This is a genomic window from Acinetobacter sp. UC24323, assembly GCF_024151445.1.
Classification (GTDB): Bacteria; Pseudomonadota; Gammaproteobacteria; order Pseudomonadales; family Moraxellaceae; genus Acinetobacter; species Acinetobacter baumannii.
On sequence record NZ_JAHIBY010000002.1, the window covers coordinates 225,345 to 283,015 of the forward strand.

General features: G+C 38.4%; 49 protein-coding genes and 1 pseudogene (2 of these 50 cut by a window edge). 21 read left to right on the forward strand and 29 right to left on the reverse strand.

What is annotated here, in order from left to right; all coding sequences use genetic code 11:
* On the reverse strand, positions 1-317 hold the start of the coding sequence (basA, locus tag KNQ97_RS03735; RefSeq protein WP_253611858.1) for an acinetobactin non-ribosomal peptide synthetase subunit BasA. Its footprint begins 1,531 nt before the window's first position; only the first 317 of its 1,848 coding nucleotides appear in the window; the start codon lies at positions 315-317; its stop codon lies beyond the left edge, outside the window.
* 392 nt (positions 318-709) lie between these two features.
* Here basA and bauF point away from each other — a divergent pair, with 392 nt between their 5' ends.
* Positions 710-1,570 (forward strand): acinetobactin utilization protein BauF, encoded by an 861-nt coding sequence (gene bauF, locus KNQ97_RS03740; RefSeq protein WP_253611859.1) that lies wholly within the window; start codon positions 710-712, stop codon positions 1,568-1,570.
* On the opposite strand, the gene KNQ97_RS03745 is transcribed toward bauF, so the two are convergent.
* Entirely contained in the window at positions 1,567-2,190 is a 624-nt protein-coding gene (locus KNQ97_RS03745) for a transcriptional regulator (protein ID WP_000528173.1), read from the reverse strand. The two genes, bauF and KNQ97_RS03745, sit on opposite strands and share 4 nt — an antisense overlap.
* A gap of 251 nt (positions 2,191-2,441) precedes the next feature.
* On the opposite strand from KNQ97_RS03745, the gene KNQ97_RS03750 reads away from it, so the two are divergent.
* Positions 2,442-3,410 carry a threo-3-hydroxy-L-aspartate ammonia-lyase gene (locus KNQ97_RS03750; RefSeq protein ID WP_253611860.1) on the forward strand — a complete coding sequence of 323 codons (969 nt, stop codon included), beginning with the start codon at positions 2,442-2,444 and terminating at the stop codon, positions 3,408-3,410.
* Between the two features lie 244 nt (positions 3,411-3,654).
* Entirely contained in the window at positions 3,655-4,341 is a 687-nt protein-coding gene (locus tag KNQ97_RS03755; RefSeq protein ID WP_253611861.1) for a pirin family protein, read from the forward strand.
* A 34-nt stretch (positions 4,342-4,375) separates the two neighbouring features.
* Here KNQ97_RS03755 and KNQ97_RS03760 read toward each other — a convergent pair whose 3' ends face one another.
* The 3 genes from KNQ97_RS03760 to KNQ97_RS03770 all read right to left on the reverse strand — a co-directional run bounded on the left by KNQ97_RS03760 (position 4,376) and on the right by KNQ97_RS03770 (position 6,641).
* The gene (locus KNQ97_RS03760; protein WP_002064570.1) at positions 4,376-4,615 is read right to left on the reverse strand and encodes a hypothetical protein; all 240 of its coding nucleotides are present in this window, start codon (positions 4,613-4,615) and stop codon (positions 4,376-4,378) included.
* Between the two features lie 162 nt (positions 4,616-4,777).
* Positions 4,778-5,341 carry a TetR/AcrR family transcriptional regulator gene (locus tag KNQ97_RS03765; RefSeq protein WP_253611862.1) on the reverse strand — a complete coding sequence of 188 codons (564 nt, stop codon included), beginning with the start codon at positions 5,339-5,341 and terminating at the stop codon, positions 4,778-4,780.
* Positions 5,342-6,083: 742 nt separating this feature from the next.
* Entirely contained in the window at positions 6,084-6,641 is a 558-nt protein-coding gene (locus tag KNQ97_RS03770; protein WP_002000041.1) for a TetR/AcrR family transcriptional regulator, read from the reverse strand.
* A gap of 319 nt (positions 6,642-6,960) precedes the next feature.
* On the opposite strand from KNQ97_RS03770, the gene KNQ97_RS03775 reads away from it, so the two are divergent.
* From KNQ97_RS03775 to yddG, 7 genes are all read left to right on the forward strand, one after another.
* Positions 6,961-7,527 (forward strand): TetR/AcrR family transcriptional regulator, encoded by a 567-nt coding sequence (locus KNQ97_RS03775; RefSeq protein ID WP_031965220.1) that lies wholly within the window; start codon positions 6,961-6,963, stop codon positions 7,525-7,527.
* 9 nt (positions 7,528-7,536) lie between these two features.
* Positions 7,537-8,634 carry an alcohol dehydrogenase family protein gene (locus KNQ97_RS03780; protein ID WP_000244008.1) on the forward strand — a complete coding sequence of 366 codons (1,098 nt, stop codon included), beginning with the start codon at positions 7,537-7,539 and terminating at the stop codon, positions 8,632-8,634.
* Positions 8,635-8,735: 101 nt separating this feature from the next.
* Positions 8,736-9,860, forward strand: coding sequence for a mandelate racemase/muconate lactonizing enzyme family protein (locus tag KNQ97_RS03785; protein WP_064479021.1), 1,125 nt, complete (start codon positions 8,736-8,738; stop codon positions 9,858-9,860).
* 331 nt (positions 9,861-10,191) lie between these two features.
* Positions 10,192-11,526: an MFS transporter gene (locus KNQ97_RS03790; protein ID WP_253611863.1), complete on the forward strand. Its 1,335-nt coding sequence runs from the start codon at positions 10,192-10,194 to the stop codon at positions 11,524-11,526.
* Positions 11,527-11,728: 202 nt separating this feature from the next.
* Entirely contained in the window at positions 11,729-11,935 is a 207-nt protein-coding gene (locus KNQ97_RS03795) for a type II toxin-antitoxin system Phd/YefM family antitoxin (RefSeq protein WP_000816059.1), read from the forward strand.
* Positions 11,936-11,977: 42 nt separating this feature from the next.
* The gene (locus tag KNQ97_RS03800; protein WP_253611864.1) at positions 11,978-12,892 is read left to right on the forward strand and encodes a DMT family transporter; all 915 of its coding nucleotides are present in this window, start codon (positions 11,978-11,980) and stop codon (positions 12,890-12,892) included.
* 159 nt (positions 12,893-13,051) lie between these two features.
* Entirely contained in the window at positions 13,052-13,960 is a 909-nt protein-coding gene (gene yddG, locus KNQ97_RS03805; protein WP_000089888.1) for an aromatic amino acid DMT transporter YddG, read from the forward strand.
* Between the two features lie 47 nt (positions 13,961-14,007).
* Here the strand turns inward: yddG and KNQ97_RS03810 are convergent, their stop codons facing one another.
* The 8 genes and pseudogenes from KNQ97_RS03810 to KNQ97_RS03845 form a co-directional block, all read right to left on the reverse strand.
* Positions 14,008-14,622 carry a MarC family protein gene (locus KNQ97_RS03810; protein WP_000097915.1) on the reverse strand — a complete coding sequence of 205 codons (615 nt, stop codon included), beginning with the start codon at positions 14,620-14,622 and terminating at the stop codon, positions 14,008-14,010.
* A 77-nt stretch (positions 14,623-14,699) separates the two neighbouring features.
* Positions 14,700-15,872 carry a hypothetical protein gene (locus tag KNQ97_RS03815; RefSeq protein ID WP_253611865.1) on the reverse strand — a complete coding sequence of 391 codons (1,173 nt, stop codon included), beginning with the start codon at positions 15,870-15,872 and terminating at the stop codon, positions 14,700-14,702.
* 204 nt (positions 15,873-16,076) lie between these two features.
* Complete coding sequence (locus tag KNQ97_RS03820) at positions 16,077-16,430, reverse strand: ethanolamine utilization protein EutQ (protein ID WP_000665859.1); 354 nt, start codon at positions 16,428-16,430, stop codon at positions 16,077-16,079.
* A 13-nt stretch (positions 16,431-16,443) separates the two neighbouring features.
* A complete protein-coding gene (locus tag KNQ97_RS03825; protein WP_196086063.1) occupies positions 16,444-17,760 on the reverse strand; it encodes an FAD-binding oxidoreductase in 1,317 nt (438 codons plus the stop codon).
* A 17-nt stretch (positions 17,761-17,777) separates the two neighbouring features.
* A complete protein-coding gene (locus tag KNQ97_RS03830; RefSeq protein ID WP_223233483.1) occupies positions 17,778-18,983 on the reverse strand; it encodes an NAD(P)/FAD-dependent oxidoreductase in 1,206 nt (401 codons plus the stop codon).
* Positions 18,972-19,133 (reverse strand): annotated as a pseudogene (locus KNQ97_RS03835) (rubredoxin); the annotation flags it as partial. The pseudogene KNQ97_RS03835 and the gene KNQ97_RS03830, both read right to left, overlap by 12 nt.
* Positions 19,134-19,161: 28 nt before the next feature.
* Positions 19,162-20,592, reverse strand: coding sequence for an aldehyde dehydrogenase family protein (locus KNQ97_RS03840; protein WP_024433557.1), 1,431 nt, complete (start codon positions 20,590-20,592; stop codon positions 19,162-19,164).
* 1 nt (position 20,593) lies between these two features.
* Entirely contained in the window at positions 20,594-21,784 is a 1,191-nt protein-coding gene (locus KNQ97_RS03845) for an aromatic ring-hydroxylating dioxygenase subunit alpha (protein ID WP_001088745.1), read from the reverse strand.
* Positions 21,785-22,111: 327 nt separating this feature from the next.
* On the opposite strand from KNQ97_RS03845, the gene KNQ97_RS03850 reads away from it, so the two are divergent.
* The 4 genes from KNQ97_RS03850 to KNQ97_RS03865 all read left to right on the forward strand — a co-directional run bounded on the left by KNQ97_RS03850 (position 22,112) and on the right by KNQ97_RS03865 (position 27,999).
* A complete protein-coding gene (locus KNQ97_RS03850) occupies positions 22,112-23,815 on the forward strand; it encodes a BCCT family transporter (RefSeq protein WP_001261041.1) in 1,704 nt (567 codons plus the stop codon).
* Positions 23,816-24,154: 339 nt separating this feature from the next.
* A complete protein-coding gene (locus KNQ97_RS03855) occupies positions 24,155-25,471 on the forward strand; it encodes an MFS transporter (RefSeq protein WP_000185303.1) in 1,317 nt (438 codons plus the stop codon).
* Between the two features lie 35 nt (positions 25,472-25,506).
* On the forward strand, positions 25,507-26,805 hold the full coding sequence (locus KNQ97_RS03860) for a Xaa-Pro peptidase family protein (protein WP_000182676.1): 1,299 nt from the start codon (positions 25,507-25,509) through the stop codon (positions 26,803-26,805).
* A gap of 75 nt (positions 26,806-26,880) precedes the next feature.
* The gene (locus KNQ97_RS03865) at positions 26,881-27,999 is read left to right on the forward strand and encodes an NADH:flavin oxidoreductase/NADH oxidase (RefSeq protein WP_000054551.1); all 1,119 of its coding nucleotides are present in this window, start codon (positions 26,881-26,883) and stop codon (positions 27,997-27,999) included.
* Positions 28,000-28,053: 54 nt separating this feature from the next.
* Here KNQ97_RS03865 and KNQ97_RS03870 read toward each other — a convergent pair whose 3' ends face one another.
* Both KNQ97_RS03870 and KNQ97_RS03875 read right to left on the reverse strand, forming a co-directional pair.
* Positions 28,054-28,980, reverse strand: coding sequence for a LysR substrate-binding domain-containing protein (locus KNQ97_RS03870; RefSeq protein WP_000695008.1), 927 nt, complete (start codon positions 28,978-28,980; stop codon positions 28,054-28,056).
* Between the two features lie 703 nt (positions 28,981-29,683).
* A complete protein-coding gene (locus KNQ97_RS03875) occupies positions 29,684-30,703 on the reverse strand; it encodes an AraC family transcriptional regulator (protein ID WP_001069952.1) in 1,020 nt (339 codons plus the stop codon).
* A 164-nt stretch (positions 30,704-30,867) separates the two neighbouring features.
* Between KNQ97_RS03875 and KNQ97_RS03880 the strand changes: the two genes are divergently transcribed.
* Genes KNQ97_RS03880 through KNQ97_RS03895 form a run of 4 tightly spaced genes read left to right on the forward strand, consistent with a single transcriptional unit; the run spans position 30,868 to position 35,368 of the window.
* A complete protein-coding gene (locus tag KNQ97_RS03880) occupies positions 30,868-31,908 on the forward strand; it encodes an NAD-dependent epimerase/dehydratase family protein (RefSeq protein WP_114198138.1) in 1,041 nt (346 codons plus the stop codon).
* A 22-nt stretch (positions 31,909-31,930) separates the two neighbouring features.
* Positions 31,931-32,878 (forward strand): metal-dependent hydrolase, encoded by a 948-nt coding sequence (locus KNQ97_RS03885; RefSeq protein WP_000102858.1) that lies wholly within the window; start codon positions 31,931-31,933, stop codon positions 32,876-32,878.
* Between the two features lie 8 nt (positions 32,879-32,886).
* Positions 32,887-33,807, forward strand: coding sequence for an alpha/beta fold hydrolase (locus tag KNQ97_RS03890; RefSeq protein ID WP_253611866.1), 921 nt, complete (start codon positions 32,887-32,889; stop codon positions 33,805-33,807).
* A 55-nt stretch (positions 33,808-33,862) separates the two neighbouring features.
* Positions 33,863-35,368, forward strand: a complete 1,506-nt coding sequence (locus tag KNQ97_RS03895; RefSeq protein WP_253611867.1) for an NAD(P)/FAD-dependent oxidoreductase — start codon at positions 33,863-33,865, stop codon at positions 35,366-35,368.
* Positions 35,369-35,437: 69 nt separating this feature from the next.
* Here KNQ97_RS03895 and KNQ97_RS03900 read toward each other — a convergent pair whose 3' ends face one another.
* Positions 35,438-36,361, reverse strand: coding sequence for a S1 family peptidase (locus tag KNQ97_RS03900; RefSeq protein WP_253611868.1), 924 nt, complete (start codon positions 36,359-36,361; stop codon positions 35,438-35,440).
* Positions 36,362-36,607: 246 nt separating this feature from the next.
* Positions 36,608-37,528: a LysR substrate-binding domain-containing protein gene (locus tag KNQ97_RS03905; protein WP_098733014.1), complete on the reverse strand. Its 921-nt coding sequence runs from the start codon at positions 37,526-37,528 to the stop codon at positions 36,608-36,610.
* A 182-nt stretch (positions 37,529-37,710) separates the two neighbouring features.
* On the opposite strand from KNQ97_RS03905, the gene KNQ97_RS03910 reads away from it, so the two are divergent.
* The gene (locus tag KNQ97_RS03910) at positions 37,711-38,391 is read left to right on the forward strand and encodes a hydrolase (RefSeq protein ID WP_032033394.1); all 681 of its coding nucleotides are present in this window, start codon (positions 37,711-37,713) and stop codon (positions 38,389-38,391) included.
* A gap of 61 nt (positions 38,392-38,452) precedes the next feature.
* Here KNQ97_RS03910 and KNQ97_RS03915 read toward each other — a convergent pair whose 3' ends face one another.
* From KNQ97_RS03915 to KNQ97_RS03940, 6 genes are all read right to left on the reverse strand, one after another.
* A complete protein-coding gene (locus tag KNQ97_RS03915) occupies positions 38,453-39,283 on the reverse strand; it encodes a metal-dependent hydrolase (RefSeq protein ID WP_000511745.1) in 831 nt (276 codons plus the stop codon).
* 42 nt (positions 39,284-39,325) lie between these two features.
* Positions 39,326-40,318, reverse strand: a complete 993-nt coding sequence (locus KNQ97_RS03920; protein WP_253611870.1) for a fatty acid desaturase family protein — start codon at positions 40,316-40,318, stop codon at positions 39,326-39,328.
* Positions 40,318-41,337, reverse strand: coding sequence for a fatty acid desaturase family protein (locus tag KNQ97_RS03925; protein ID WP_065709301.1), 1,020 nt, complete (start codon positions 41,335-41,337; stop codon positions 40,318-40,320). Before KNQ97_RS03925 ends, KNQ97_RS03920 begins: the two co-directional genes overlap by 1 nt.
* A 238-nt stretch (positions 41,338-41,575) precedes the next feature.
* Positions 41,576-42,460, reverse strand: a complete 885-nt coding sequence (locus KNQ97_RS03930; RefSeq protein ID WP_038347857.1) for an SDR family oxidoreductase — start codon at positions 42,458-42,460, stop codon at positions 41,576-41,578.
* Positions 42,461-42,489: 29 nt separating this feature from the next.
* A complete protein-coding gene (locus KNQ97_RS03935) occupies positions 42,490-43,356 on the reverse strand; it encodes a PaaX family transcriptional regulator C-terminal domain-containing protein (protein ID WP_000211449.1) in 867 nt (288 codons plus the stop codon).
* 233 nt (positions 43,357-43,589) lie between these two features.
* Positions 43,590-46,886, reverse strand: coding sequence for a M10 family metallopeptidase C-terminal domain-containing protein (locus KNQ97_RS03940; RefSeq protein ID WP_253611872.1), 3,297 nt, complete (start codon positions 46,884-46,886; stop codon positions 43,590-43,592).
* A gap of 568 nt (positions 46,887-47,454) precedes the next feature.
* On the opposite strand from KNQ97_RS03940, the gene KNQ97_RS03945 reads away from it, so the two are divergent.
* Both KNQ97_RS03945 and KNQ97_RS03950 read left to right on the forward strand, forming a co-directional pair.
* On the forward strand, positions 47,455-48,747 hold the full coding sequence (locus KNQ97_RS03945) for a Y-family DNA polymerase (protein ID WP_253611873.1): 1,293 nt from the start codon (positions 47,455-47,457) through the stop codon (positions 48,745-48,747).
* Positions 48,748-48,775: 28 nt separating this feature from the next.
* Complete coding sequence (locus KNQ97_RS03950; RefSeq protein ID WP_253611874.1) at positions 48,776-49,198, forward strand: hypothetical protein; 423 nt, start codon at positions 48,776-48,778, stop codon at positions 49,196-49,198.
* 26 nt (positions 49,199-49,224) lie between these two features.
* Here the strand turns inward: KNQ97_RS03950 and KNQ97_RS03955 are convergent, their stop codons facing one another.
* The 6 genes from KNQ97_RS03955 to KNQ97_RS03980 all read right to left on the reverse strand — a co-directional run.
* Positions 49,225-49,368 (reverse strand): hypothetical protein, encoded by a 144-nt coding sequence (locus KNQ97_RS03955; RefSeq protein WP_367398833.1) that lies wholly within the window; start codon positions 49,366-49,368, stop codon positions 49,225-49,227.
* A 4-nt stretch (positions 49,369-49,372) separates the two neighbouring features.
* The gene (locus KNQ97_RS03960) at positions 49,373-49,735 is read right to left on the reverse strand and encodes a hypothetical protein (RefSeq protein ID WP_253611876.1); all 363 of its coding nucleotides are present in this window, start codon (positions 49,733-49,735) and stop codon (positions 49,373-49,375) included.
* Positions 49,732-50,244, reverse strand: a complete 513-nt coding sequence (locus KNQ97_RS03965) for a lysozyme (protein ID WP_253611878.1) — start codon at positions 50,242-50,244, stop codon at positions 49,732-49,734. Before KNQ97_RS03965 ends, KNQ97_RS03960 begins: the two co-directional genes overlap by 4 nt.
* Positions 50,228-50,467, reverse strand: coding sequence for a phage holin family protein (locus KNQ97_RS03970; RefSeq protein WP_253611879.1), 240 nt, complete (start codon positions 50,465-50,467; stop codon positions 50,228-50,230). Before KNQ97_RS03970 ends, KNQ97_RS03965 begins: the two co-directional genes overlap by 17 nt.
* 237 nt (positions 50,468-50,704) lie before the next feature.
* Positions 50,705-54,967 (reverse strand): CotH kinase family protein, encoded by a 4,263-nt coding sequence (locus tag KNQ97_RS03975; RefSeq protein WP_253611880.1) that lies wholly within the window; start codon positions 54,965-54,967, stop codon positions 50,705-50,707.
* A gap of 52 nt (positions 54,968-55,019) precedes the next feature.
* Positions 55,020-57,671 carry the 3' portion of a host specificity factor TipJ family phage tail protein gene (locus KNQ97_RS03980; protein ID WP_253611882.1) on the reverse strand. Its footprint extends 186 nt past the window's final position, so 2,652 of the gene's 2,838 nt are visible here — the last part of the coding sequence; its start codon lies off the right edge, out of view; the stop codon is at positions 55,020-55,022.

Below are 57,671 nucleotides of genomic sequence, written 5' to 3' on the forward strand. Positions count from 1 at the left end.
GGAGAATCCATATCTACAGGTAGCCAAATGATGCCGGTAAGCGCACATGCCAAAGCTGTATAAATATGCTCAGGACTTTTTCTCAGGCAAATTGCCACCACCGACCCTGTTGCCAAGTCTTGCATTTTTAGCGCATACATGACTTTGGCGACCTGAGTCCCTACCTCAGCATAACTAATGCTACGGTCTTCAAAAATGAGTGCTGTTCGATTGGAATTTTGCTCAAAAATATTTTCATAAATTTGCTTTAAGAAATTTTCTACATTGTTATTTTTATCATTCGTTTGCCCTAAATTTTGACTCAAATCTTTTAGCATTTATCTTGGTCCTCACCCTATTCTTTATGCAATACCACCCGACCTAATATTCAAAACAATGTTATAAAAATGTCGTCTTTATCGCTGTTTGTTTGAATAATAGATACCCTAGCACAATAATATAAATGATAATCATTTACAATTACTATTAAGAGAAATATCAATTTCTTTCTTTTAAAAGCCATTAATAAAAAATGATAAATATCAAAATAATAAAATAATTTTTGCTATTCGATTTAATTGCTTAGAGAACTATTTCTATGGTCTAAAACACACAATTAATAATGATTATTATTTACATTAAGAGCTAACTTCGTTATCGTAGCCATAGAGAGATCACATCTATATCAATTATCGCGCTCTATAGTAATCATTAAGCTTGGGTTATATATATGACAAAAATTGCAGAAAAATCGAAACAAGAATATGGCGACTTACTAAAAGAAAAAGACCATTTACAAGATATGGAACAACTTGAGATGACTATTGTCTCGATCCAGACGCCGTATCCTTCTATTGTAAGAATTCAAGGAAAAATCAACACATTACAACCAGAGCTTTGGCAAGCTCCCAATTTGGCAATTCGGTTAATTGTGAGCAATCCGCCAGAGGAACAACCCATCTCACGCGTCTATACGGTCCGTTCATTTAACCCTGTAAATACTCAAATCGAAATTGATTTTGTTAAACATGAAGATTTAAGCCCAGCAATGGAATGGCTTAATTCGGCTCAAGTGGGTACAAAAATCGAGCTTATTGGCCCCCGCCCCCATTTCATTCCCAATTTCACAGCCAAAAAGCATGTGGTCATGTTTGCCGACGATACGGCTGTACCCGCGTTATATTCAATACTCAAGCAATGGGAAAATGGAGTAAGTGCTGATATTTTCATTGAAAGTTTTGAAAAAGACATTGCTAGCCAATTACCCGAACTTGAGCATGTCAAAATTCATTCGTTCCATAAAGAACATCACACGGCACAAAAAGGTCTTCTTTTAAAAGCAGCATTTGCGCTAGAAAATTATGAAAATATTACGATTTGGGCAGCTTGCGAACGCAACGAAGCAAGAGCCTTACGTCAATTTTTTCTAGAAGACCAACTGTTAAATAAAAATGACGTGCGTATTGCCGGCTATTGGAGAGACGGCGTATCTAGCTCAGAGTTAGACAAACTGCGTGCTCAACATTATCAGAAACATATTCAGCAAGGTAAGACCTTAAACGAATATGATGACCTCGATTTAGCAAATTAAGTTTCTTTTACATACAAATAGGCACTGGCTCTGGATATACCTAAATGTTGGGCAACCGTTTCCACCGCCTTTTTAATTTCTAATAAACCATTATTCTTAAGTTCTTGTATTAATTGCTTTCTCTCATTGAGTTTTAACATACGCGGTGTAGTGGCATGTTTTGAAGCAAACTGATCGATATATCTTCGAATTGCTTCCGTGCCATTCGGTTCCAAGTTTTCAATAATGTTGTCAGTTTCAATTTTAGTGAAATGCTCTAAAGCGCTTTGCATCCCTCTAAATAAGGTTAAATCAATATTCATACATAAAGCGGCTACGTACTGGCCCTCTTCATCTTTAATGCCGATCGAGGTGCTTTTTGCAGGGCGACCATCTGCAAACTGGTTAGCATAGTTTGTAATAAGATTTGGAAACTCCGGAGACATGATTCTTGCCAGCCCCAACTCAGTTGCCGGATCTCCAACTTTTCGGCCAGATAAATTATTGTGTATGGAGAGTATGGCATGCTCAGGATTGGTTAAGTCATGGACAACCACTTCACAAAAAGGCGCTAGTGTTTCACTTAACCCTTTCGCGATAGTATCAAGTTGAGTGAGTAAATGTTTATCACGATTGCCCAATGTATTTCTCCTAATGACTTAATACTGTTTCAAACCTTACATTGACCAAGCAAACAGTAATTTAGACTTTTTATCTAATTTTAAACTTAATGTAAATCAAAATCTTATATCTCATTGTTATCAAATTAAAAAATAAATTAGACATTTTATCTAAATATATATATTTTATCTAAACAAGGTTAATAGATTGTACTTTCCTTGGCAATACGAAATCTTGCATCCGAAAACATTGAATAGAATCAGGTTTAATTATGAAAAATTTAACCCTTCCAAATTATGAAGATGTCGCAGCCGCTGCTGAACGTATAAAAGATTTTATAAATAAAACCCCTGTTTTAACTTCACGTACGGTGAACAATGAATTTGAGGCAGAAGTGTTCTTTAAATGTGAGAATTTTCAGCGTGTAGGCGCTTTCAAATTTCGTGGTGCCATGAATGCACTTTTGCAATTTAATGAGACTCAAAAGAAAGCAGGTGTAGTTGCTTTTTCTTCGGGGAATCATGCACAAGCCATTGCGCTTTCATCAAAAATTCTTGGTATTCCAGCAACCATTATCATGCCTAAAGATGCACCTGCTGCAAAAATGGCAGCAACGCGAGAATACGGCGGCAATATTGTTGAATTTGACCGTTATACGGAAGATCGGGAAAAAATTGGAAAAGAGATTGCCGAAAAAAAAGGTCTGACATTAATTCCGTCTTATGACCATCCGCATGTGATTGCAGGTCAAGGTACGGCTGCTAAAGAGTTATTTGAAGAAGTCGGTGATTTAGATTACCTGTTTGTATGTTTAGGTGGTGGCGGTTTGTTGGCAGGTTCTGCCCTGTCTGCTCGCCAGCTTTCTCCGAACTGCAAAATATATGGCGTTGAACCTGCCCTAGGAAATGATGGACAAATGTCTTTTAGAAAAGGCGAAATTGTTCATATTGATACCCCACCAACCATTGCCGATGGCGCACAAACTCAATATTTGGGCAAATTGACCTTTCCTATTATTCAACAGAAAGTTGATGATATTTTGACGGTCACAGACGAAGAACTCATTAACGCTATGAAGTTTTTTGCTGAAAGAATGAAGATGGTGGTTGAACCGACAGGATGTCTCGGATTTGCGGCTGCCCGTAATTTAAAACATGAGTTAAAAGGCAAACGTATCGGCATTATTATTAGTGGTGGCAACGTCGATATTTCTAAATACGCGGAGTTTTTATCTGCTTAATCAAACTCAATATCTATCTATAATTTCCTTTAAAGCCTTATAGGTAGACATTTATATGTAATCTCTTTTTAAAAAGCCTGTTTTATACAGGCTTTTTTTATATCTAAAATTTAAAACGAATATTTATAAAAATCTTAATCATCTTAAAAATGCAACAATATGTTGCATCTACTCTATTTTTAGCTTTACCCCACAGGTTTAACATATTCCTCAAGAGATAAATAATAATTGAGGAGATCGAGTCATGAATGCTTATTTGCATCGTAGTGAAGATCGTGGTCATGTTAAAGCAGGCTGGTTAGAGTCTTATCATAGCTTTTCGTTTGGTAGCTGGTATAACCCTAAATATATGGGGGTAAGTGCACTTCGAGTCATTAATGATGACCGAATCGATGCCCAAAACGGTTTCGGCACTCACTCGCATGACAATATGGAAATTTTAACCTGTGTGCTTGATGGTGCAATTTCACACCGTGACACCATGGGAAATGAAGGCCAGATTAAAGCAGGTGAATGGCAACTTATGAGTGCAGGTACAGGTGTTGCTCATAGTGAGATTAATAACACCGATACGCCAGTGCATTTATTACAAATCTGGATTATTCCCGATGTAAAAGAAGCCGAGCCAAATTATCAGCAAATTAGTTTGGACCCACGTAATCAACCGAACGAATGGCATTTGATTGCAGGCCCTGACGCAAATGCACCAATGCATATTCGCCAAGATGCAGAGGTAAAATCTGCTGTACTTGAAAAAGGTCGTGAACTGCCAGTTGAGACTTCAAAACGAGTTAATTACGTTCATGTAATTTCAGGTGAAGTGCGTATTGGTGAGTACGAAGTGAAAGCGGGTGATGCTCTGGTCTTTGAAGATAACGCAGTGATTCAAGCACTCGAAGACAGCCAATTTATCTGGTTTGATTTACCTTAAACTGCTTAAAAGCCCTTTTATATGAAAGGGCTTTTTAGTCACTGCTACCGCCCCCATCACATCCGCCTGAGTCGGAAAATGATGAGCAATCATTTGATGAATGAGAACTATGGTGACTGTTATCGTAAATATGGTGGTGTGGTGAATATGTTGAAGCTGAATAATCATGCTCACCCGATGGTGAATAATTTTTTGAATTTCTAAGCAATGCGATTAAGCAAATGATTCCAATACTCGAAAAAATGGCAATAAATATCACAATAAATAACTTCAAATAACGTCCTCCCTCATACAGCTATAGAGATCATTGTTGTTTTTCTCTTTCATTATTTAAAGGAGCCATACTGAATAAACAAGTTATTTTTTGATAAATACAGCATACAGCCCCCTTTCTTATGACTCGTATTTAGCCGCTACTGACGCAACCCTAATCTTTTCATTTGCATGTAGTTAGTCCTCTTAAAAAACACTCAAACACACTCTCCCGCTCGCTTACCCCACCTGAGCTTAAAAGCTGAATGATTGTGCCTTCCACCATATATAAAAATAGTTTGGCATCGGTAAAAGAGACATCGGGTTTAAGCAATCTAAGCTGGCTATAAATCTCATTTTTGAGCCATGTTCTATAGCGCACTGCGGTTTGATAAGCGTTGGGATAACTATTTTTAATTTCAAAAACGGCTTTAAATAATAAGTAATACGGCCCTTCTATATCGGTGTGTAAGTCATAAAGTTTTTTGAGTTTATCTATTGTGGAGGTACTTAAGTCATACTCGACCATTGCGACTACTTGTTCTTGGAGCTTTTCTTTTTGCACCATGAGGCAGATTTCAATCAGCCTTTCTTTAGAGTGAAAGTAATTATAAAAAGTCGCTTTTGTAATCTCTGATTCTTTCACTATTCTGTCGACGCCAATAAGGTGGAACCCACGGTGGTGAAACAGATCAATTGCTTTATTTACAACATATAAGGCACGAGTTGGGAGAACTACATTTCGCATAATTTTACCGTTATAAATTCTTGTTGTTTGTAAATGAGATACTTTTTTGGGAGAAAAAAAGGCACAGCAAAGCCTATAAAGACTGTGCTTGGCACATCTCAAGTTTTATTGTTGCTAAGTTTTTGGTTGTGACGATTTAAAGCCTGAAAGCGCTAATAGCCCTCAAGCTGCTTTAAAGTTTATGTGGTGTCGTTATAGCTTTTGGCATTGAGAGCCAAGAAATAATGGATGTGCAAAGCCAACTCCTTTTTATTGGGAGTTCTGCCAAAGCATTAAAATTATGGTGGCAGAACGAGAAAGGGTTAGCAGACTGGTGAAAGATATAACCAGCACACCCGTAGGTGTCCCTCTCCCGTCCTACCGCTACGGGAGGAGACTAGGAGTTTACACATAAGAGTATCCCTCAGATGGAATAACTCTGATGCGATCTTTCATCACGGTCTGCTAAAACCGACTGGCAATGTGGCCAGCAGGCAAAGGATAGTGCTCTGCCCTTTAGCAGTCAAGCACACAAAATGACATTTGCTTTAATTTAGATCATTAAAAAAGTAAGGCTAAATAATGAGTAAGTTATTGTTTAAGAGGGGTTTATAAAGGTGGGGTTAGGGTAATAGTTTTATAGGGTAAAGTTTTGGAGGTGTAACCTTTTAAAAAGTTTAAAGGTTACAGGATTCTGGGCTTACAAAGACTGATAGAACTTTCCTAATTTTCATTAAAAATTCAATCATATTCAGATTTACTATTAGAGTGAAATTTTACTAGAGAAATAGCTCCATATATATTCTCTATGATCAATCTCATCATTTATAAGCGACTGGATAATAGAACTATCAATGATATATATAAGTAATCTCGCTTCTTCAATAGAAGCATTGCTTTTAATATTTAATAATATTTCTAGTATTATATTAATTAACCATTCTCTATACTTAATAACTACTCGATGAGCTTGAGGATATATTTTTTGTATTTCGAATATAGCCTTAAATATTAAATGGTAGTGACTTTTTAAATCAGCATGCAAAAAATAAATTTCTTTTAACTTATCTAAATTTTGGCTTTTTAAGTTTGCACTTAAGATTGAACTTACTTGTTGCATTAAAGTTTCCTGATGAAACTCAAGACACAGCTCAATTAGTTTCTCTTTACTTTTGAAGTATTTATAAAAAGTCATCTTGCTAACATTTGACTCTTTAGAGATACGGTCTACTCCAACATTATGAAATCCATGTTGATCAAAAAGATATCTTGAAGTATGGATAATCATTGATGAACTAAAGGGAATTTCCATATTTGACATAAATAAACCGCACTATAAAAAGATTGAAAAAAATATATGCAAGAACTTCATATATTCCATATTTATAATTATAAAATATAAAAAACACAAAAGTCAGCCAAACAATGTTTGTTTTTCATTAATCTACATTTTAGGATTATTATACAAGTACCTTAAATATAAAACATACATCCTTATTATTTATTTAATTTTCATTAATTTAAATTTAACTCAATATTAACCCATGACTTTTTCTCATGCATTCATGCAAATTAATCCTTTGAAAATAAGCTAACCACTACCTAATTTAAATATAACGTTCACTATACCTCCTTTCTATATGAGCAAAGCCCAAGACATTCTCAATACTGCCGAGAGACTTTTTGACTATCAAGGCTTTCATGCAACTGGAATTGATCAGATTGTTCGTGAAGCTGAGGTAACTCCACGAACTCTTTATCGACACTTTCACTCAAAGGAACAATTGATTTTAAAAGTCCTTGAGGAAAGAGAATTACGCTTTTTTAGAAAGCTACAGCAATGCATTGAGAATAAAGAAAACTCTATTCCAAATTGGGTAGCCGTTTTTAATGAGTTGGAAAACTGGTTCACAGAAGAAAGTGACAGAGGATGTTTATTTTTACGTGCTCTAGCTGAGTATCGTCATAAAGAGACTGAAATAGTGCAGACCGTGCTTATTCATAAACAACGCACACTAGATTTTTTAATGGGCCAATTTGCTAAAACTTCATCTGACCATTTTAAAGATAAAGCTGAAAGTTTGATGCTCATCATTGAAGGTGCTGTTGCCTTAGCTCCTGTAATCGGTGGTAAAGCAGCAATTCAAAGAGCCAGTAAGTTAGCCCATCAATTATTACAACCTACAACCCACCCACTACTTCACTAGGAGAAACATATGGTACTGCCTACTAAAATGCATGCTGTGCTATTAAAGGGACACGGTGGTCTTGACCAGCTTGAATATCGTACTGATGTAACAGTTCCTACCCCAGCAGATGATGAAGTTTTAATTCAAGTTTCTGCAGCTGGTGTAAACAATACAGATATTAATACTCGTATTGGTTGGTACTCGAAGACAAATGAACAAGCTACAAATACAGGTGGTGCTAATGGTCTTGAAAGTATTAGCGATGATGATGCATCTTGGTCAGGTACACCTCTTAAATTCCCATTTATTCAAGGTGCGGATTGCTGCGGAAAAATCGTTGCAGTCGGTAAAAATGTAGATCCATCTCGTATTGGTGAACGAGTCATTGTCCGCACTATGTTACGTGCTTACGTTGATTATCGTCCTTATGAGTGCTGGACTTTCGGTAGTGAATGTAACGGCGGTTTTGCTCAATTTGCTACAGTTAAATCTGCCGAAGCTTACAAAATCAATTCAGATTGGACAGATGAAGAATTAGCTTCTATTCCCTGCTCTTATTCAACAGCTGAAAATATGCTACACCGAATTGGATTAGGTGCAGAAACTGTATTAATTACAGGTGCATCTGGTGGTGTAGGTTCTGCAGCAGTACAGCTTGCAAAACGCCGTGGTGCTCAAGTTATTGCTCTTTGCTCATTATCTAAAGCTGATGAAGTATTAGCTTGTGGTGCAGATCGTGTAATTGACCGTAATGCTGACTTAGTTAAAGAGTTAGGTAAAGAATCAATTGATGTAGTCATTGATTTAATTGGTGGACCACAATGGCCTTCTTTATTAGAAGTCTTACGTAAAGGTGGGCGCTATGCAAATGCTGGGGCAATTGCTGGTCCTATTTCGCAGATCGATCTACGTACAGTGTATTTGAATGATTTGACTTTAATGGGCTGTACATTCCAAGAAGATGAAGTGTTTACCAATCTCATTTCATATATCGAGAAAAATGAAATTCGTCCTTTAGTAGCTAAGACTTATCCCCTCAATGAAATCGCTAAAGCTCAAGAAGAGTTTCTGAGCAAGAAACATCTGGGCAAGCTCGTTTTGACTGTTCCATCAGTTGAGGCATAGATCAGATTTAAGTGAACGGTGTTACTTATGCTTCTTTCTAATCAATACGGATGTCATCAGTAACACCAAGAATAAATAGTCTTAAAGACAAGGATATATTCATGAAAATTAAGCGTATTGAGCTCTATCAAATCGATCTACCTTACTCTGGTGGTGTATATCATCTTTCGGGTGGTCGTGAATATCGTAGCTTCGATGCTTCCATCGTAAAAATTATTGCAGATAACGGGTTAGAAGGCTGGGGAGAAAGTACACCATTTGGTTCAACATATATTGCATCTCACGCTTTAGGTACACGTGCCGGTATTGCTGAAATTGCGCCTCACTTATTAGGTAAAGATCCCCGTCAAGTCGATCGTATTAATGAGACCATGGATAATGCTCTTGTTGGACATAATCATGCCAAATCAGCACTTGATCTAGCGTGTTGGGACCTATTTGGTAAATCGGTAAATTTACCTGTATGTGAATTATTAGGTGGTTCAACTGGTCGTAGACTACCTGTAATTTCTTCTATTCATGCCGACACCCCTGACGCAATGCGTGAAAATGTAGCTAAACATCGTGAACTGGGTTATTTAGGCCACTCAGTGAAAATTGGTGCTGTCGATAGCGAAGGTGGTCCGGTCTTAGATGCTGAACGTATTAAAGCAAGTTTGGCTGATCAAAAACCAGGTGAATTTTTTATTGTTGATGCGAATGGTGGCCTTACACCAGAAATGGCATTAAGAATTTTCCGTTTACTCCCGAAAGGGCTCGACTTTGTTTTAGAAGCACCATGTAAAACATGGCGTGAAACCAAATCATTACGTCAACGTTGTGATATCCCTTTCTCTCTTGATGAACTGATCCAACAAGATGAAGATTTAATCCATGCAATTACTGAAGATCTCATTGATGGAGTGGGTTTAAAAATCTCTAAAGCTGGTGGATTAACTCATTCACGCCGACATCGTGACATTGGTCTCGCAGCTGGGCTTTCTCTAAGTGTTCAAGAAACTGTAGGTTCAGATATTCCATTTGCAGCAATTGCTCATCTTGGAGCAACGATTCCTGAGAGAAACCTACGATGCCTTTTAGATACACGAGGGATGGTAAGCATTCACACAGCAGAATTTGATGCACCGATTGTTGATGGCGGTGTGATGGTCCCTAACAAACCTGGCCTTGGTATCACTGTTGATGAAGATTTATTGGGTTCACCAGTAGCTGTTTGGGGTGACTAAACAGGATTTCATTTAAATAAGGTAAGCCCAAGAAACTATACATTCATGACTGTTTTTAAAAATTAAAACAGTCATTCCTATGTACGTTTTAAACCAAATTTTAAGACTTCAAAGTTATCTAGACATTCATTTTTTAATGAGTGTTATTCCCTTCTATTGTCTTAAACATACCTACTCAATGGAAGTACTAATAACGCTCAAGGACTAACAAAGATGGCGCGAAAAGGATGAAGTATAAGGAGTCACTATATTCAAAAGTACTCCTCAATCGCCCATAAAAACTAAAGCAAGTACATATGTACAAAAAAGGAAGATACACAAGGAGCGTATCATGAATCAACAACAAGTGGTTTCCCCACCTCAGTTAATTTCCCAAGATCAAATAGCACGTCGCTTTATGACAAAACTCGCTTGGCTCATGGCAGGCGGGATGTTTATTGATGGATTTGTTTTAGGTTATTTAGGTGCATTAATGCCCTCTATTACAGCCGATTTGCATTTATCAACTACATGGCAAGGCTTAATTGGTGCAGCCTCACTCATTGGAATTTTCTTTGGTGCTCCAATTGGTGGATATTTTTCAGATCGCTTTGGTCGTAAACCACTATTCATGATCGACCTTTTTATATTCTTCATATGCTCAATTGGACAATTCTTTGCATCTGATCCCTACACGCTTTTTATAGCTCGTCTATTAATGGGTGTCGCGATTGGAATTGAATATGCAGTCGGTTGGCCGATGCTTGCAGAATTTGCTCCAGCTCGCCTAAGAGGTAAATTATTGATTTTGACTGAAACCTCTTGGTTTGTTGGATATCTTGTCTCGTATACCCTAAGTTTTATTATGATTGAAAATCATATTGCGAGTTGGAATGTGATTTTAGGAATTAGTGCAATTCCCTCTTTAATCGTTTTATTAATGCGTAGTGGTATTCCAGAATCTCCTCGTTGGCTCATGAGTAAAGGACGTAAAGAAGAAGCTTCTAGAATTGCACATAAGTATTTTACTGAAGAAGACAAGAACGATATTTTAAATCAGAAGCATGCAAATGTTGGACAAAAGACAAGCTTCTTTGATTTATTCAAAAGTAAAAATATCAAAGGTACAACTTTAGTTTCTATATATTTTATTGGTACTTCTGCACCTTATTTCGCAATTGGTGTATTTATTCCAATGATTTTAGAAAAATTAGGTTTGCAAGACGGTATTAAAGGAGGATTGTTCCTCAACACATTTGCTGTATTTGGAACACTTGCAGCTGTATTGTTAATTGAAAGAGTGTCGCGCCGTAAAATGGCAATTCTTCCTATCCTTATTTGTACTATAGCGTTAGTCGTAGTGGCTTTAGCTGCAAATCATCCCACATGGATTCTGATTGGTTTCTTAGTTTTCGCATTTGCTAATGCTATTACTGCAGGGATGATTTCAGTTATCCCCGGAGAAGTGTTACGCCCAGAAATAAGTTGTTCAGGTACAGGTTTTGCAGCAGCAATGTCCCGTATAGGCGCTGCTATAGGTGTGTTTTTGATGCCTATGTTTGTTGCAGCACATGGAGCAGCATTAGCAGTTTGGATCGCTGCTGGGGTGTGCTTAATAGCAACAGTAATTACCTACCTATTTATGCCTGAAACCAAGGGTAAATCAATGAGTGAAATTTTTCATTAACTCAAACTTTCTGAATAAAAAGCAAAATACTTTCTCTTAAAAAAGAGAGTATTTTGCTTTGAATCTTTATTTTAAATTGCTCATCAAGAGCAGAAATCGCCTGAATATATGATTAAAACTCATCATATCTTGAAAATATATCCATTGAAGCGAAGCGTACATTTCACCTATCTTGAAGATGTTTTAGTCAGGGAGAATACATATGAAACAGTGGAATTATTCAAATGCTAGAGCACAACTTACCATGATTATGGATCAAGCTGTTGCTGGGCATCCTGTAGAAATTACTCGCAGAGGTCGGGAATCTGCAGTAATTATTAGCAAAGCTTCTTATGAGGCTTACAAGAAAGCCGAATACGATGTTGCTTACTATAAAATTTCAGCTTCTAAAGAAAATTCAGAAGCTTAAAGACATCTCCAAAAATACTCTTTATTCATGCAGCAAGGTTCCATGAAGCTCAATATTTCTTTAATTCAACTTGGTTCCTTGTTTGCATTTATCTCTGCATTTCTATTTAGCAGTAAAGCAATTTTTATTAAACAGGCATATAGCCTTACTCCATCATTAGATGCCATTACCTTAATGGCTATCCGTATGGGAATTGCTCTACCCTTCTTTTTAGTTATCTGTTGGTTTTGTCGCCATCAAAATCGCAATATCAAGCTAATAGATTTTCTATATCTACTTTCTGTTGGCTTGTTAGGCTATTACATTTCTAGCTGGCTCGATTTCTATGGACTCATGTTTATTACCGCGTCACTAGAGCGAATTATTTTATTTTTATATCCCACTATGACCGTTTTAGCGTCGAGTTTTATCCTCAAGCAAAAATTAAGTTCAAAAACGATATTTGCACTTGTCTTAAGTTACGGAGGAACAGTCATTGTGATGCTCCAAGAGCAAAAAACGCTTCCAGATCAACATAACTTCTGGTTTGGAGCAAGCCTAGTATTTGCTAGTGCAGTTGCTTTTGCTTGCTACCTTTTACTTACCCCACCATTAATCAAAAAATTTGGTTCATGGAACTTAACAGGACTATCTTTATCTGCAGCTTGTATTGGTACACTTATACATTTTCTAATGGTAACCAGTCATCCTGTACAACTACTTAACTCTTTACCTGTACAAGTTATTTGGTACGGAATCTGTTTAGGTTTATTTGTTACGGTTCTACCCACCCTCTTATTAATATTGAGTATAGAGTACGTAGGTGCAACACAATCAGCAATTATTTCATCCATTAGCCCAATTGTTACTATTCTTTTTTCAGTCTTCCTTTTAAACGAGCATTTAAATACAATCCAGTGGCTAGGTTGTTTTCTTAATATTTTTGGTGTGATGCTTATTACACTTAAAAGAAAATAAAACCAACAATTAAATTATAAAAGATATATTTTAAGTATTTTTATTATTTATTTTTAATGATGATAAAAAGTCATTAACTCATGATTATTTATCGTGCTCGACTAACTATTAAAGTACCCATTTAAAAATTATGATTAATTTTTTAATCGGGTCTATCGTATGAGCCGCCAAATCTCAACCTTAATCGGTGTTTCAGCTTTATTACTTTGGTCCACTTTAGTTGGCTTACTCAGGCTTTCTACAGAAAGTTTTGGTCCTATCTATACAGTGACTTATGTATATACCATCAGTGCTATTATTTTGTTCTTAACATATGGCCTGCCCGATTTAAAAAAGGTTTCAAAGAAGTTTCTTATTTTATCTAGCTTGCTTTTTGTTGTTTTTGAATTATGTTTTGCCTTTTCAATTACTCTAGCAAATTCATCAGAAAAATCGATTGAAATGAATATTATTTTTAATATGTGGCCGACTTTAATTATTATTATGTTGGCAGTATTAAAAGAAGAAAAAGTAAACTTATTAACTATATTAGGAGTGATCGTAAGTTTTGCAGGAATAGTTATCATTAACTATCACCCTAATCTAAACTTTATTGATAACTTCTCAAAAAATCCGATTAGTTACTTGCTCATTTTTTTAGCTGCTATTCTTTGGGCCGTTTATTGTATTTATACCAAAAAGCAAAGTAATGGAACTAATGCTGTTTCGCTTTATTTTATATTAACTGCAATAGCTTTATGGATTCTTACTCTCTCTACTCAAGGTTTCCACCTACCCCATGCTCAAGGTATTAATGGCTATATATTCGTCTTAATTAATGCTGTTTTTTTCTCTATGGGTTATCTGGCTTGGAATATTGGTATTATCAAAGGCAACATGCCCGTTTTGATTATGCTTTCTTATTTTTCTCCAATTTTCTCATCAGCATTCTCAGCTTTTGTTTTGAACTCCGATTTAACAATCAATTTTTGGTACGGTGCATTAACGGTTACTTTAGGATCATTAATCTGCTGGTACTCAATTCGAAAAAACCATGTTCAACATAACCAAGCGAAATTAGCTTCTTAATTTTTTAGTCACAGCCATACTATTTTGGCTGTGACTTTTTATTTTTATCAAACTTTATCAATCAAACGTGTAACACCATTTACAATCATATCGACTGCGATTGTTCCAATTAATAAAGATGCCAATCTCCCAACAATATCAAAATAACGATCAATATATTTGGCATGGCGATAGCGTAAGTGATCATGAGAAAATTTCATTGCTATCAAAACACTACAACTCACAAATAGTACTAAGGCAATAACTATAGCTGCCTCTAAAAGGGGCATACTCATGCCGGTCACTACAGCTGCACTAATTGTTCCAGGACCAATCATAAATGGCATAGCGACAGTCCCAGCCAAATGTTCAGGTGCACCTCGCATTTCTCCAATAGTATCGGCACCCTGGAATACATAGCGATATCCAATCACCAGAAAAATCAGGCCACCAAAAATCAGAAATGATTCAAACCTTACATTTAAATACCGATTAAAAATTGCTTCACCACCCCATGCGAATAAGAGAAATACCACATATGCAATGAGGCTTCCTTGAATCAAAGCCTTATTAAACACTCTGGTTTCTGTATGACGAATTAGCCCAATCATATAGATACTCATGAGGAATGGATTAAGTAATGAAAAAAATAAAATAAATGTACTAATAAATGGTGAAGACATTTTTATTATTCCTACACGACTTCAGGAAGCTTTTAAACTTCCTGAAAATTGATAAATGAAAAAACCTGTGCAAACTTTTAGAAGCTATAAATCAACATTAGATTTAAGAGTTTGTTCCATTTCCCATCATCGCCTGCTGCAAGAGAACTACCATTGCCGCCAACAAACGGATCGTTTTTACTCATCACATATTCGGTATATAAAGAAATATTTTTATAGTCCCACGCCACGCCAACGATGTTGCGCTGAGAGTCATTAAATCCATTTTCTTTCTTGTTAAAACCACTAAAAACAACATACGGCGTAACATTGAGCGAATCTTTAACATTCTTAAAAACATAGCTCGTATCAACCGTATAGAAATATCCTTTGTTAGCAATGTCATATTCGCCATCAAAAGAACCGAAAGTTGAGCTAGCTGGACTCAAAGCATCTTTATTACTAATCGATTGTCGCCCTCCAGTAAGTACGACATTCAGATTTTTATAGTTAATACGGTTAAATAGAGCCCAAGTGTTTCTCGTACCATCTGCAGAAGTTTTTTTATTCTCAATGTCTGAATACCAATAACTTCCCCCCACCGATACCTTGAGATCATCTGTACTTAAAAACTTAAGATCTTGATCGACACGTGCCATCCACATGTTTTTTTCATTCAGGTTTGTTTTGAGTGGATCAGATGAGGTAACAACATTAGCCGTATAACGTGCTGAGTCTTTACTACTTCCGTGGTAGTTACCACCATCAGTTGCAAAATAAGCCAAATCTACTTTAGTAGCAGACGGTAATTCAAAGTGATAGTTCGCACCTAAATTGGAAGCATCTTGCAAACCCATTGTGTTGTTAATACCAGCATAAAAGCTGCTATCCCAAAAACGACCTGGACCGAAAGGAATGGGTTGCACACCTACAGTAATATGATCTGTCGCGTTTAAATGGTAGCCAGCATAGCCATAAACTAGAGTCGAGAAATCACAGAATTTATCGTATTGATAACAACGATATTCGACTTTTCCAAACCAGTCGGGTGACTCATAACCTAGCCTTAAAATAGCTGCATCAAATTTTATTTTCTGATCTGATGCAGACTCGCCGTAATCCTTATCTTGATAATTCCCACGTAAAGCACCTGAAATTGTTAAAGCACCCGTATCACTTTTAGGATCTCCAAAAGTTACTCCGGCAAAAGCAGGTAACGCCATTCCAACTGAAATTAACCCAAATCCAAGTGTTAAATAGACCTTGCTCATTTACAAATCCTTGTTTAAATGAAGATTTGCAGAAAACCTTTCCTGTCCTCTGCTTATTTTTTTCAGACAACACTTCCCTGTTCAGGAGAAGCTCCTGAAATTTAAAATTTTCGTTAATTTGTATTAGCCCTAATTCAAAGCTACGTTCTCATAAGAATAAAATGACCCACATTATTTTTTCCTGAACAATATGGGTCGTTTCTTTTATGCAATTCCGTGCAGCTCTTTCCAGTTACCTGGATGTACTACGTAACCAAATACCGCATGTCCACCATAAATTAGCTCGGTTCCTTCAGGAATCCACAACATTTGTCCTGGACGAACTTCATATTTTTGACCGTTAGCAGTAAGCTCAAAACAGCCTTCAATTACAAAAATGACTTCGTCATAAAGTAATTTCCAACTTACCTCTGCCCCTTCCCAACGTGCAAAACCAATACCCATATTTGGGGAAACATCAGCTCCTAATGCTCTTGCAACATAAGCCGTACCATCTGGTGTTTCGCCACGTAAATTGAAATTAAGTTGAGCGCTATCAACTAACTTTACTTCTTTCATCTATTTCTCCCGCTTACAATTCACTACGACTGCGCCATTTTTCAAATCTGATACGTGTTCTAACACCTAAACCTAAGAACGGTTCTGGTGGATTTAAACTAGGCATACCAGTTACATACTGAATATCTTTTAAAGCTTGGGAATCTGAGCCAACAACGAGATCAGCCAATAACGTTCCTGAAATTGTGCCCCATGCTGCTCCTACACCATTGTCGCAAGCACTCGCATAAACGCCGTCTTCTAACTCCCCAAAGAAGTTAGTGAAATTACGAGAAATCGCATAAACACCACCCCATGTATGGGTAAATGGAACATTAGCTAAATTCGGATAACGAGCTAAAAATGCCTTGCGATGATCTTCTTGTATCCAACGACGATTATCATCACTTACATTTGCACCGTATTTTGGGACATGCTTATAAGTGTTACGGATTAGAATACGGCGATCAGCTGTCATTCTTAACGTTGTCCCAGCATGATCAGCTGGAGTAAGCCCCCAATCTAACTCACCCTGATAAACTTTCATCTCTTGGTCAGTTAATGGACGCGTCCAGCTCGCAAAGGTCATAACTGGTAATAAACGGTTCTTCAAATAACCAAATTCACGAGTAAAAATACTAGTTGCCAGCAATACTTTCGGTGTTGTGATTGACCCATGGTCACCCTGTAATAGCCATAGGTTATTACTTTTTTGCAAACTACGAATTGGTGATTGCTCTAATAACTCCACATTGTCTGGTAAGTGGTCACCCATACCGCGCACTAAAGCTGCTGGTTGCATCAAATATGAACCAGGAGTAAAAATCGCACGACTATAAAAATCTGTACCTAAAACTTTTTTAAGTTCTGCTTTTTCAACCCAACGATATGGTTCACCTAAATCTTTCATTAGATGCTCAAAATGATTGAGATGTGCTTCGCCACGCTCACCTACAGCACCTTGATATTTACCAGCTGCAGACCATTGACAATCAATGTTATAGCGCTCTACTAGGCCTTGTAACTGAGCAATTGCTGAACGATTCAGACTTAATAACTTTTGCTTATGAGAAGGGTCAGGATGCGATAATGCAAACTTATGTGGTAAATCAATAACAAACCCTGAGTTACGACCAGAAGCACCTTCAGCTACACGTTGTGCATCAACTAGAATAATACGGGCATGCGGTTTGAGTTCAGCTAATCTTCGAGCTGCTGCCAATCCTGCAAAGCCTGCTCCAATAATGGCATAGTCAGCTTTTTGTAGACCTATTAACTTTTTAGCAGGACCGGCTGGAGGCAATGCTGCATACCACCCACAAGTATTATCATCATTTGGTAAAGCAATCATTTTGTTATTCCTTTAACTTAAACTGTGGATGGGCACGAATTTAATTTCTCAAGCCATTCAGTACGATGGTGTTGTAATTGACGACCGAGTAAGGCAAAGCCTATTAATTTATCTTGCTCATTGTAAAAACCAGCCGCCAACTCCCCATCGTGCTCTTCCACTCTCCACTCACCTGTTTCCATTGCTGGCAATACAGAAAGTGGCAAAATTGGGGTTTTTACTAAAACTGGGGTCGCTTTCAGATCTGCGTCAGTTGATTGACCTAAAAGATTATTAACTAAAGCAGGTAGTGCTTGAGTGATTGGATTGATATATGGTGCCCATTGTCCGTTCACTTCTGCACAGTCACCTAAAGCAAAAATTGAAGGATCACTACTACGATGATCCAGACCAGTACAGATACCACGTGCTGTCTCTAGACCTGCTTCTTGAGCAAGAGCAATATTTGGTCTTAAACCTACTGCACTTAATACCAAATCAGTTTCAATTATTTGGCCATCTTGTAGTGTTAACTGATAACAACCATTTGCAGATTGAATAGAGCGGATACTATTTTGTAATTTCCACTCTACTCCTAACTGGCTAAGCGCATTTTGTAGAGCATGACCTAAAGGTTCTGGAATAAGACGTTCCATTGCCCATTTACCAAGTCCGACGACAGTAACTTTAATCCCATGTGCAGCTAAATCATTAGCAAATTCACAGCCGATGAGACCATCACCAAGAATGGTGACATGTTTTTTATCTGCCAATTGCTGACGGAAACGACGGTAATCTGCCAGATCATTTACGCTTAATGTTGCAGACGAATCACCTTCAATAGGTATAACAATTGGCGTTGCACCAGTTGCTATCACCAATTTCCCATAAGAGTAATCACCAATAGTGGTTTGAAGCTTTTTATTGGCGCGGTCAATATGAGTCACTTTCGTATGTGGATAAACACGTATATTTAAACGTTGCTCCCAACTAAGAGCAGATTCACGAACTAGACTATCTCCGTCTTTACCTAATGCTAGTGCATTAGATAAAGCTGGTTTGCTATATAAGGCGCCATCATCAGCAGTAAATACGGTAATAGACAAGTCTGGAGATTGTGCACGTAAATTCGAAGCTACATGATAGCCAGCATGGCCACTACCAATAATAACAACTGGTTCAATAACTGCAGCGGCTGCTACTTGAGGGATTTCGTCCTCTTCAATATCTGTGATATCAAGCATTTCGAAATCAGCTTTACCCACCTGACACTCTGGACACATCCAGTCATCTGGGATGTCTTCCCATTTTGTCCCTGGTGCTATCCCATCATCAGGCCAGCCTTTAGCTTCATCATAGATCCAGCCACAGACAATACATAACCACTTTCTCATCTTGTCTATTTCCCTTATTTCTTACAAATTACACGCTATGTTTCAAACGGATACCGATATTGCGAGTTTGAACATAACTGTAGATGGCTTCCTGCCCTTTTTCGCGACCAAAACCAGATAAGCCCACACCACCAAATGGTGTTTCAATACCACCAGCAAACCATTCGTTAATAAAGACTTGGCCAGCAATAAGTCGGTTTGCTACTCGAAGTGTTTGATTCAGATTTTCACCAAATACACCTGCAACAAGTCCAAAGTCCGTACCATTTGCGATTGCAACTGCCTGGTCTTCGTCATCGAATGGCATGATCACCATTACAGGTCCAAAAACTTCTTCTTGGGCAATCGACATATCGGCTGTTGCTTCGATAATAGTAGGTAGTACAAAGTAACCTTCTAAATCTGCTGCTTTCCCGCCTGTTAAAACATTGGCACCTTCTTCACGTGCCTTATCAATCATGGCAAGAATTTGTTGTTGCTGATCTTTAGATACAACTGGAGTAAGTTCGGCATTACTTTCGCCAATACCTACAGTTAGGCTCTCAGCAAGATTCACAACAGCTGCTTTAACTTCTTCATAGCGACTGCGGTGCACTAATAAGCGAGACATCGCTGAGCAAACTTGGCCAGAGTTATAGAAAATTCCTACTTTAACGCTACGCAGTAATTGCTCAAGATCAACATCAGCAAAAGCAATTGCAGCTGACTTACCACCTAACTCCATAACTGAAGGTGTTGCACGTTCAGCCGCATCTTTCAAAATGCGTTGGCCTGTTGGTACTGAACCGGTAAATACGATTTGATTCGTATCTTGATGTTTAACCAGATGAGTACCAACTTCTGAACCTTTACCACAAAGTAAGTTCACTGCACCTTGGGGAAAACCAGCTTTCTCAATAGCTTTGATGAGTAAAACCATTCCTAAAGGTGAAACTTCAGGTGACTTAATTACAACCGCGTTACCAGCCGCTAAAGCAGGTGCTAATGAACGTGCACAGATCGAAACAGGAAAGTTCCAAGGTACGATTTGAACCGATACACCCATTGGAATATATGAGGTGAAGTCGACATAATCTTTACCTAAAGGTACCGAAATACCTTCAACTTTATCTGCCATACCTGCGTAGTATTCAAAATAGCGAGCGGCTTCATCGAACTCTTCACGTGCAGTATCAATATTTTTGCCATTTTCACGACATAGAATTAATGCACCCTCTTCAGCAATTTCACGAATCGCTTCCGCAGCTTTTAACATCCATGCAGTGCGCTTCGCAGGACGCACATCTGTTAAAGCTCCGCTATTCACACATCGACGTGCTGCAGCCATTGCAGCATCTGCATCTTCGATACTTGCACGAGCCACTGTTGCAAAAGCTTTATCAGTTGCTGGATTGATAACTTCCAATTGGCGAGAAGCATCTCGCCATTGGCCATCAACGTAGTTGAGGTAGTGTTGCATATTATGCCTCCAAAGCTTTTTTAGCTTGAGTCGCCAACCATTTTTGGAAGAAGTGAGTCGGTAAATCCATCTCTGGAGAGAAAACTCCACCACCAAAGCCAGGTGAATGACGACCTTTTTGCATGGTTTCTACTGCAAACACATCTTCAGCAAATACGACTTTCCATGATTCTAAAGTTGCTTCACGGCATGCATCATATTTAGGGTCAAGTGACTCATCACCAACGTAATAGAGGCGTAATTTTTCAATTGTTTGTTCTGGAGCAATTGGATCAATCATCATTGCAAATGCATGATCAGCTTGAATACCTAACAATACGTTCGGGAACACAGCTACATATTCTGCATGACGCAATTGATCTTCTGGCCAGCTTGGGAATTTTGGTAAATGCGTACCCGCTGTAGCTGACAAGTTATATTTATAACTGCCCTGACCAGCAAAGCGATCTTCGAACATAATGTTGTAATGATCTTCAAGTTTTGAATACGTATTTAATGCTGGGTGCACCCATGGTAAGTGATAAGCTTCGCAATAGTTTTCAACTGTAAGTTTCCAGTTACTTTTTACAGGTAACTCAAAAGTTGAACCTACTTTACTGCTACGAATAAGCTCTAAACCGTTTTCACCCAAGAAAGGCTTCCAACGTTCAACTAGTGGTGCAATATGCTCTTCAAAAGTTGGTGCATCACCAGAGATATTGACGAAAACCATATCCATCCAGATTGCTGAACGGAGAGCTTTTAAACCATGTTTTTCACATTTAAAGCGTTCATCTTTATGTTGGTTAATTCCGCCAACATGTGGAGTACCTTTTAAGTTACCGTTTAGGTCATAACTCCAAGAGTGGTATTGGCAACGAATCACACCTTCAATAGTGCCTTCTTCTTGCACTAAAATCATACCGCGATGGCTACAAACGTTATGGAAAACGTGAAGTTCCCCTTCTCGGTTGCGCATCATCACCAAAGGCATGCCCATAAAATTAACAGGCTTCACATAGCTCTTTTTAGGTAAATCAGAAGCAAAACCAATACATACCCAAGTTTTACTTAAAATATTGTCACGTTCAAAATTAAAATATTCGTTACTGGTATATGCTAAATTTGGCATACCATTAGATTCAGTAATAGGATTCAAAACGTTATCGACTTGCTGAACCGTAATTAATTGCTGGCTAACTCGACTATTCATCTGATGATCTCCATATATTTAAAACTAACGCAGAACTCCCTGCGTTGAGATGATTTGCACACTCTGCTATTTCTTTAGAGATTGTGTTAAATATCGATTCATCCGACAAACGACTTTTTAGCTAGGCATATATGAGTTTTTCTCATACGTAAGAAACAGATTTAGTCACTACGATTTTTATAAAAATAATTGCTATCCATGACTAAAACTCACTAGTCAGTGAGAATAAATCAGTTGAGCTATCTTCTCCCACCTCACTACCCTGTAATATTAGTATTAAGCAGCTAATCGTTTTTTAGCTGTTGGAAACGCATCCAAGGAGTAGTTATGCGTACAACAACAGGAGTCATGAAAGGGCTTAATCCGACTGTTACTATTGTCTCGAAGTTATTACTCTTCATTTTTATCGCTTTTTGCATTTTTAAGGAAAAACAGGCAGGTGAATATTTTCAGCTGATATCAAATGCCTTATTACAAAATGCAAAATGGTATCTTCTTCTTTTAGCAACTTTCTTATTAGGATTTATTATCTATTTATGTATGAGCCGTTATGGCCATATTCGTTTAGGAAAGGATGACGAAAAACCCGAGTATAGTAATATTGCCTGGATCTGCATGCTCTTTTCATGTGGGATGGGTATTGGCCTGATGTTTTGGTCAGTAGCAGAACCAATCAGCCACTATGCAAGTAATCCATTTACCAAAGGACTTTCAGATGAATCTGCCCGGATGGCGATGCAACTGACATTCTTTCATTGGGGATTACATCCATGGGGATTATTCTGTTTAGTAGCGGTTGCTTTAGGATATTTTGCTTACCGTAAAAATTTACCTTTTGCCATGCGCTCAATTTTATACCCATTAATAGGTAATAAAATTTATGGACCGGTAGGTAATATCGTCGACATTATAACCATTGTAATTACTGCTTTCGGTATTTCACAATCATTAAGTATGGGAATACTTGAACTAAATACCGGACTCAACCACACCTTTGGTATTAGTGTAGATGTCAAAATTCAGCTTGTAATGGTAGTCATTCTTTGTGCTTTAGCTACCATTTCTTTATTATCCGCAATTAGTAAAGGCTTCAAGATCATTGCTGAAGGCAACATGATAATTTCTTATTTATTGGTCTTTATCATTATTTTCATTGGCTCAACTCACTATATTTTAAATACCTTCTTTGAAGGAATAGGTGATTATTTACAAAATATTGTAGGTATGAGTTTATGGAGTGATGCACAAAAAGATTCAGGTTGGCAAAACTGGTGGACAGCTTACTATTGGCCATGGTGGATGACTTGGGCACCTTTTGTGGGTCTTTTCATCGCTCGTATTTCTAGAGGCCGTACGATTCGTGAAGTTATTCTAGGCTCACTTGCCGCCCCCACACTTCTAACTTTCCTCTGGATTGCTGCATTTGGTGGTGCTGCACTCAAAATTGAAAAAGCAAATCATCAACCAGCTGCTCAAGAAGTTGTTGTGACCACTTCTCATATAACCCCTCCTCCAGTAGCTCCCGCTCATGAAATGACTATTGCAGAGGCAACTAAAAAGGAACCAGCACGAGCTGTGTTTGTATTTTTTGATCATCTTGCTTCAAGTCATAACACCAAAGTATTCTTGAGTGCTCTGCTCTGTCTATTACTAGCTATTCACGTCATTACGCTAGTTAACTCAGGCACACTTGTGCTCTGTTTTCTGGATTCCAACGGTGCCACTAACCCATCTGTAGCTATTAGGCTCATTTGGAGCATAATCATTCCATTGATAGGCGGAGGGCTACTATTAACTGGTGGGCTATCAGCTATTCAAACGGCTTGTGTCATTGCTGGTTTCCCGATATCAATTCTTTTGGGAATTACCTGTATTTCACTGATTAAAAGCTTAAGGGAAGATCCATTAGCTTGGGTCATGATGCCAGAACATGTCCGCCCCGATTCGTGCAAAACTGAGCAAAAACCTGTTGAAAAACCCAAAGAGAAAAGTTTAAAGGAAGCAGATAATCAATTTGTTACTGAAACTTAAAATCTGGTTTTAAAAAATAGGGATGATTAAATCCCTATTTTCATTATTATATTTTTCTAAATTTTTATTAATTATTTGAGTTAATAAATAATTAATCTTGCCTCATTAAAAATAAATCAATCTATGACAAAAACTCAGTCATTAGTGAGAATAAATCGGTTGAGTAAGCTCCCTCCTCATAACTACCCTGTATTAATCGTATCCAACAGCTAAAAATTTCGCTATTTGCACCTCTATAGCAAATCAGTTGGACACCACCTGAACTTTTCTGAAGTATTGGAATGTGCTTCTAAGTAAATCAGGAACATACAAAATTAATGATACATAGGGAACGTATCCATGACTAATTCGCAAATGACTATTCAAGGTCAGAAAGCACGTCGTTTTATTATCAAATTCGCTTGGCTCATGGCTGGCGGAATGTTTATTGACGGTTTTGTTCTAGGCTATATTGGCGCATTAATGCCCTCCATCACAGCGGATTTACAGTTATCAACTACATGGCAAGGTTTAATTGGGGCAGCCTCACTCATCGGTATATTTTTTGGTAGTCCAATTGGTGGATATCTAGCAGACCGTTTTGGTCGAAAACCAATGTTTACACTAGATCTTTTCATTTTTCTGATCTGCTCAGTTCTTCAAGTTTTTGCATCAGACCCTTACACACTCTTCATTGCCCGACTCTTTATGGGTGTCGCGATTGGTATAGAATATGCTGTTGGTTGGCCAATGTTGGCTGAGTTTGCCCCTGCGCGCATACGGGGTAAATTATTGGCACTCACCGAAACTTCATGGTTTGTCGGTTATTTAGCTTCTTATACCATTAGCTATATTATGATTGAGGAACAAATAGGAAACTGGAATATTATTTTAGGACTCAGTGCCATTCCATCTTTAATCGTTTTAATTTTACGTTTGGGAATGCCTGAATCACCTCGTTGGTTAATGTCCAAAGGGCGTAAAACAGAAGCAACGAAAATTGCTAAAGAATATCTTTCTGAAGAAGATCATCAGGACGTTTTAAATCAACGTCATGATAATGTCGGACAAAACACTAACTTTTTGGATTTATTTAAAGGCAAGAATCTTAAAGGCACAATTTTATTAACAACCTATTACTTTGGAATGGCTGTTCCTTATTATGCCTTGGGTACATTTATTCCGATGATTTTAGAAAAACTCGGAATGCATGATGGTATTTTAGGAGGGTTATTCCTAAATACTTTTGCCGTGTTAGGTACAATTGCAGCCGTTATATTAATAGAACGTATATCACGCCGTAATGTCGCAATCATGCCTTTTGTCCTTTCAACCATTGCCCTTTTAGTAATTGCCCTCTCAGATGACAGTTCAAACCTGATTATTATTGGCTTCTTGGTATATGCCTTTGTCAGTGCTGGGGCAGCCTGTGTTCTTTCTGTGATTCCAAGTGAAGTTTTACGCCCAGAAGTCAGTGCTATGGGTACAGGTTTCGCCACTGCCTTTTCACGTATTGGTGCGGCCATTGGCGTATTCTTGATGCCACAACTCATTTTAGAACATGGTGCATCCCTTGCTGTATGGCTTGCCACAGGAATATGCCTAATTACAACAGTCGTGACCTATCTGTTTATGCCTGAAACTAAGGGTAAATCAATGTCAGAAATTTTCCATTAAATCTATTTAAAAACTGAGAAAGAAAAGGAAATCGCATGACAAATAAACGACCTCATGAAAATCGTATTGGTAATCGTCACCCTGAACATTTAAATATGCATCAGATTGGACCAGGTGATTTAGCTACATCTGAATGGCAGCAAGCAGGCCTCACTCTTCCTAACCTTGATCGAATGCATCAGTATCGTTTAGACCGTATATGTGCTCTACTGAAGCAACAAGGATTAGCTGGAATATTGTTATATGACCCGATCAATATCCGCTATGCTACAGGCACAACTAATATGCAAGTATGGTTATTACATAACGCTGGTCGATACACCTATGTTTCTGCAGAGGGACAAGTAGTACTTTGGGAGTTTGACCACTGCGATTTCTTAGCTGACCATTCAAAAGTAATTACTGAAGTCCGTCCTTGTATATCTTGGTTCTATTTCTGTGCCGGGAATCGTATTGATGAACAAGTAAAAAAATGGGCACATGAAATTAATGATGTAATTTTACAATACGGTAAAGGTAATAAAAAAATTGCTATTGATAAATGTAATGATGAAGGAATTAAAGAGTTAGAACATTTTGGTCTAAGCATTGTTAATGGCGAAGAAATTATGGAACTTGCCCGTGCAATTAAGGGTGAAGATGAAATCAAGGCTATGCGGTGTGCTGTACATGCAACGGATAAAGCTATAAAAGTTATGCATGACCATCTTGAACCTGGAGTCTCAGAACAACGTTTGTGGTCATATTTACATGCTGAGAATATTGCGCGTGGGGGGGAGTGGATTGAAACACGTTTACTTTCATCAGGGCCACGATGTAACCCTTGGTACCAAGAATGTAGTGGTAGAGTTATTCAAAATGGTGACCTGGTCGGGTTCGATACGGATATGATTGGTGCTTATGGTGTTTGTGTAGACACTTCACGTACTTGGTTATGCGGAGACAAAGCTCCTACTGCTGAACAAAAAAATATTTATCAAATGGCATATGACCAAATTCAATTTAATACTGAATTATTGAAAGTTGGCACAACCTATAAAGAACTCACCCATAACGCTCTACAATACGATCCAAATGAGTATAACCATTATTCATTCCTATATCACGGCGTTGGTTTATGTGATGAAGCACCTGGCATTTATTTTAAAGAAGCTTGGGAAAGCTATGGCTATGATGGCGTATTAGAACCAGGAATGGTGATGTGTGTAGAAAGTTATGTAGGACATAAAGCTGGTGGACCAGGTGTTAAATTGGAAAATCAAGTCCTAATTACTGAAAATGGCCCTGAAGTATTAACACTCTATCCTTTTGAATCAAGGTTACTATCACTTTAATTTTTATAAATTTAAAAATAGGGATGACCTCATCCCTATTCTCTCTCCTTATACCCATAAACATGGAAAATATGTATGTCACTTTTATTTCAACCAATTCAATTTGGTCGTCTAAAATTGGATAATCGAATTATTATTGCTCCTATGTGCCAATATTCTTCTGAAGATGGAGATTTAAGTTTTTGGCATGAGCAACAATGGGCAAGTTATGCTTTATCAGGCGCGGGATTATGTATTATTGAAGCAACAGCAATAAGACCTGATGGCCGAATAAGCTATGCTGATTTAGGGCTTTGGAATGATAAACACTGTAAACAAATGAAAACTTTGTTATCTAAAATTAAAACTATATCTCCTGCTCCCTTTGCAATTCAATTAGCCCATGCGGGACGCAAAGCATCTTGCGATACACCTTGGGGAAATAAAAAAGGACAATATCATCCTGAAGAATCTAAAGGTTGGCAAACACTTGGTCCAAGTGAAATTCCCTTCCAAGATTCAGAGAATCCTCCTCTTGCACTCTCTATAAATGAAATTAAAGAATTAATTAACGATTTTGCTATGGCTGCACAACGATCGGTAGAAGCTGGTTTCGAGCTAATTGAGCTTCATGCTGCTCACGGTTATTTATTGCACCAATTCTTATCACCACTTTCTAATCAGCGCTGTGATGAATATGGAGGAAGTTTTGAGAACCGAATGCGACTTACTTTAGAAGTGTTTGAAGCTATAAAAAATGTAATTCCAGAAGGCTTTCCGATAGGCGTGAGAATTTCTGCTACAGATTGGGTACAAGGAGGATGGGACCTTGAATCGAGTATTAAATTATCTAAAGCTCTAGAAAAAATAGGAGTGGCTTATATTCATGTAAGCACAGGTGGTTTACATATTGATCAGAAAATTGAAGTATTTCCTGAATATCAAGTACCACATGCCTATGAAATTAAAAAAGCAGTTAACGTTCCTGTTATTGCTGTAGGACTAATTACTGATGCTCAACAAGCTGAAAGAATCCTACAAGCTCAGCAAGCCGATGCTATAGGTATTGCTCGCGGTATTCTCTATGATCCAAGATGGCCTTGGCATGCCGCTGCGGAGTTAAATGAAACTATTGCAATCGCTCCACAATACTTTCGCTTTCAACCTCGTGGTTCAAATCATCTTTTTAAAGCTTATTCTAATAAAGCAGACTAGAAGACTTTTAGAGAATGGGCATTTCCTCCATTCTCTAAAATTAATAATTTATACCTAATTCAAACCCTTTTGCCCAACTTGTCCTGGTAACTGATCTAGCAGCCAACTGCGGAAATGCTTAACACTAGAAGGGATCACTCCCCTATCTGCTGGTTCTAGCATACTGAAATTTGCTTGAGTACGAAGAACGGTATCAACCGGTCTAACTAAAGCTCCACTTTGTAAATAATCATCCACGAGTGAACCCCACGCTAAAGCCACACCCTGACCATTAATTGCCGCCTGTAAAAGCATTGGATAGTTATTGATATTCACCCTATTTTTTGGTTTTACAATAGGATAATTTACTGCTTCAAACCACTCAGACCAAGTAATCCAATCCTTTTGAGCATCATCTAAGTATAATAAGGCTTTTCCAAAAATCTCTTCTGGAGAACTATCTTCTTTAAATTGAGCAAGATAATTTGGACTACAAACAGGAAAAACCTCTTCAGGAAATAAAGTAGTAACTCTCATACCTGCTGGAGGAACACGGCAATAAAATAATGCCAAATCGAAATCCATTTTGTGCAAATCTGAAATATTGTCTGTCGTTAAAATTCTTAAATCAACGCCCTCATTATTCTGTTGAAAAGCAGCCACTTTCGGTAGTAACCAAAGAGCAGCCATAGCATTGGTCGTAGCCACAGTTATTTGATGCTCTCCTTGCCATTTCTTGATTTCAGCAGTAGCCTGAGCAACGTCTAATAAAGCACTATAGATCGTTTGATAGTATTGGAGTCCGGTAGGAGTTAGGGAAATATTTCGATTAGCTCTTAAGAATAATTCCTTACCTAGGTATTCTTCGAGCTGTCGAATTTGTCGACTGATAGCGCCTTGAGTAACATTCAATTCATTTGCAGCTTTTGTAAAACTGAGGTGGCGTGCGGCTGCCTCGAATACAATTAAGCTGTTCATTGGCGGCAATGGCTTAATTTTCATGGACACTCCTAATTTGTCCCATTTCCTAAAAACTCTTTTCCAACTCGAGTTCTTTTATCCAGCTATTTACTACGAAAATTGTCTTTTGAACATACTAATAGCGAATAAACCAGATATTCTCGTCATAAATGGCTTGAATTTCTTCAATTATGATCCATTTCTCAGGAAAGCCCTAAAATCTCATAAATATAATTTAATAAAAAGTGAGTAAAAGTATTCAATCTATGAGTTTTTCTCATGCAATATAAATAAATTTCATAGCTTCCCCAATAAAGATATAAACGCAAATCATTTATTTATTCTGTGCATTTATATTTTATAGGATTAAAAATAGATTTCTCTTTTCAATACAAAAATTTGTCTAATCCCTAACTTTTATATAAACCAATAAAAAAGTCCTAAATCATTATAATTTAGGGCTTTTTTAAGTCATATAAAGCGATTCGAGTTTATAGGACTTTAAATCTTGATAGGCATATCCACCACCGAAACAAACAAACCATTGATAATTATATAATTAATAAAAAAATCATATTAGTGATACACGCCATGATAAAAAATATTTCTACTAGTTTTGATGTGGCTTTGCATCAAGACCTATCTTCGCACTTTAATTTAAGAATCAGCGAAATTTTAGAGGTTACAGATTCCTGAGTTTAGAAGCTAGGTTATTTTCCAAATTACCAATATCTTCATTAAAATTTTATTCTTGTTCTTCTCTTAAATTTCGATATTGTTTCGGAGTCTGATTGGTCCAACGTTTAAATGCTCGAGTAAAATGAGTGACCTCTGAATAGCCCAATTTTTCTGAAATATAAGAAATACTATATTCATGATGATTTAATAATTTTTTTGCATGACGCTCTCGGACCTGATCTAACAAAATTTGAAAAGTAACCCCTTCTTTTGCTAACTGACGTTGCAACGTTCTTTCAGTTAAATGCAATTTTTCGGCAACATCTTTCATTTTAAAGAAGCCTTCTACTTCATCAAAAAGTAACTCACGCACTAAAGCCGTAAGTGGGTGTTTTTCTCCGCGTTTAGCAGCTAACTTGTTTAAATCATGCTTACACTGTTCACGAGCTAAACGTGCCGCCAATGGGTCAGCCATAATTAATGGCAATGCCAAAAAATTTTCCGAAAAAACCAAACGGTTGAATGGCTGATTAAATTGAATCTCACATGGCAATAATTCTTGAACTTGTTCCAAGAAAGCAGGTTCAGGGTAATTTAATTCGGCTTTTATTTCTAATTTTTGTCCGGTAATGGCATTCGACATTTGAGCAAAGCCCACCATCAAAAATGTCATCCCTACAATACCCATTTTAAAGTTTGTCATGGGTTGATCTAAATATAAAAAAGCTAAATCGTTTTCTATTTCAAGACGTGGTTTTAACGCTGGACAACGTAGTCCAATGAACTGTTCCATGACATTTAAAGCTTCACCCAAATTTTGTGAAACCATTGCAGCAAGACCAACCGAACCATGACAAGACACGGTCATTTGCAGGCCAAGATAAATACCTAATGCAGGCTCATTGGTCAGTTCGACTGCTCTATTTAGAAGATTATTAAAAATATTGAAATCTAAATACCAAAAGGGTTCCAACAGTTGCTCAACTGAAACTCCACTTCCTTCTAAGAGTTCTTCAGGAGATACATTTAGCTTTTGGACGACATCCGCCATAAGGCTGACATAGGTTCCAGGTAAAGACGGATTCACAATATGCTCTCTTTATTTTTCTCAATAAAATGTCGTGAAATGGTCAAAACTGTCATTTCAAGAACTATGACACATATTTCAGATTCGGCATAGTACCTCTTACTAAGTTGCCGCATTTTTATCCATTTTGTACAGGATAAAAATCTAATAAAGATTGGTGAAATATGAAAGCTCTGGTTACTGGTGGTGCTGGTTTTATTGGTTCCCACATTGTACGTACTTTACTTAATGAGAATTATGAAGTACGTGTACTGCATTTACCTCAAGAAAAATTAACCAATTTAGAAGGGTTAGATGTTGAGTTAATTGCAGGCGACATTACCGACCCAGCAAAAATGGATGAAGCAGTATCTGGTTGTGATTTGGTTTTTCATACTGCCGCAATTTATGCCTTATGGCTTCCAAAGCCTGAGCTTATGCGTAAAGTCAATGTTGAAGGAACACGAACCGTACTCAATGCTGCAAAAAAGGCTGGTGTTAAACGTGTTGTTTATACCAGTACAGGCGCATGTTTTGCAGGTCAACCCAAAGGCATTCAGGCCACCGAAACAAGTCCATTTGCTTTAGGCGCGACTGGAGATGCATACGTTTTAACAAAATTTGAAGCACATCAGGTTGCCTTACAGTTTGCCGCGGGCGGCTTAGATATTGTGATTGTCTGCCCGACAGGTCCAATTGGCCCTCAAGATATTGCCCCAACCCCGACAGGAAAACTTTTACTCACCATCGCTACCATGCCTGCCCTTGCTGTACCGGGTGCAATTAACAACATGGTTGATGTACGCGATGTAGCAAAAGGCCATGTCTTGGCCGCGCAAAAAGGTAAAAGTGGCGAGACCTATATTTTAGGTAATCAAGATCTTGACGGCGTAGCGATGGCAAAAACAGTTCATCACCTCTTGGGCATCTGGCGCCCAGTAATGACCATTCCAAGTGTAGTTGAAGGCGTCTCATCTCAGCTTGCGGGCCATGCAGCTTTGTGGGTAACAGAGCATATTACTCATAAAGCTCCCCTTGTGACCCCTTCAGCAGCCAAAATCGGTCAGCTCGGCACCTCATTTAATTGTACAAAAGCCGTTCAAGAGCTTGGACTTCCACAAACGCCCGTTGAAATTGCAGTACGTGATGCATTGCAGTGGTTTGCAGCCAATGGTTACGTCAAATCTCGTAGCTTGATCAAAAAAATTGAGTCAATTTCGATCTGATTTAAGTAGGCAGGATTCTACTATGAGCACATTTATTGATCATCATATTGTTGCACGGAAAGTACAGTTTGATTTTTCTCAAACGCCTCGGCATTGGGTTCCAAACGATGTGTTAACTACGCATGTGCTGAACAGCATGCATGTTCTTTTACCTGCTGTTGAGCACTGGTTTTGTCGCCTTGCAAACAAAACGTTGCCCTATGTTGAAGATAAAAACCTAAAAGCAGATATCCGTGGTTTTATTGCCCAAGAAGCGGCCCATGCCAATGCACATAAAGGTGCAGAGATTTATTTTCAGACCCATGGTATAGATCCAACACCTTTTAAAGATTTTTTAAATTGGTTCTTTAAAGATGGCTTTATGGGTGATACTCCTTTTGGAATTTATGGTCCTTTTAAGCGCTATCCAAAACAGTGGCTCGCCTTTCGTATGGGCATTATTGCAGGGCTTGAACACTATTTTTGTTTCTTTGGTACATGGGCTTTAGATGCAGAAGGCCTAGAAGGTGCAGATCCAGCCATGCTAGATATTGTACGCTGGCACGGTGCCGAAGAAGTTGAGCATCGCACAGTTGGCTATGATGCTTATCGAGCTTTAGCTGGAGACGGCGTTAAAGGCTATTTAGGCAGACAGCTCAGCATGGGGTTTGCTTTTGCTGCAATGGTTGGTTTCTGGCTCGGTTCAACGGTCTATCTTTGTCATCTCGATGGAACCAAAGAAGCCCAAAAAATTGCTAAAAAAAATCCATTGGCTTTAGTTTGGTTATTTCAAAAAACTGCAAAGAAAAAGAAAAGCTTACCTGATCTCGGCATGATTTTGACTGCTTTAAAAGGATGGAGCAAATTGAGCTATCACCCTGAACATGATGGTGATGTCGAAAAAGCTTTAGCTTATTTAGCTCAGTCCCCAGCAGCTCAATTAGCCGCAGAGGCTTATGCCAAAGCGCTTTCTTCAAAAATGAAAAGCTGAGCAGTGCCATGATTCAGGTCGAGCAATTAACGTTAAACCGTGATGGACTCACTTTGCATGGGACTCTATATGGTGAAGCTGATGCCTCTTTGGTGGTACTTATACATGGTTTTCCCGACACACCGCATAGTTGGGACCACGTATACCCTTTACTCGTAAAAGCAGGCTATCAAGTTTTTGTCCCTTGGCTGCGTGGTTACACCCAAGATTCTGTAAATCGGCAGGCACATTACGGTCTCGCCTCTGCTCTTGCAGATTTAGCAGCTTGGTTAGAACTTTTAAAAGCGAAAGGACGCTTAAAAAATAAAGCTCACCTCGTAGGACATGACTGGGGAGCTGCAATTACAATGAGCTTTGCAAGTGAGCAATCCAAAGCTTTGCATAGCATGAGTTTGTTGGCCGTTCCTCCTATTCCAAATCTTAAGGATATTGTTAAAGCCATACCTAATTTCCCGCGTCAGCTCTACATGTCTTCTTATATGTTGCTCATGCAATCAAGATTTGCTGAACAGGTGCTATCTCGTAATAACGCAGGTTTTGTAGAAAAAATCTGGCGTAAATGGTCACCTACTTGGAATTTTACTGAGTCAGATTTTTCACCTACTCGCGCGGCTTTTCAAAATCCCGATATTGCTTGGGCAGCTACCCGCTATTACCACAACTTATTTGCAGTTTTAAATTCGGACAATCTCAGAGCAAATCGGCATTTATTAAGCCCAGTCACCACACCCACACTGGCTTTAGCTGGTTTGGACGATGGTTGTATGAATATACGGCTACATCAAGCTTTAGCCCAGACATCTTATTTCCCGCAAGGAATTGAGAGTGTCTACGTTCCCGGCTGCGGTCATTTTTTACAAGCTGAACAACCCAACATTATCGCTCAGTACTTAATTCAACATTTTCAGAAGACTGATCGCTCCACTTAAGGCTGCACGCAACTCTATCAGCCAAGTCATTTATACTTTATTTCAGGATTTTTCTATGAATAAATTAGTCAAACCCTCTACCCCAACTCAACTTGTAGATGTACTTATTATTGGAGCTGGTCCCTCAGGTTTAAGTACTTGCATCAAGTTAAAAGAGCAAGGAATTAAAAACGTTGTCATTTTAGATATGGCTAGTCGTATTGGTGGCACATGGGCATTAAATGATTACCCGGGCCTATTTTGTGACGTACCGAGTGAAATGTATTCTCTTGGATTTGCTCCAAATCCAAACTGGTCGCGAACCTATGCGCCTCAAGCCGAAATTCGACAATATTTAGAAGATGTGGCTTATAAGTTTGAGATTGTGAATCAGATTAAACTTAACACCGAAGTCACTCATGCCGAATGGAATAATGGCCTAAATCGCTGGCTCATTAGCACACGTGATGGTAAAAAATATAGTGCAAAAATCTTTGTACCTGCGACAGGTTTTATTGGTGAAGCAAAAATGCCGAGCTTCCCGGGTCAAGAAAAGTTTAAAGGCACTATGTTTCACTCAGGTAAGTGGAATCATGAGCATGATTTAACAGGTGAAAAAGTAGCTGTGATCGGTAGCGGCGCTTCAGCTATTCAGTTTTTACCAGCCATTCAGCCTAAAGTTGGCCATCTTTATAGTTTCCAACGTACGCCTTCATGGGTTTTACCAAAACCGGACTTTGCCGTTCCAAATATTGTAAAAGTTACATTTAAGAAAGCGCCAATTTTAGAAAAAATTATTCGTGAAAGTGCGCTGTGGAGTCTAGAACCTTCACTTCCTATTTTCATGAATGAAAATATCATGCGAAAACTGCATGCCTTAGGAAAGTTAAACATCTTTTTAGGTATTAAAGACCCAGAAATGCGTAAGGCATTAACACCTACGCATACCTTAGGTTGTAAACGTCCAATGTTTTCTAATAACTGGTATACAGCTTTAGCCAAACCGAATGTGACTGTCCTCTTTCAGGGCTTGTCTCATATCACTGAAAATGGTGTAGTCGGTGAAGACGGCAAAGAAATTAAAGTAGATACCATTATTTTCGGTACTGGCTATGCGGTCGCAGAACCTGCGATTTATAAAATTATTAAAGGTGCAGCAGGCCGCAGTTTAAGCGAGGTATGGCAGCGTCAACCGCGTGCATATATGGGGATGTCAATTCATGGTTTCCCTAACATGTTTATGATGCTAGGTCCAAACTCTCAAAACACCGTGGGTTCAGTGATGTGGACCGCTGAGCAGCAATCCGTTTATATCGCAAAAATGGTGAAGTTAATACAGCAGCAACGTCTGGACCGTATTGAAGTCAAAGCAGATGTTCAAAAACGTTTTAATGACCGTATAGATAAACGATTGGCTAAAATGCCGGTAAGACCAGATGTTTGTAAAAGCTATTATCTAGATGATGCGGGTCGTAACCATATTATTTGGCCCGAGTTTGGTTTCGTGATTAAACATAAGCTGCATCACGTCAATTTGAAAGACTACGACGCCACAACTAAAGTAATTAAAGTGGTCGCTTAATAAACCCATTCAATCTAAGTAAAAAAAGATCAAGATACCGAAGTATCTTGATCTTTTAATAAGTACGAATTAAAAACCAAATAATGAAGCAAGCCAGTTAAAGAAACTAAAAACAACGTTATCGGTAGTTTGAGGTTCAGTTGTCGGCTGTGAAGTTGTTGGTGGATTTGTTACCGGCGGTTGAGTCGTTGGCTCTACTGACGGCGGTGTAGGTGGTGGTGTTACTGCTCCAGTTTGGTTTCCGGCTGCTGACCATTTCACCAATACATCATTGATTTGATGAGTATACTGACAGATTACAGCGCCGTATTTATCAGTACCCGCAATACCGTTATTAATACCAATTAAAGTATTATCATCTGACAGCCAAGGTCCACCAGAATCCCCAGCATTCATAGAAGCGGTTGCCTTATAGTAAATCCCTCGTGCTAACGGTGAAGGACCTACATCTCGAATATTGACATATGAAGTGCCATATAAATTTTCAGGTAAGGCCGCACCCGTACTACTACGACCTAAATAAGCCGTTACATCACCACGCCCAATATTTTGCCTTGCTTCAGTTTGACTACATGCGGCTGGAATTTTGGCTACGGTTGCACCGCTATTATTATCAATAGGATGAGATAGGCGTATTAAAGCGATATCTACATCGGGAATCTCAACCCAGCCTTCATCTTTCTTAAAAGATGCTGCTTGAACTTGAGATAAAAAACTCGCCCCATATTTCACCGTCCCACCAAGCGTATAGCCTTGATTCGCACTATCACCCCAAACTGCCGCCGTACAATGTGCCGCCGTTAAAACTACATCATTGCGAATTAATACTCCTCCACAAGTATTACCTGATGTCTGTGAGAAAAAAAGGAAAGGTTTGGTGACGGTAAATTCTAGTTTTACAAAAGAACTTGAGTTATCTGCTGCCATGACTGAAGAACTATATATAACTAATGCTAGAGCATTAATTAGTCCCCCAATATTCTTTTTATACATGTTTATCTCCTTCAAATATTTGGAAGTATTTAGGGCGTTATGACTGTTTTTTTGATAAATATTCCACAGGACTGTGATGATTTATCAGCCAGAGATTAACCACTTAACTTCTTGAGGAGAACTTCATTTCACGACATAACTGACCTTTTCACGACAATATGAAATCATTTTAATTTCTATTTATTTTTCATTAAGTTAATCTATAAAAAATAATCAAAATTTAAATTTTTAATGCTTTCAATTTAGTTATCGATAACCTAACAAGTCTTTATCGAGTTGATTAAACTGCTCTTCTAAAAAATCCAGCAACCTTTTAATGGCAGGTAATAATCCTTTTCTAGAAGCATAAGCTGCGTGAACAATACCGCTGGTAGGTTTCCATTCAGGTAACACCACAATCAGTTCCTTACGCAAAATATATTCTTGAGCCATCATAATCGGTAAAGGAGCAATACCTAAGCCATGAATAACAGCCTGTAATACCCCGGTCATGTCATTCACAATTAAATCAGGGTCATGCTGGAAATGAGTTGTTCCACGCTCCTGATGATGAAGTACCCACACACCTTGCTGTTCTGCATTACCAAGCCCAATAGTTCTGAACTGATGCAATTCATCTAAAGTTTGAGGTATTGGCTGCTTAGATAAGACCCGAGGGTGCGCAACTAAACACTGATCACTAGTCACAAATTTTTTCATGACCAAACCACTATCTTTGAGTGGTGGATAGCGAACGCGAAAAGCAATATCAATTCCCTCATTTAAGACATCAACATTTCGGTTGGTCACATCAATATAGATTTTTATTTTTGGGAATTGCAGCATAAATTTAGTCAGAAACTCGCCCATGTGATGATGCAATAAGGCAGGTGGACAAGACACCCGAATCGTTCCACGCGGCTCTGACTGGTTTAAATCAATAAATTCTTGGGCATTTTCAGCATCGATCAAAATCGCGTGACAGTATTGATAATATTGTTGGCCAAGTTCTGTCACGCTAAATTGTCTCGTGGAACGATGCAATAAACGTACACCGAGTCTTTCTTCTAAAAGTGCAACTCTTCGGCTGAGTTTAGATTTTGGAATATCGAGCACTCTAGCGGCAGCAGAATAACCACCATATTCAACAATTTTTGCAAAGTAATATAGATCGTTTAAATCCTGCATTTCCTACCTCTTATTGTTCAAATAATAGAACACTAAAATCAAATTTCGGCAGCTTCTAGGCTCATATTTTCGTTATATCTTAATTAAACAAGAAGTGAATAACTATACAAAAACAGCTATCCCCCTGTTTTATTTAGTCATCCTTCCAACTTTAAATTTATCGAAATAAAGTGGAGCATAAAATGAGTACACCAGCGAATTTTAACGGTCAAGCACCTGTAATCGACCCAAATAATGTTGCAATGCTACTAATCGATCATCAAAGTGGCTTATTTCAAACTGTAAAAGATCTTACTGTTCCTGAGTTACGTGCAAATGTGGTTACTCTGGCTAAAGTTGCAACGTTATGTAATGTGCCAGTGATTACCACTGCTTCTGTTCCTCAAGGTCCAAATGGCCCTTTAATTCCAGAAATTCACCAGTTTGCTCCTCATGCACAATATGTTGCCCGTAAAGGTCAAATTAATGCTTGGGATAACCCTGACTTTGTTGAAGCGGTCAAAGCAACAGGTAAAAAACAACTCATTATTGCAGGTACTATTACCAGCGTATGTATGGCTTTCCCAAGTATCAGTGCAGTTGCTGAAGGTTTCCAAGTCTTTGCAGTCATTGATGCATCTGGGACATATTCAAAAATGGCTCAAGAAATTACATTAGCTCGAGTTGTACAAGCTGGCGTGGTGCCAATTGATACAGCGGCTGTGTGTTCAGAGCTACAAAAAACATGGCATCGTAGTGATGCAGCAGACTTTGCAGCAGCTTATAGTGCAATTTTCCCACCATACCAAATGCTCATCGAAAGCTATCAAAAAGCACAAGACGTTGTTAAAAACAATGAAATGCTAGATTCTGAAAGAACCTAATTCATCAGTTTTTCAGCTTAAATGTCCAATCTCTTACGATTGGACATTTAAAATAAATCTATTAAAACCCAAGCTGTGCTTTAGTGCGTTCTTCTAAAGCTTTTGAGTCGTGTTGTTCTGGATGAAAATCTAATTTGTAATAGTCCAAATAATCTTTCCATAAAGTACTTAAAAAACCATTCTTTCCAAGAATTAATGCATTAAATTCTTTTAGGTGGAGTAACTTCCATGCGGAAAAGTGAGTTATGCCCAAATACACCGTACCCGCTGCCATTATTCCTGCCATATATAAAGTCACAAATGGCATCACAAGAAGCCGAATGAAATTGCCCCCAGAGACATCTTGATATAAATCGAAGGCCACACTTTTATGTTCGCTTTCTTCTACCGCATGCCATAACCAGATATTTTTTAAAGTTTCATTACTCGATAAACGCTCCTGCAAATCGGAACGTCTCATAATCTGCCGTGCAATAATGGCTGTAAAATGTTCAGCAGCCGAAGTAATTGCTAATTGCTGGGTTGGTGTGAAATATTTTTTCAGCCTAGCCATTAACCATTCCACATTGGCTGAAACAGGTTCGGTATCGAGTCCAGATGACTGTATAAGTTGGTTCAGGTGTTCATGTTCTTTGGCATGCATCGCCTCTTGTCCAATAAAGGCTGCAATATCTTTTTGAAGTCTTTCTGTTTTAGCCTGATTTTGTAAGTTTCTTACACTATGTACAAAAAATCGCTCACCCGCAGGAAACATGGCAGACAAGGTTGCCAGCCAGTACTCTCCCCAAGGGTTATCCTTAAATAAAGTAGCTTGAGACTGATTAAAATTAAAACTCATATGGCGCACAGGAAAGTGAGCACCTCGATCAAAGACTTTAGCTAGAATTCCCATTTTTTATTCCTTCATTCTTTCATTGAATACAATTCAATGGATTTATTTTTCTATCGGTTTTGAGCTACATAAATGTACGACATCTAAATAGCTAGGCGGTTTAGGCACCTTGCCACGGCTATATAACAACTTATGCAATTGGGGAAGGCGATAATAAGGAGCGGAAGCCATCAAATGATGTTCCATATGAAAATTTACACGTATAGGTGCCACAGTCATACGGGCAATCCAACCAGCAGAAGTAGTACGAGTATTACGAAGCGTATCGGGTACAAGCTCTAAACACGCATGCTCTGCCATTGCACGAATACGTACAAATACAGTAAAAGGGATGGCATAAGCTATTATCCAAATCAGAAATAACCAAGCATGCCCCGTCACAGCAAGGATGAGATATAACCCAAGATTAGTCACAAAAGTTGGCCAGAAGTCCTTGATAAAGTTGGTAACGTAACGATGCCATGGCCAACCACGCGTATCTGCCCGCTCACCTGTTGCATCAGACCACTTCAGTACGCCAGCACTCATCAAAATTCGGCCAATAAAGAACTTGATCCCTGTTAGCCCAACCAAATCACGACCAAATTTTCGAATTAAAGATTTTTTAGTCACAGGTAAAGCTTCATATATTGGGCGATCAGGATCAAAACTTGCTGTTGTATTCGCATGATGCACCATATGGTGGGCACGAAATTTATGTACATCATTCCAAATAAATTTGGCCGATGCCCAATTAGCGAATACGTCATTCATCCAGCGGCTTTTAAAGAGTGTATGGTGTGCCGCCTCGTGCATTACAATCGCCAATGCCAAATGGCGCCCCCCTAAAACCACTGTTCCTATGCATACAACAGGAATTGCGAAATACCAAGGTAAGTAGTCAATTGCCAGAGCCATGACTGTAAATGCAAAGCCAATGATTAACCATACAGAGAAAATGCACCATAATCCCCATAGATTTGAGCGCTGAGAAAATTGGCTAATCTCCTCTCGACTAAGAAAGTCACTTATACGAGTTTGTTTATCCGTAATCATCACTCGCCCTGCTCTACACTATTTAATGGGTGTTGATTGGTTTGACGATTAGACAACATATGAATAACTTGCGCATAAGTTGGCGGCTCTGGAACATGGCCACGTTCTCGTAACATCTGATGCATTTTTGGCAACTTAAAGAAAGGCACCGCCGCCATTAAATGATGTTCCATGTGATAGTTCACTCGAATGGGAGCAACAAAGGCCCGAGCCAACCATCCTGCTTTTGTAGTACGAGTATTCGTTAAAGCACTATTGCTTACTTGAGTACCAGCATGCTCAGCCATAGATCGAATACGAATAAAAAGAGGAAATGGCGTTAAATAAGCAAGAGGCCAAAGTAAATATAATTCTGGACGACCAAAAGCCCATAAAATGCCAAAGATGGAAGCATTAGCAATAATTGCCTTACTACTATTTTTAAGAAATACCTTTGGATAGTCATACCACTGACGGTTTTCACGCGGTAACCAAGTTAAGTCATTCGCAACCGTCCATTTCAAAACTTCAGCATCCATCAAAATACGGCCCACAGTAAATTTAAAACCTGTAATGCCAACTAAATCACGTAAAAATTTACGAGTTAAAGACGTTTTCGTGGTTGGAAAGCCTGCGACTAATGTTAAGTCAGGATCTTCTGGTGTTGATGTTTTGGCATGATGACGTGTGTGGTGAGCCCGATATTTATGTACGTCATTCCAGATTGGGCGTGCACATAACCAATCGACTAGATAATCATTCATCCATTTTGTTTTAAACAAGCTATTGTGTGATGCGTCATGCATCAATATTGCCAAGGCTAATTGGCGTCCAGCCAATACAGCCAATGCTGCTAAACATATCAGCAATTTACCCCACCAAGGTAAATAACTCCAAGTTAGTCCAACACCTGCAAAAGTTGCTCCAATAACGGCCCATGTAGAACCTACTGCCCACAAACCATGTATATCAGAAGGCTCAGTAAGCTCTTTAATTTCTTCACGACTAAATAACTCAGTCACACTCACACGCGTATTCATCTTTTTTTTCTCCTAAGCGGGATTGAGAAGACTTAATTCATTTCACAAATTAAACTTTATTATAAAATATGAAATATTTCTATTATTTTTATAAAATTTATTTTTTGTAATATTTAAATTGAAGAAAAAGAAAGCTTAAGGATATGTTTTTCATATCCTTATTCATTTGTAATCAAATAAAACTAACTTTACTGAAAAGACTTAAGTAACTAATTTATTAGAATATTAAAGAGATTTCTTATAATTTTGATTGGTTCATTTCTTTAATAACATTAGGTATACCATCTCTGTGAAATGCTTCAAATGGTTTTGATTTTTCATGATCAATCAATGGAAAGAAAGGTGAAACTAAAGATGCTCCCCCATCAATTCTGACGTTCATCCCTGTTACAAAAGAAGCTGCTGGCGACAGTAAAAAACACATTAAAGCTGAGACCTCTGATTCTGTAGCCATTCGTTTTAAAGGGATTTTTGAAGACACTGTAGGGATCATGGCCTTCATGCCATCTTTATAAGAGTCGAGACCTGAGGCCATTACCCAACCTGGTGCAACAGCATTAACTCTTACCCCAGCTCTAGCCCATTCGAGTGCTGAAGTTTTAGTAAGGTTATCGATACCAGCACGAGCAGCTCCAGAGTGTCCCATACTCGGTAAACCGCTCCACATATCTATTGTCATATTCACAATACTACCGCCCGTTTTCACCATACTTTGATTAAAAACTTCTCTCATCATAAGAAAAGTACCCAGCAAGTTATTGCGGATTACACTATCAAAAGCATTAGCAGACATAGTTTCAAGAAATGCAGGGAATTGACCACCTGCGTTATTGACTAATCCATTAATCTGGCCGAACTCTTCAACAATAGAACTAACTGTTTGTTTTACTTTCTCTTCATCACGATTATCACATACTCGATAAGATGCCTTACCTCCATCTTCAATAATTTCTTGTTTTACTTGTTGTAGTTTTTCTTCGGTCCTACCTGTAAGAATGACTTGCGCACCTAAGGAAGCCAGTTCATGAGCAGTACACCGGCCAATACCCGAACCGCCTCCAGTTACTATAATTATCTGATCTTTAAAAATATCCTTTGCTAAAGCTGATTGATATAAAGGCATATCCATACTCCTGTAATCATGCTCTTCTATTAATTAAGAATTTTAGGAGTTACATCCGCAACGGCGGGTAATTCTAAATTTAATAAGCTCGTTGCGGCTGTACCAAAAGTTAGTTCATGTAACTGTTTCCATAATCTTTGCCCAACTTCATCTAACTTTTTAACATCTGCAGTAAATTGCTCCCTTGCCTCAACATTTACAAAAGGTTCAGGGAGTAAAGGATCATTCATTAATAAAGAAATTGTCTGGCGGCCCAGCAATAACGATTCTCTTGCAGCATCCTCAAGTCCTAAAGCAGGTACTCGACTGAGCCAATGCTGAATAATATGGCTATATTTTTCATAATTTTTATTTAAGTTTTCGGTTTGCCATAAATCTTTAATCATCCCTGTCGTAATCTGATCAAAGGAATTGATATGGCACATCTTGGCTCCTGACTCCAAGCCTATAGATTTCATATGCTCTAGCATGTCTTCCAAAGAAATAACCAAGTTATCTGGTCGAATATATACACTTGGTTCAAGTTCACGAAATCCGTATTTTTTAAGTGCTCTTTCTCTTCTTTTTAAAGCTGTACGGTCAACACGCCCCAATGTTCCTGTAAGAACACATAAATACTTTTGATTCCAAGCTTTTGTTTCTTTTAAACCTGCTCTTCGGTTTAACATTACATCTGCCCATTCAAGAGATTGCTCACTTAACTGATAAAATCCTCTTTCAGCAGAAACAATGACCCCTTCACTAGCTAAACGAGTGACAGCAACTCTTATTCCGTTTTCACTAATTCCAAACAGCTTTGCAGCAAGGATCATTTCTTTAATTGAAATTATTTTACCTTCTGAAGCCAGTAACAGATCTGTAATTAAAGTACGTGCATTAATTTTCTGTGTAGTCATCTCATTTCCAGATCGAAAAATTTAAAATTTGTGAGCGCTCTGAACATCAGAATAAAGCTTACCACAATATTACATTTTTTTATTTTTATTTTTATTAATGAAATAAATCATTCATCGAAGCTTTACGAAAAACGTTCTAGGAGAAATCTAATTTTTTAATTATAAAAAAGATGCTTAAGCCATCTCACCTAAGCATCTTTTTAAAGTTAGTTAGCCACTTACATACCATTCATTTAGACAAGGATCTGATGGTTGTCCCATAAAGTATTTAAAGTAGTGTTGACATTATTTAAGGTTAAAAATGAGGTACTGTTATAAACGGTCCCTGCACCATCTCGGTCGATACTTAAAATACTGTTATTTCCATTGAGGTCTAATGAGAGATAAGAAAAAATAGAGTTTACAGTACTGCCATTAGCGTAATTGATGAGCAGTTCACTAATATCAATTTTGTCGGCCTCACTGTCGGTTAAGGTATTGCCTACTTTAAAGTCTTTCCAAACGTCAGCTCCGTTACCACCCGTTACATCGTTTGTATTTAATAGTTTATATAAAGCAGTGTCAGAGCCTAAACCACCAATCAAGGTATCGTTATCTTTTCCACCATTTAAAATGTCATTTCCAGCACCACCATTTAATACATCATTATTGGTGCCACCGCTTAAGACATTATTGCCACTGTTCCCAACAATTGTATTACCATTTCCATTACCCGTTCCATCAATGTTGTCTGTTCCCAACAGATTCAAATTATTAAGTGCATTGCCGCTATCTAACGCATAACTCACAGTTGAGTTAACAGTCTCGAATCCTTCATTAATCTTCTCGATAATGACATCATTCACATTATCAACATAATAGATGTCGTCTCCCAAACCTCCAATCAACGTATCAATTCCGATTCCGCCATCTAAAGTGTCATTGCCAGCCCCACCATCTAAGGTGTCGTTTCCAGCTCCACCATTCAATGTGTCATTTCCGGCATATCCATTTAAATTGTTATTGCCTGCATTACCAGTGAGTAAGTTATTCAGCGCATTTCCATTGCCGTTTAAATTATCCGTGCCATTTAAAGTGAGGTTTTCTACGTTATCTCCTAAGGTATAATTTATATCCGAGATTACTTTATCATTCCCCTCACTAGTATTCTCTACAATGCTATCGCCTACATTGTCTACATAATAAGTATCGTCACCCGTTCCACCAATCAGGCTATCTGCACCTTTTCCTCCATCAAGTGTGTCATTTCCGGCACCACCCAATAGAACATCGTCTCCCCAATTTCCTTTTAAAGTGTCGTTGCCAGCGCCACCTTCAAGTCGGTTAGATAAATTGTTCCCAACTAAAATATCATCGTAAGCGCCTCCAATTGCATTTTCGATTTGAGTGCCAAGATTAATGCTTAGTTGGTTTGCACTTGATATATGAGGAGATTTTTCACCAATATAACTCCAGCCGCCCTGATTAAGATCGATAGTAGCGGCTTGTGTAGCGTTACTTGCATTGATTGTATCTACGCCTGCACCATCCCATATTAAAACGCCTTTAGTGCTATCAAACACATAGCTATCATTACCTGCACGCGCGGAACTATTCACCCCATATATCGCTTGCAAAGCAGCAACATCAAACGGCGCAAAAGAGCCATCATATGACATACCAGTACGGTCATACGACATGACTGACCATTTACGCGTATCTTCTTCATCTGAGAAACTGCTAATGGTGGAACCTTCAAAAGTATGACGTAACCCTAAAGCATGCCCCAACTCATGCGGATAACTCGCAGTTACCCAAGTACCCGCTGGGTCAAACCAAAAATCAGGGCCAAACGCCACATCTGAACCAACAAAAGCTCCGCTTGGATACTGTGCATAAGCCGTAGCCGCAGTGCTATTGCGGTATGCAGCAACAGTATTAAGCTGCGATGCATTGTCCGTTAAAGTAAAAGTTAATGCTGAAAACTCAGAAGCTTTCTGACAAACCTGAGTCATAAAGTCTTGCTGAGCTTGGCTAAAAGGACTCCACCATGCAGGTGCTTGACCATTTGCATCGAGTAGGTAATCAGGTGCGGTTGAAGGGAAAATATACTTAAAGTCTGGATTACTATTAGTTGTAGCAACGAGCGCGCGTACCCAGTAATTCACTCCAACCGTTGTGTCTAATTGAGCACGATCAATCGTCACGCCATCGGCAAATTGGATACTAAAGTTTTTATTGTTGTTAGCGAGATAGCCAGTTAGCTTAACAATATCACTATCGCTGTATTGAATATTTAAAGTGGTTTTATCAAAACTGTATTGAACATCGGTAGATTTCACATCTGTAAACACAATTGTGTTATTGCCTGAGTAATCTCCATTAATTGTGTCTATCCCATCTCCTAAAGAAAAACGGTAAGTGTCGTCACCTTCGCGCCCATTTAACGTGTCATTACCTTTACCTCCAGTGATCACATCATTTGGAAGAGTACCCGAAAAGTTATCGGCGTTATCTGTCCCATTCCACGTTGCAGTTTTTCCTGTTAGAAACTGCTGATAGGTTTGGACCACGCCATCTGAAAGAATGTAGTTGTTAATGTAGGCTTTTAACGTGATGCTATCCGTTGCTGAATAATTAATGACTAACTCATTATTAGCGTTAGTTGTGAATGTAATATCTTTTGCAGAAACATCGGTAATTTGGATAGTATTTTTACCCGAATAATCGTTAATGGTATCGTTACCATCTCCTTTGCTAAATTGATAAGTATCATCACCACTTCCTGATGCTAACCAATCGTTTCCAGTTCCACCTACAGTTAAGTCATTACCTGTTCCACCATATAATCTATCATCGCCAGCACCACCATTTAACGTATCGTTCCCCGCGTTTCCGTTTAAAGTGTCATTACCTTCAAGCCCATTAATAATGTCATTGGATGCAAAGCCATTAATCGTTTCATTTCCTTTAGTACCAGTGAGTGTAATTGTTTTATTTGTAAGTAATTGATCGAGTGTGGCGGTTGTACCATCTAAAAATTTAAAGTTACTTACATTCCCTTCAATTAATACTGCATCAGTATCAGAGTATTTGACTTCTAAATTACTTCCATTGCCTTGTATAGATAGGTCTGCCAAATTACTCGCCATAAACTGAATCGTGTTATTTCCACTATAGTCAGTGACTTTATCTATTCCGTCCCCTTTGCTGAATTGATAAATATCGTCTCCTACTCCACCAAATAGACGATCATTTCCCGCACCACTACTCATTTGATCGACTGAATTTGTGCCTACAATCCACTCACTGTTTGCAGTAGAAATGTTTAGACCATTACCCCCACTTGTAAATAAAACCTGTTTTTCGACCCCATCACTGAAAATCATGCGAGCTTTAGCAAGAGAATTAAAATTAAGTGAATAGTAAGTTCCTGAATAATTAGTGACATATAAGACATTATTTATATATTCAATTTGCCTAATATCATTTGAAGTAAAATTATCGAACTTTAGCCATAAACCGTTTTGATCATTGCCATAAGTTACCATTGAAGTTTCCTTTTTTTTGTTATTGGAAAAGGAAATATTATTTAATTCTTCTTAATAGAAGAACTTCTTTGGACGACAAAAATTACCATTTAGCGACATATTTTGTTTTAAGCTCTTAACAATCAAAAAAAGATCTAAACGCTTCTTCTTAATACTTAAATCAAATCCCTCAATTATCTAAAGCAATAAAAAAGCCCTAAACCATTATAGTTTAGGGCTTTTTCAGTCATATAAAACTATTCGAGTTTATATGACTTTAAATCTTGGTAGGCATATCCAGACTCGAACTGGAGACCTCTACGATGTCAAGGACAATCTAAACATATTAATTTCAGTTACTTAATATCATATTGACGCATTTCTGTCGCAAACAATATAAACCCAATAAGCAAAAATCTTGCAAAATATAGTTACTCTGGACATATCAACCGTCTAATTTCCGACCAAATGCATCCACTCTAGCGTCTTTAATTGTCGTGCCTCTGATTTACAAAGATTTTTATTATTTGAATTTTTGAAAGCTCATCTCTACCATTAACTTGAATTTGTAACGTAATCAACTTTTGAAATGAAACCGCGTATTTTTTGCTTGGTTGATGTAAACAACTGCTATGCCAGTATAGAACGCTTCTTCAACCCTCAATTAATTAACAAACCAGTTATTGTGCTTTCCAATAATGACGGTTGCGCTGTTGCACGTTCAGCTGAAGCGAAAGCGATTGGTATCAAAATGGGTGACCCACTATTTAAAATTATTGATTTAGTAAAACGACATAATGTAGCTGTACTCTCCAGCAATTACCCTGTTTACGCTGAAATGAGCCGCAGATTTCACGCAATATTAAAACAGTTTGTAGCACCACATGAGCATGAGACGTACAGCATTGATGAAGCGTTTCTGGAGCTGACAGCATATAGGCAGAACTATGATTTAGATGCCTATGCCCGCCTCATGAAAAATCGCATATGGCAATGGATCGGTCTGCCAGTATGCGTTGGAATAGGCCGAAGCAAGACCGAAGCAAAGATGGCAAATCATCTCGCCAAAACCTACATGACATTTGATGGGGTGTGTAACCTAACCACCTTTGAAGCCAATATTAGAGATTTACTTTATAAACAAACTCACGTATCAGAAGTATGGGGAGTCGGTAGACAACATTCTAAGAAACTAGAGGCGATGGGGATTAGCAAGGTCTATGATTTAATGATGGCTAACCCTTACCATATCGAATCATTATTTAGCGTTGTTTTGAAGCGTACAGTGCTTGAGCTAAACGGTATTGCATGCATCGAAATTGAAGACACTCCGCCTTCACGCAAACAAATCATTTCATCACGTGCATTCAAACAAAAAATCACTGAAAAGGATGATTTAAAAGAAGCCATTGCGCGAAGGACTCAAGAAGCGTTTACACGAATAAGAAAGGATCAGGCGCTATGCGGCTGTATCATCGGCTTTGCACATTCAAGCCCTTTTGATATTAATAAACCTTTCTATAAAAAGGAATTTTCTCAATCCTTTGCTGTACCAACAGATGACGTTAGAAAGCTGGTAAAAGCGACTACTAGAATGATTGATTACATTTATAAAACTGGCGTGGACTTCAAAAAATGTGGGGTTGTTTTGACTGCTCTGGAGAGCAAGCACACTTATACTTATGACTTATTAACAGATTATAGTGAATTAGAAAAAACAGAGAACTTGATGTGTGCAATAGAAGGGATACATGAGAAGTTCGGAAAATTTAAATTAGGTTTTGGCGGGAGTATGTATCAAAATCGGTCTTGGTCGATGTCTCAAAACTTGAAGTCTAATAATTATTTTACATGGGAAGGTATGCTAAAAATATCAAGATAGCTTATATTTGAATTACGGAATTATAAATATGTCTAACTCACAAAATGCGATTGAACTTAGTAAACATGTTTTGGGATTATCTGAAAAAGTTGCATTCATGTTAATAACAGCATCTACCGCTTCAATTGCTTATATATTGGCTGAAGTTAAGGATGATAAGTGGAATGAATTAATATATTTCCCAATATATGCTTTATGTTTATTAGCTCTCAGTTTTGTATTTGGCTATAGCCATCTTGTGAAAAAAATTGATGCAACCAATCAAAACAGTCTTTTACTTCAAATAGCAAAGTGGAAAGATTCAACTAATGAGAAAAATAAACTTTTTGATGAAATGGAAAGATCTGGAAAACAAGCAAGTATTTTCAGCAGACTTCAATTTATTACTTTCATAGCGGGAATCATGACATATGCTATTTATATTTTTTTAACAATTTTTTTGAACAAATAATATTTATAAATAAATTTAAGAAGCCCTCACCTGAGGGCTTTTCCTATTTCTATCCAAGCATCCACTTTAGCTGCACAGTCATTACCTTTTGCAATCGTATCAATGGCCCAAGGCGTAATAATTTTTCCTGTGCCACCCTCAAGCTTATTAAATGGTTCACATGGTTGCATTAAATTAGCTGGTACGTTTGGCTTCAATAAGACTGTTGATCTGGTACACCCCATCATCATCAATACAACGATTGAGATAAATAGGACGCTCAATGATCTTTTGCACTTCACGCTCGACATATTCGACTTTTGTGCGTTGTTCTGACTTAAGCTTTTCATAGTCTGCGCTCACTTGGTTAAATTCGTTTTGTGCCTCAGCAAGCGCTTTTACCTGCTTACGCTCAATATCTTGTATTTGGGCCATGCATTGCTGATCAGCTTGTTTTAACTTTCCTGCCAGATGATTGGTGTAGCCAATTTGTATGATGTAAAGGACCGTCAAAAGGATAATTAAGGACCAACGTTTATTTAATAAAATCCAAGTCATGAGTTTTCACCTACACACTTTTGATGACGCTCAAGTTGTCTAGTCCACACGCCATAACAATTATTTTTACGTATGCTGCAATCACGCTTTGCTACGTATTTCCATTTAAGTAATGCATCACAGGCCTGCCGGGGCTTGTTTGCTAAAAGTAGCCTTCGCATAGATGAGCCAGACCAAGCCGATTGACCGTATTGATAAATAAAGTCCAAATAGACTTCATATTCAGTTTGGGTAAGCTTCACGTTTGGTAAAGATTTCTTTAAAAATGCCTCATCCTTACTTACGTGATAACGCAGCCATTTATCTGCGGTATCTCGGCTAATAGGTGGGTCTGTCATTTTTACTTTTTGGCCGTTGGGTTTAACAGTTGTGCCATGACCTTGAGTAGGCACATCGCCGACGACAGGAATTGTTGGACTAGACGTGTAACCCTCTTTCATTTTTAAAGGCACAAAAAAAGCAGCCGAAGCTGCTATAAGTACCACTGAGATTTTAGTCTTGTTTGTCATGATTATCTTCACCCATTAATTTCTTTTGTAGTTCTTCATCACGCTGATCTTTGCGATAAGCAGCAATAGCTTGAACAATAAAACCAAGTACAGCACATACCCCACCTAAGACCGCCATCCATTCCGTCGTTGAAAGACCGCCGACTAATGCCATCGTACCCCCTGCTACATTTGTTGCTAAACCATAAGTTGCTGTGCTTGTTGTTGATGCTGGTTCTGCCATGACCCATTTCTCCAGAAACTGGCAATAAAAAAAGCACCATAAGGTGCTGTTAAATAAAGTCGAAATCTATATCGACAAGATACAGACATTGATTATCGTAGCTACCATGTAAATCACTACCTACAAATACACGTTCAAATTTCTTCATGAGATTAATTCAACTTTTCCTGTCATTCTGGGTTCAATAATTTAGGCAATAAAAAAGCCCCGATTATGGGGCTTTCTTTTTAACTACTGTCATACCTTAAAGATACGCAAGTAAGTCTCTGATGATGGGTTTATCGCCGCAGCTGTAGGGTTTTTGTGCTCAACACGGATTTGACCATTAGTTACTACAGACAACGTGATAGTCGTGCCTAGTAACGGATTGCCAAATTCATAGTTAAGCACATCTCCGACTACTACGTTAGCAGGCAAGTTAAATACGTGCGATTCATTTGGCTGTAATGTAGGTGGATTGTACAACGTCATTGACACGGCATCACTTGGCAAGTAACCGAAGAACGCGTCAAGATAGCGTAGGCGCTTGTAAATCCAAGTCAAAATTTGTGGGAACTCTTGGAACGATTGAGGCACAATGTCAAACATTTTGATGTCAGCAGTATATGACACTGTAGACACTTGCAAGCCAACGTCACGTATCATTTGAGTTGCAAGGTCAATAGACACCACATTGTTGTTACGTAGTTCCACATAACGCTTAGTTACTAGCTCAGGATAGTTAGTATAAATAACGTTGAACAATGTATTGTTGCCGACATTAAGCATACTAGATAAAGGATAGTACGGGCTAGTCTCAGGGTCTGCAATCCAGCCAACGCCTAAGCTGCCGTCTAAGTCATATGGAAATACGTTCCATATCTTGCCGTCCCATGTACCTAGCAGCGCGTTGTTAGTCACAGAGTCGCGGTTGCCTATAATAGCAAGCTGCAAGATATAGTCAATGAAGCTATCAAGATTGATATTGTTCTTATACGTGTTCTTGAAGTTAATAGTGTTTGCCATTACTCCACGTGCCCACGTAAAGAAGTTATTTAAGCTAGTGCTTACAGCATCGTTACCCGCTGGTAATGCATCGTCGCCAGCTGTATAGCCGATGATTTCTGGATTACGCAATTCAAAGTATTGCAAGCTGACTGTAGGCCAGTTAAGCAGACCGTGTAGCGACCAGTCGATTTGCATCAAGATATGCTTTTTCTCTTTCTTTTTCATAGCGTAGTTGCCGCGCTTTTTCTTATTACGCAGTGTATATACACCTAAGAAAGTATCGCCGACATACGCTTCGCATGGAAAAGCAAAAGTAGAGCATTGAGCTTTAACGTTAGCTGGCTCAGAACGTAAATTAAACAAGTCAAATGGAATAAGTGTATTGTCGCCAAATGGTCTAGCACGACGAATACGACGCCAAATCTCGTTACCGAAAGCATCACGTACTTGCGCTAAGTCAGTACCAGAGTTACTTTTCAGTACGATTTCTGATTCTTCGAAGTTATCGCCAAAGCATACATATACGTTTTTCCATTTGTCATTGAAGAACTCAATGTTAATGTTACGTTTATACGCATACGCTGTAGACTGACCTTGGTTAGCTGTTACACAGTTTAATGTAGCTACAGGCTGACCAGCGCTACAAATCTGCACAACACTTCGCATCTCGCCAGCAACAGCATCGCCAGATATACCGCTTAAGAACTTAATAGTAATAGCGTTATCAACTGGTACGTTTAATGATGTTCCTTTAAAGATAGTCGTATTAGCTAAATACTCAGCTTCGCTAACTTCTACTATATCGAGCTGATACTGTGCTATCTGCAAGTTTGAGCCGCCAGTGGTTGTATCGTCAGTGAATACACGCGCCAAGTTTAACGTCCCGTCTTCGTTGTTACGGTTAGCTGTTCGCGAGTTAAGATACACAACACCGTCAGTTTCTGGACTAAAATACTGCTCAATGGCAATGTCACGTCTGCTACCCCAAGGCTGCGGCAAGTCACCAATAGTCAAGGCATTAGGAATCAATGAGTATTCATAGTTCTTTTTGATCGAGTCATACGGAACAAAGATAATGTCAGAGATATAGCCAAAACTCTTGAACTTGTAGCGACGTCCAGCCAATAGAACAGCCGACATCAAGTCATAGTCATTCAATAGCTTGACAGGGAAAAAGCCACCTTTAACATACTTACCTTCAACAGTCATGTTCGGTACGCTTACACCACCAGTTGGAATAAGGTTAGGCGTAGCCGTATAACCTAGCTTATAGTAGTCCTTGTGCATTACGCGCATAGACTTACGAATAGTATCTAGGTTGACGTACACGTTATCCTTGTTGTAGCGACCATTACCGTCTGGCTTCAAGTAGTAGATACCAGTACAGATATTCATCGTCGTATCAAACAACATTGTGTTTGTCTTAAACGAGTGCTTAACGTTCAAGTCAATATCAACAATAGGACGATCAACAAGGTCAGTGTGGGTTTCGTTGGTGTACATCCCACGCTGTAACGAATTTGTAATCCAGTTATTGAAGAACACACGGATTTTGCCTGTGTTTGATATACACGTAAACACTTCGTCTTTGAATACGATTACGGGCTTGAACCACTCCATTGTGCCGTCGATGTACGCTGCATATTCTGACAGCTCACGGTTTATTTTGCCTAGCGGCGTAAGAGCTTCTAAGTTGTTATTACGGTAGTCAATGTACTCGTTCTTAGATAGCACTCGGAAAGAGTTGTCAAAACTTAACTTGTGCGTCCTAAAATTGTCGGTGTTGCTGTTTGGAATATACAACATAAACATTGTATCGTTTTCAAAATCGCAATAGTGCGATGCGCTAGTCACACCATCATTGAATACTGACGGCCTAGCAGTTTCGTTAGGGTCAACAGCTTTCCAGTTTAGCCAACCTTCTAGCGTTACTTTAGCTGGGTCTACCCAAGTCTGTCTACGAATAACACGACGTGTTACTTCTGGCGTACCTGCTACGGGGTCAGCATGAGTAACCACGGCCGTAGAGTCTTTGAACAAAATACCAATAACAGGCTTATTATGGGTATTGACAAACTCTAATACCTCGCCTTTCCGCAACCACATTGGTTTAGTCATGTAGCTGTCACCATCAGGTTGGCTGCCGATAAATGTCACAACGTCAACACTATCAACCGCTTGACCTGAATAGTCAAGCAGCACAGTCGCTGTCACGTCCGCTGGTGAATGCGATACGTTATAAAATGCTAACTTACTTGAGTTTGTAATATAGTTTGGGTTGTGTTTTTCAATCGGACTATCAGTCAACGCGTAAAAACCGCCAATTTCAATAAGCTTATGCAAATTAAACGTAATGAAGCCGTCTTGCTCAATAAGATAGTTAATGTTGGCAATAGATGCAAAACTATTCGGGTTATTTAACAGATAGTCATTACCGATAGTTTTAATAAAGTTCTTGTTAGCGTCGACCAGATAGATCGGATAGCCAAGCTCGTCAACTGGCAAGCAAGTGTGTAAATACTGACCTTTAGTCACTGGAATATAACCAGTCATGCCATACACATCGCGCAAGTCTGTGTCGATATTATAGTGCAGTGCGTCGCCGACTACTTGCTGCTTGTAGTACATGCCTTTAGAGTACAGCGGGTCAATTGTAATAGTTCGCAGTTCGTTACGAATACCTTTAAAGCTGTCTAGCGCATACGGTTGAAGACCACATGAGTTGCGACGCAGCTCAAGTGCCATGCTTTGGTCCACTTTGTTCAGGTACAGTACGTTTTCAAACTCAGTGTAGTACGTAAAACGCATATAGCCTGTAATCGGCGCAAATATAGACGCATGGTTAGATTTCTCGATGTACTGAGTCTCTGTCACGTCTTGAGATAGAATAGTACCGACGCGGTTATACTCAAAGCCTTTCATGCTATTGAATACTTTGTTCGCGTCAAAAAATGCGAACGACACAATGCCACTATTCATCTTGGTCAGCAAGCACGTCATGTTCCATGCATCACCTTCTGTGATAGGAATATAGTCTGTAGTAGTTACGGCACGCAACTCTACTGTAGTGCCATCATAGTTGTAGTACAAATTTTCCTTGTTCAAATCTTTCTTTAAGTTATAGCTTTGCGTTGCCTGCACTTGAGTTGCGATAAGATTAGCAATAGCACCATATGTAAAGTCATTAGCTTGATCTAGTTCGCTTAAGCCTGTGTCATGCCATGAATCAACTGTTTCATCTTCACTATATTTACCCCAATACCAAATCTTCTTAGTATCAAGTGCTTTGGCTGCTTTTGGCGAAAATGATGGAATACTCGCAAGTAACTGCGCTTCTGTTAGAAATGGTTCAAATCCACCAGCTTCAATCACTTTTTGAATAGCCAAAGGCAACGAGTAAAATGGCTCTCCATAGCGAGGGTAAACAATACCAATCGTATTAAGCGCCTTTTCAATATCTGCAATATCACGCTTCACGCCAATAATATCGGCTGGCACCAACATATCATCCATTTTTTTCTCCAAAAAAAATCCCCGCAAATGCGGGGATTTCTTTAAAATTCATTCAGACTAGTTTGTTCTTTATGTCATTATCATTTTGATAATAACGCGGGTCAAAATTGATTGATATAAGACCATTCTGAAAAACGCCTTTCACATCCTTTTTAGTTACTAAAAAAAGTTGATCATTTTGGCGGTCATCAGCTGTAATTGAATAAACGGTCTTTACCTCTCCTTTAGTCACCAGTGCCTCATTTGGTGGACGTGAAAGTACAAATTGAAAACTGTTTTCACCTTGTACGATTGGTATGACATCAATCATTTTATTCTTGAGCTGCAAGTGAATAAAAAATTCATGATCGGCATTTAAAATACACGGTTGTGACCCTGTAATTGTTAAACCATTCCAATCTAATATTTCACCAGATAACACCATTTGATCGGGATCACCCAAAAAAATAGGCGTTAACCGAGTATCATCTACACATGCAATAACATCCCCCTGATTGACCAGTTCAGCTTCTGCATATGCTTCAAACTGACAAGAAACCCGTTTATACCGCAACTTATTCCATGCTCGCCAAGCAACAATATGCGCCTGCTGTTTGTAGACAATACCGTAACCCGTAATTTTGCGCGGGTTATTAATCTGTTCGTCTGGTATCTTTAAAGTCTTTTCAATCCATCCGTCTTCACTATCAACATAAGTGAGCTCTACACCGTCATAATAGTTTTCAACTTTAAAACTATTTGTCCGAGTTTCAGATTGTGGCTTTTTATTTCTGTGGTTAAATAAAATGCTTGGTACGTTATCTGAACGTTCAAAATCATAATAGAGCGTAAGTGAACTTCTTCGGTCATGACAGCAAGTTACAGCTGCAATCATTCCCATAATTTCTTCAAACGACTGATTAGCATCATCAAGCGTATAGTTAAATTCTGCCATCTTTGATGAACCAAAATATTCAGTAATTTCATCTACTACCCGATATAAAGCTTCCACATCAATTTCAGAAATAACCCGACGACCAATTTTTGCTTGTAAAGCAAGTTCAATGGTCAGGTCTGCAATATTACGTGAAGGAATACGGGTTTCAGATCGTACTCCCGTTCGATAACTATAGACTAAACTTTCAGCGATACAGTTTAATTCACGGCTATCTAAAGCAGTGGCTGCACGTGTTGCCTGTGTTCTACTACGCAGCAATGTCCGATTGTCATACACCAGTTTTTGCAAATAATGATATGCGTAGGCACTCACAAACTTAGTCTCATCAGATAAATCTGCCGAATCGCCATTATCGTTTGTTCTCCGCGCACGAAATCTCACAGCTCCAGCGAATGGGAGATCAATCCACATTGAACCGCCGACGCTATCTCTATTGTTTGGCTTTCCAGTTAAAGAAATCGTTTTGGTATAAATTATGCCAGTGGGCACACCCCCGACAACACTCTGATATTCAACGCTAATCTCTACTGTTTTTGCGTCAGAACCTTGATAGATACCGTTTATCGCTTGAAAGTTCAGTAGTAGACCTGTGGCATCTTTTGAATCAATAGTGAACCACCCAATATAGTTCTCATTACTGCCACGAAGCTTAATTACGCCAAGACCCGTTTTCTGGTCTGTAATATCTGCCAATTTATACCAATCAGGATTTACAGCACTTGGGGCTGCTAAAGCAATCTCTTTGTTATCAACATCAATACCTGTGACAACATAGCTTCCATCAAGAAAAATATTCGCACTGTTTGCAGTAAAACTCGCTGAAATATTTTCGGTGGCAGACTCGGTCAAGCTCGAGAAATTAATATTGGTATTTGTCGGATTAGTTAAAATAATCGTATAAATACCCCCGCTATATACAATACTTGTCACATCATATAAGCCTGCTAAATCTAGTTGACCATTAACAGGGTCGGTGACCAGAAGTGAGTTAACATAAATCTTTCGATATGTGTCATACCCTGCCACGGTCTGATCTGAAGCTATAGATAAAGTCTTATTTACAGGATCAATATTAGCTATACCTGTGACATTTAAATCTGCAATTCCAAAATTTGCCCCTGAAATAATCAAAGAATCATTGATCACAAATTTGGAAAAATTGCCAGCCGTAGCAGAACTAGTCGATTTAATCAGATTTGGGAATTTAAAATATATATCCTTTGCATCAATACGGGTGCTATTTGGCGATAATAGAGTTTGACCATTTACCGATGAAGTCTTTTTAGCAATCATTGGCGGCTGATCAAATGTATCTCCCCATTTAAATATATTTTCAGCGCCTATTAATGACTGTCCAATTCCATAGGCTGTCACACTCGTTCCAGAAATTTCCTGAATTGGTGTGTCACCCTCTTTAAACACTGAAACCCGAACATGATTTTCACAAAGACACATTAAGGTTTCTTCAACCTCAACATCATCTTTAAAATAACGAACTACTGGAGCAAATAAATCTGGAATACATTTAACACGACCAAGAATAAACGGAACGCGTTGCTTGAGACGTTGTCGATTTTCACGGTCAGATAAATTGTTATTACTGGAACCCGTGCTTGTACCAGCATTATTAAGAGGTACTTTAGGCACTTTAACTAAAGCGGATATTCCTGCCCCAATTACTTTACCCACCACCCAGTTAACTGCTGAAATCAAGTCTCCAGAATATAGAACAATGGAACAGTCATTGTTAGATTCCATTAAACGAGC

Coding starts and splice junctions, on each gene's coding strand:
- KNQ97_RS03790 (WP_253611863.1), top strand. CDS start 10,192: ATGAATCAACAACAAGTGGTTTCCCCACCTCAGTTAATTTCCCAAGAT.
- KNQ97_RS03920 (WP_253611870.1), bottom strand. CDS start 40,318: ATGATTACGGATAAACAAACTCGTATAAGTGACTTTCTTAGTCGAGAG.
- KNQ97_RS03880 (WP_114198138.1), top strand. CDS start 30,868: ATGAAAGCTCTGGTTACTGGTGGTGCTGGTTTTATTGGTTCCCACATT.
- KNQ97_RS03975 (WP_253611880.1), bottom strand. CDS start 54,967: ATGGATGATATGTTGGTGCCAGCCGATATTATTGGCGTGAAGCGTGAT.
- KNQ97_RS03950 (WP_253611874.1), top strand. CDS start 48,776: ATGTCTAACTCACAAAATGCGATTGAACTTAGTAAACATGTTTTGGGA.
- KNQ97_RS03965 (WP_253611878.1), bottom strand. CDS start 50,244: ATGACAAACAAGACTAAAATCTCAGTGGTACTTATAGCAGCTTCGGCT.
- KNQ97_RS03905 (WP_098733014.1), bottom strand. CDS start 37,528: ATGCAGGATTTAAACGATCTATATTACTTTGCAAAAATTGTTGAATAT.
- KNQ97_RS03750 (WP_253611860.1), top strand. CDS start 2,442: ATGAAAAATTTAACCCTTCCAAATTATGAAGATGTCGCAGCCGCTGCT.
- KNQ97_RS03945 (WP_253611873.1), top strand. CDS start 47,455: ATGAAACCGCGTATTTTTTGCTTGGTTGATGTAAACAACTGCTATGCC.
- KNQ97_RS03800 (WP_253611864.1), top strand. CDS start 11,978: ATGAAGCTCAATATTTCTTTAATTCAACTTGGTTCCTTGTTTGCATTT.
- KNQ97_RS03845 (WP_001088745.1), bottom strand. CDS start 21,784: ATGAATAGTCGAGTTAGCCAGCAATTAATTACGGTTCAGCAAGTCGAT.
- KNQ97_RS03930 (WP_038347857.1), bottom strand. CDS start 42,460: ATGCCTTTATATCAATCAGCTTTAGCAAAGGATATTTTTAAAGATCAG.
- KNQ97_RS03825 (WP_196086063.1), bottom strand. CDS start 17,760: ATGATTGCTTTACCAAATGATGATAATACTTGTGGGTGGTATGCAGCA.
- bauF (WP_253611859.1), top strand. CDS start 710: ATGACAAAAATTGCAGAAAAATCGAAACAAGAATATGGCGACTTACTA.
- KNQ97_RS03925 (WP_065709301.1), bottom strand. CDS start 41,337: ATGAATACGCGTGTGAGTGTGACTGAGTTATTTAGTCGTGAAGAAATT.
- KNQ97_RS03885 (WP_000102858.1), top strand. CDS start 31,931: ATGAGCACATTTATTGATCATCATATTGTTGCACGGAAAGTACAGTTT.
- KNQ97_RS03815 (WP_253611865.1), bottom strand. CDS start 15,872: ATGAGCAAGGTCTATTTAACACTTGGATTTGGGTTAATTTCAGTTGGA.
- KNQ97_RS03850 (WP_001261041.1), top strand. CDS start 22,112: ATGCGTACAACAACAGGAGTCATGAAAGGGCTTAATCCGACTGTTACT.
- KNQ97_RS03860 (WP_000182676.1), top strand. CDS start 25,507: ATGACAAATAAACGACCTCATGAAAATCGTATTGGTAATCGTCACCCT.
- KNQ97_RS03810 (WP_000097915.1), bottom strand. CDS start 14,622: ATGTCTTCACCATTTATTAGTACATTTATTTTATTTTTTTCATTACTT.
- KNQ97_RS03870 (WP_000695008.1), bottom strand. CDS start 28,980: ATGAAAATTAAGCCATTGCCGCCAATGAACAGCTTAATTGTATTCGAG.
- KNQ97_RS03855 (WP_000185303.1), top strand. CDS start 24,155: ATGACTAATTCGCAAATGACTATTCAAGGTCAGAAAGCACGTCGTTTT.
- KNQ97_RS03770 (WP_002000041.1), bottom strand. CDS start 6,641: ATGTCAAATATGGAAATTCCCTTTAGTTCATCAATGATTATCCATACT.
- KNQ97_RS03900 (WP_253611868.1), bottom strand. CDS start 36,361: ATGTATAAAAAGAATATTGGGGGACTAATTAATGCTCTAGCATTAGTT.
- KNQ97_RS03755 (WP_253611861.1), top strand. CDS start 3,655: ATGAATGCTTATTTGCATCGTAGTGAAGATCGTGGTCATGTTAAAGCA.
- KNQ97_RS03895 (WP_253611867.1), top strand. CDS start 33,863: ATGAATAAATTAGTCAAACCCTCTACCCCAACTCAACTTGTAGATGTA.
- KNQ97_RS03955 (WP_367398833.1), bottom strand. CDS start 49,368: ATGCAACCATGTGAACCATTTAATAAGCTTGAGGGTGGCACAGGAAAA.
- KNQ97_RS03795 (WP_000816059.1), top strand. CDS start 11,729: ATGAAACAGTGGAATTATTCAAATGCTAGAGCACAACTTACCATGATT.
- KNQ97_RS03765 (WP_253611862.1), bottom strand. CDS start 5,341: ATGCGAAATGTAGTTCTCCCAACTCGTGCCTTATATGTTGTAAATAAA.
- KNQ97_RS03915 (WP_000511745.1), bottom strand. CDS start 39,283: ATGGGAATTCTAGCTAAAGTCTTTGATCGAGGTGCTCACTTTCCTGTG.
- KNQ97_RS03865 (WP_000054551.1), top strand. CDS start 26,881: ATGTCACTTTTATTTCAACCAATTCAATTTGGTCGTCTAAAATTGGAT.
- KNQ97_RS03785 (WP_064479021.1), top strand. CDS start 8,736: ATGAAAATTAAGCGTATTGAGCTCTATCAAATCGATCTACCTTACTCT.
- KNQ97_RS03960 (WP_253611876.1), bottom strand. CDS start 49,735: ATGACTTGGATTTTATTAAATAAACGTTGGTCCTTAATTATCCTTTTG.
- KNQ97_RS03775 (WP_031965220.1), top strand. CDS start 6,961: ATGAGCAAAGCCCAAGACATTCTCAATACTGCCGAGAGACTTTTTGAC.
- KNQ97_RS03780 (WP_000244008.1), top strand. CDS start 7,537: ATGGTACTGCCTACTAAAATGCATGCTGTGCTATTAAAGGGACACGGT.
- KNQ97_RS03840 (WP_024433557.1), bottom strand. CDS start 20,592: ATGCAACACTACCTCAACTACGTTGATGGCCAATGGCGAGATGCTTCT.
- KNQ97_RS03940 (WP_253611872.1), bottom strand. CDS start 46,886: ATGGTAACTTATGGCAATGATCAAAACGGTTTATGGCTAAAGTTCGAT.
- KNQ97_RS03890 (WP_253611866.1), top strand. CDS start 32,887: ATGATTCAGGTCGAGCAATTAACGTTAAACCGTGATGGACTCACTTTG.
- KNQ97_RS03910 (WP_032033394.1), top strand. CDS start 37,711: ATGAGTACACCAGCGAATTTTAACGGTCAAGCACCTGTAATCGACCCA.
- KNQ97_RS03935 (WP_000211449.1), bottom strand. CDS start 43,356: ATGACTACACAGAAAATTAATGCACGTACTTTAATTACAGATCTGTTA.
- KNQ97_RS03830 (WP_223233483.1), bottom strand. CDS start 18,983: ATGCTTGATATCACAGATATTGAAGAGGACGAAATCCCTCAAGTAGCA.
- KNQ97_RS03820 (WP_000665859.1), bottom strand. CDS start 16,430: ATGAAAGAAGTAAAGTTAGTTGATAGCGCTCAACTTAATTTCAATTTA.
- KNQ97_RS03970 (WP_253611879.1), bottom strand. CDS start 50,467: ATGGCAGAACCAGCATCAACAACAAGCACAGCAACTTATGGTTTAGCA.
- yddG (WP_000089888.1), top strand. CDS start 13,052: ATGAGCCGCCAAATCTCAACCTTAATCGGTGTTTCAGCTTTATTACTT.